Source organism: Vibrio sp. 811 (assembly GCF_033339195.1).
On the sequence record NZ_JAWOUB010000003.1, the window covers coordinates 293,039 to 350,709 of the forward strand.

General features: G+C 45.2%; 54 protein-coding genes, 4 tRNA genes and 1 other RNA gene (1 of these 59 cut by a window edge). 13 read left to right on the top strand and 46 right to left on the bottom strand.

Translation table 11 applies throughout. From position 1 onward, the window contains the following. The 10 genes from R7Q46_RS08150 to pncC form a co-directional block, all read right to left on the bottom strand. Positions 1-73 (bottom strand) — tRNA-Arg (locus tag R7Q46_RS08150). An 85-nt stretch (positions 74-158) separates the two neighbouring features. Beyond that, positions 159-250: transfer RNA gene (locus R7Q46_RS08155), tRNA-Ser, on the bottom strand. Between the two features lie 29 nt (positions 251-279). After that, a tRNA-Arg gene (locus tag R7Q46_RS08160) sits at positions 280-356 on the bottom strand. A gap of 31 nt (positions 357-387) precedes the next feature. Continuing rightward, positions 388-479: transfer RNA gene (locus tag R7Q46_RS08165), tRNA-Ser, on the bottom strand. 313 nt (positions 480-792) lie between these two features. Then, positions 793-990, bottom strand: a complete 198-nt coding sequence (csrA, locus tag R7Q46_RS08170; RefSeq protein WP_004415691.1) for a carbon storage regulator CsrA — start codon at positions 988-990, stop codon at positions 793-795. A gap of 92 nt (positions 991-1,082) precedes the next feature. Then, positions 1,083-2,270, bottom strand: coding sequence for an aspartate kinase (locus tag R7Q46_RS08175; protein WP_213872053.1), 1,188 nt, complete (start codon positions 2,268-2,270; stop codon positions 1,083-1,085). Between the two features lie 212 nt (positions 2,271-2,482). After that, the gene (gene alaS, locus R7Q46_RS08180) at positions 2,483-5,065 is read right to left on the bottom strand and encodes an alanine--tRNA ligase (RefSeq protein WP_005380872.1); all 2,583 of its coding nucleotides are present in this window, start codon (positions 5,063-5,065) and stop codon (positions 2,483-2,485) included. A 142-nt stretch (positions 5,066-5,207) separates the two neighbouring features. Continuing rightward, entirely contained in the window at positions 5,208-5,675 is a 468-nt protein-coding gene (gene recX, locus R7Q46_RS08185; RefSeq protein ID WP_171343188.1) for a recombination regulator RecX, read from the bottom strand. 127 nt (positions 5,676-5,802) lie between these two features. Beyond that, a complete protein-coding gene (recA, locus tag R7Q46_RS08190; RefSeq protein WP_171343187.1) occupies positions 5,803-6,837 on the bottom strand; it encodes a recombinase RecA in 1,035 nt (344 codons plus the stop codon). A 200-nt stretch (positions 6,838-7,037) separates the two neighbouring features. Further along, positions 7,038-7,520, bottom strand: a complete 483-nt coding sequence (gene pncC, locus R7Q46_RS08195) for a nicotinamide-nucleotide amidase (RefSeq protein ID WP_005383794.1) — start codon at positions 7,518-7,520, stop codon at positions 7,038-7,040. Positions 7,521-7,604: 84 nt separating this feature from the next. Here pncC and mutS point away from each other — a divergent pair, with 84 nt between their 5' ends. After that, a complete protein-coding gene (mutS, locus tag R7Q46_RS08200; protein WP_167415441.1) occupies positions 7,605-10,166 on the top strand; it encodes a DNA mismatch repair protein MutS in 2,562 nt (853 codons plus the stop codon). A gap of 82 nt (positions 10,167-10,248) precedes the next feature. On the opposite strand, the gene rpoS is transcribed toward mutS, so the two are convergent. The 13 genes from rpoS to rlmD form a co-directional block, all read right to left on the bottom strand. After that, positions 10,249-11,235, bottom strand: a complete 987-nt coding sequence (rpoS, locus tag R7Q46_RS08205) for an RNA polymerase sigma factor RpoS (protein ID WP_005380887.1) — start codon at positions 11,233-11,235, stop codon at positions 10,249-10,251. Between the two features lie 80 nt (positions 11,236-11,315). Continuing rightward, positions 11,316-12,239, bottom strand: a complete 924-nt coding sequence (locus R7Q46_RS08210) for a peptidoglycan DD-metalloendopeptidase family protein (RefSeq protein ID WP_017633546.1) — start codon at positions 12,237-12,239, stop codon at positions 11,316-11,318. Positions 12,240-12,252: 13 nt separating this feature from the next. Next, positions 12,253-12,879, bottom strand: a complete 627-nt coding sequence (locus R7Q46_RS08215; RefSeq protein ID WP_005380892.1) for a protein-L-isoaspartate(D-aspartate) O-methyltransferase — start codon at positions 12,877-12,879, stop codon at positions 12,253-12,255. Continuing rightward, the gene (gene surE / locus R7Q46_RS08220) at positions 12,879-13,655 is read right to left on the bottom strand and encodes a 5'/3'-nucleotidase SurE (RefSeq protein ID WP_047103164.1); all 777 of its coding nucleotides are present in this window, start codon (positions 13,653-13,655) and stop codon (positions 12,879-12,881) included. The genes R7Q46_RS08215 and surE overlap by 1 nt, the downstream gene beginning before the upstream one ends. Further along, complete coding sequence (truD, locus tag R7Q46_RS08225) at positions 13,655-14,698, bottom strand: tRNA pseudouridine(13) synthase TruD (RefSeq protein WP_033907437.1); 1,044 nt, start codon at positions 14,696-14,698, stop codon at positions 13,655-13,657. Before truD ends, surE begins: the two co-directional genes overlap by 1 nt. 45 nt (positions 14,699-14,743) lie before the next feature. Next, on the bottom strand, positions 14,744-15,220 hold the full coding sequence (gene ispF / locus R7Q46_RS08230; protein WP_005380896.1) for a 2-C-methyl-D-erythritol 2,4-cyclodiphosphate synthase: 477 nt from the start codon (positions 15,218-15,220) through the stop codon (positions 14,744-14,746). A 14-nt stretch (positions 15,221-15,234) separates the two neighbouring features. Next, positions 15,235-15,942 carry a 2-C-methyl-D-erythritol 4-phosphate cytidylyltransferase gene (gene ispD / locus R7Q46_RS08235; protein ID WP_017821625.1) on the bottom strand — a complete coding sequence of 236 codons (708 nt, stop codon included), beginning with the start codon at positions 15,940-15,942 and terminating at the stop codon, positions 15,235-15,237. Position 15,943: 1 nt separating this feature from the next. Continuing rightward, positions 15,944-16,225: a cell division protein FtsB gene (gene ftsB, locus R7Q46_RS08240; RefSeq protein WP_213872056.1), complete on the bottom strand. Its 282-nt coding sequence runs from the start codon at positions 16,223-16,225 to the stop codon at positions 15,944-15,946. 402 nt (positions 16,226-16,627) lie between these two features. Continuing rightward, complete coding sequence (gene eno / locus R7Q46_RS08245; RefSeq protein WP_005383785.1) at positions 16,628-17,929, bottom strand: phosphopyruvate hydratase; 1,302 nt, start codon at positions 17,927-17,929, stop codon at positions 16,628-16,630. A gap of 78 nt (positions 17,930-18,007) precedes the next feature. Further along, the gene (locus tag R7Q46_RS08250) at positions 18,008-19,648 is read right to left on the bottom strand and encodes a CTP synthase (RefSeq protein ID WP_021034029.1); all 1,641 of its coding nucleotides are present in this window, start codon (positions 19,646-19,648) and stop codon (positions 18,008-18,010) included. Between the two features lie 205 nt (positions 19,649-19,853). Then, positions 19,854-20,657 (bottom strand): nucleoside triphosphate pyrophosphohydrolase, encoded by an 804-nt coding sequence (gene mazG, locus R7Q46_RS08255; RefSeq protein WP_005383780.1) that lies wholly within the window; start codon positions 20,655-20,657, stop codon positions 19,854-19,856. Positions 20,658-21,022: 365 nt separating this feature from the next. Next, positions 21,023-23,242 (bottom strand): GTP diphosphokinase, encoded by a 2,220-nt coding sequence (gene relA / locus R7Q46_RS08260; RefSeq protein WP_005393896.1) that lies wholly within the window; start codon positions 23,240-23,242, stop codon positions 21,023-21,025. 123 nt (positions 23,243-23,365) lie between these two features. Then, positions 23,366-24,685, bottom strand: a complete 1,320-nt coding sequence (gene rlmD / locus R7Q46_RS08265; protein WP_262647724.1) for a 23S rRNA (uracil(1939)-C(5))-methyltransferase RlmD — start codon at positions 24,683-24,685, stop codon at positions 23,366-23,368. A 192-nt stretch (positions 24,686-24,877) separates the two neighbouring features. Between rlmD and barA the strand changes: the two genes are divergently transcribed. Then, entirely contained in the window at positions 24,878-27,676 is a 2,799-nt protein-coding gene (gene barA / locus R7Q46_RS08270) for a two-component sensor histidine kinase BarA (protein ID WP_262647723.1), read from the top strand. Positions 27,677-27,745: 69 nt separating this feature from the next. Here barA and acpS read toward each other — a convergent pair whose 3' ends face one another. The 11 genes from acpS to rpoE all read right to left on the bottom strand — a co-directional run bounded on the left by acpS (position 27,746) and on the right by rpoE (position 36,985). After that, entirely contained in the window at positions 27,746-28,126 is a 381-nt protein-coding gene (gene acpS, locus R7Q46_RS08275) for a holo-ACP synthase (RefSeq protein ID WP_213872057.1), read from the bottom strand. 10 nt (positions 28,127-28,136) lie between these two features. Then, on the bottom strand, positions 28,137-28,871 hold the full coding sequence (gene pdxJ, locus R7Q46_RS08280; RefSeq protein WP_005384579.1) for a pyridoxine 5'-phosphate synthase: 735 nt from the start codon (positions 28,869-28,871) through the stop codon (positions 28,137-28,139). Further along, positions 28,868-29,599, bottom strand: a complete 732-nt coding sequence (gene recO, locus R7Q46_RS08285) for a DNA repair protein RecO (RefSeq protein ID WP_262647722.1) — start codon at positions 29,597-29,599, stop codon at positions 28,868-28,870. Before recO ends, pdxJ begins: the two co-directional genes overlap by 4 nt. A gap of 115 nt (positions 29,600-29,714) precedes the next feature. Beyond that, positions 29,715-30,677, bottom strand: a complete 963-nt coding sequence (gene era / locus R7Q46_RS08290; protein ID WP_005380931.1) for a GTPase Era — start codon at positions 30,675-30,677, stop codon at positions 29,715-29,717. Next, positions 30,670-31,347, bottom strand: a complete 678-nt coding sequence (gene rnc / locus R7Q46_RS08295; protein ID WP_005380932.1) for a ribonuclease III — start codon at positions 31,345-31,347, stop codon at positions 30,670-30,672. The genes era and rnc overlap by 8 nt, the downstream gene beginning before the upstream one ends. Before the next feature lie 21 nt (positions 31,348-31,368). After that, positions 31,369-32,268 carry a signal peptidase I gene (gene lepB / locus R7Q46_RS08300; RefSeq protein WP_262647721.1) on the bottom strand — a complete coding sequence of 300 codons (900 nt, stop codon included), beginning with the start codon at positions 32,266-32,268 and terminating at the stop codon, positions 31,369-31,371. A gap of 104 nt (positions 32,269-32,372) precedes the next feature. Next, positions 32,373-34,166 carry a translation elongation factor 4 gene (gene lepA / locus R7Q46_RS08305; protein WP_005380934.1) on the bottom strand — a complete coding sequence of 598 codons (1,794 nt, stop codon included), beginning with the start codon at positions 34,164-34,166 and terminating at the stop codon, positions 32,373-32,375. Between the two features lie 158 nt (positions 34,167-34,324). Next, complete coding sequence (locus tag R7Q46_RS08310) at positions 34,325-34,795, bottom strand: SoxR reducing system RseC family protein (protein ID WP_005380936.1); 471 nt, start codon at positions 34,793-34,795, stop codon at positions 34,325-34,327. 2 nt (positions 34,796-34,797) lie between these two features. Beyond that, positions 34,798-35,757 (bottom strand): sigma-E factor regulatory protein RseB, encoded by a 960-nt coding sequence (gene rseB, locus R7Q46_RS08315; protein ID WP_262647720.1) that lies wholly within the window; start codon positions 35,755-35,757, stop codon positions 34,798-34,800. Further along, complete coding sequence (locus R7Q46_RS08320; RefSeq protein WP_005380944.1) at positions 35,754-36,380, bottom strand: sigma-E factor negative regulatory protein; 627 nt, start codon at positions 36,378-36,380, stop codon at positions 35,754-35,756. Before R7Q46_RS08320 ends, rseB begins: the two co-directional genes overlap by 4 nt. Positions 36,381-36,406: 26 nt before the next feature. Then, entirely contained in the window at positions 36,407-36,985 is a 579-nt protein-coding gene (gene rpoE, locus R7Q46_RS08325) for an RNA polymerase sigma factor RpoE (protein ID WP_005380946.1), read from the bottom strand. Positions 36,986-37,539: 554 nt separating this feature from the next. Between rpoE and nadB the strand changes: the two genes are divergently transcribed. Then, on the top strand, positions 37,540-39,153 hold the full coding sequence (gene nadB / locus R7Q46_RS08330; RefSeq protein ID WP_005380947.1) for an L-aspartate oxidase: 1,614 nt from the start codon (positions 37,540-37,542) through the stop codon (positions 39,151-39,153). A gap of 22 nt (positions 39,154-39,175) precedes the next feature. On the opposite strand, the gene R7Q46_RS08335 is transcribed toward nadB, so the two are convergent. Then, positions 39,176-39,637 carry a protein YgfX gene (locus R7Q46_RS08335; protein WP_250154679.1) on the bottom strand — a complete coding sequence of 154 codons (462 nt, stop codon included), beginning with the start codon at positions 39,635-39,637 and terminating at the stop codon, positions 39,176-39,178. After that, positions 39,606-39,866, bottom strand: coding sequence for a succinate dehydrogenase assembly factor 2 (locus R7Q46_RS08340; protein WP_005380951.1), 261 nt, complete (start codon positions 39,864-39,866; stop codon positions 39,606-39,608). Before R7Q46_RS08340 ends, R7Q46_RS08335 begins: the two co-directional genes overlap by 32 nt. A gap of 189 nt (positions 39,867-40,055) precedes the next feature. Between R7Q46_RS08340 and ygfZ the strand changes: the two genes are divergently transcribed. From ygfZ to R7Q46_RS08355, 3 genes are all read left to right on the top strand, one after another. Further along, a complete protein-coding gene (gene ygfZ, locus R7Q46_RS08345) occupies positions 40,056-41,024 on the top strand; it encodes a tRNA-modifying protein YgfZ (RefSeq protein WP_025768842.1) in 969 nt (322 codons plus the stop codon). Then, complete coding sequence (locus R7Q46_RS08350) at positions 41,017-41,490, top strand: aminoacyl-tRNA deacylase (RefSeq protein ID WP_005384562.1); 474 nt, start codon at positions 41,017-41,019, stop codon at positions 41,488-41,490. The genes ygfZ and R7Q46_RS08350 overlap by 8 nt, the downstream gene beginning before the upstream one ends. A 639-nt stretch (positions 41,491-42,129) precedes the next feature. Then, positions 42,130-42,336, top strand: a complete 207-nt coding sequence (locus R7Q46_RS08355) for a DUF1107 domain-containing protein (RefSeq protein ID WP_005380970.1) — start codon at positions 42,130-42,132, stop codon at positions 42,334-42,336. 65 nt (positions 42,337-42,401) lie between these two features. On the opposite strand, the gene R7Q46_RS08360 is transcribed toward R7Q46_RS08355, so the two are convergent. From R7Q46_RS08360 to R7Q46_RS08370, 3 genes are read right to left on the bottom strand one after another with little or no spacing between them, the layout of a single operon-like run. Next, a complete protein-coding gene (locus tag R7Q46_RS08360; RefSeq protein WP_213872058.1) occupies positions 42,402-43,610 on the bottom strand; it encodes an FAD-dependent 2-octaprenylphenol hydroxylase in 1,209 nt (402 codons plus the stop codon). Between the two features lie 31 nt (positions 43,611-43,641). Further along, positions 43,642-44,820: a 2-octaprenyl-6-methoxyphenyl hydroxylase gene (ubiH, locus tag R7Q46_RS08365; protein ID WP_318077437.1), complete on the bottom strand. Its 1,179-nt coding sequence runs from the start codon at positions 44,818-44,820 to the stop codon at positions 43,642-43,644. 23 nt (positions 44,821-44,843) lie between these two features. Continuing rightward, entirely contained in the window at positions 44,844-45,422 is a 579-nt protein-coding gene (locus R7Q46_RS08370; RefSeq protein ID WP_005380976.1) for a YecA family protein, read from the bottom strand. Between the two features lie 249 nt (positions 45,423-45,671). On the opposite strand from R7Q46_RS08370, the gene R7Q46_RS08375 reads away from it, so the two are divergent. The 5 genes from R7Q46_RS08375 (at position 45,672) to serA (ending at position 48,995) form a co-directional block, all read left to right on the top strand. Next, positions 45,672-45,980: a cell division protein ZapA gene (locus R7Q46_RS08375; RefSeq protein ID WP_005384553.1), complete on the top strand. Its 309-nt coding sequence runs from the start codon at positions 45,672-45,674 to the stop codon at positions 45,978-45,980. Positions 45,981-45,988: 8 nt separating this feature from the next. Further along, positions 45,989-46,173: non-coding RNA, 6S RNA (gene ssrS / locus R7Q46_RS08380), on the top strand. A gap of 5 nt (positions 46,174-46,178) precedes the next feature. Next, positions 46,179-46,778 (top strand): 5-formyltetrahydrofolate cyclo-ligase, encoded by a 600-nt coding sequence (locus R7Q46_RS08385; protein ID WP_053350725.1) that lies wholly within the window; start codon positions 46,179-46,181, stop codon positions 46,776-46,778. A 53-nt stretch (positions 46,779-46,831) separates the two neighbouring features. Further along, positions 46,832-47,488: a ribose-5-phosphate isomerase RpiA gene (gene rpiA / locus R7Q46_RS08390; protein ID WP_005380982.1), complete on the top strand. Its 657-nt coding sequence runs from the start codon at positions 46,832-46,834 to the stop codon at positions 47,486-47,488. 274 nt (positions 47,489-47,762) lie between these two features. Then, positions 47,763-48,995 (top strand): phosphoglycerate dehydrogenase, encoded by a 1,233-nt coding sequence (gene serA, locus R7Q46_RS08395; RefSeq protein WP_005384551.1) that lies wholly within the window; start codon positions 47,763-47,765, stop codon positions 48,993-48,995. 71 nt (positions 48,996-49,066) lie between these two features. Here the strand turns inward: serA and R7Q46_RS08400 are convergent, their stop codons facing one another. Beyond that, complete coding sequence (locus R7Q46_RS08400) at positions 49,067-49,759, bottom strand: oxidative stress defense protein (RefSeq protein ID WP_005384550.1); 693 nt, start codon at positions 49,757-49,759, stop codon at positions 49,067-49,069. Between the two features lie 208 nt (positions 49,760-49,967). Then, positions 49,968-50,864 (bottom strand): LysR family transcriptional regulator ArgP, encoded by an 897-nt coding sequence (locus R7Q46_RS08405; protein ID WP_025768836.1) that lies wholly within the window; start codon positions 50,862-50,864, stop codon positions 49,968-49,970. A 147-nt stretch (positions 50,865-51,011) separates the two neighbouring features. Between R7Q46_RS08405 and R7Q46_RS08410 the strand changes: the two genes are divergently transcribed. Both R7Q46_RS08410 and R7Q46_RS08415 read left to right on the top strand, forming a co-directional pair. Further along, positions 51,012-51,641: a LysE/ArgO family amino acid transporter gene (locus R7Q46_RS08410; protein ID WP_318077438.1), complete on the top strand. Its 630-nt coding sequence runs from the start codon at positions 51,012-51,014 to the stop codon at positions 51,639-51,641. Between the two features lie 26 nt (positions 51,642-51,667). Continuing rightward, positions 51,668-52,150, top strand: a complete 483-nt coding sequence (locus R7Q46_RS08415) for a YbaK/EbsC family protein (protein ID WP_047103188.1) — start codon at positions 51,668-51,670, stop codon at positions 52,148-52,150. A gap of 47 nt (positions 52,151-52,197) precedes the next feature. On the opposite strand, the gene mscS is transcribed toward R7Q46_RS08415, so the two are convergent. The 5 genes from mscS to R7Q46_RS08440 all read right to left on the bottom strand — a co-directional run. After that, positions 52,198-53,064 carry a small-conductance mechanosensitive channel MscS gene (gene mscS / locus R7Q46_RS08420; RefSeq protein ID WP_005384548.1) on the bottom strand — a complete coding sequence of 289 codons (867 nt, stop codon included), beginning with the start codon at positions 53,062-53,064 and terminating at the stop codon, positions 52,198-52,200. Positions 53,065-53,489: 425 nt separating this feature from the next. Beyond that, a complete protein-coding gene (gene fbaA, locus R7Q46_RS08425; protein ID WP_005380996.1) occupies positions 53,490-54,566 on the bottom strand; it encodes a class II fructose-bisphosphate aldolase in 1,077 nt (358 codons plus the stop codon). Positions 54,567-54,720: 154 nt separating this feature from the next. Continuing rightward, positions 54,721-55,881, bottom strand: coding sequence for a phosphoglycerate kinase (locus tag R7Q46_RS08430; RefSeq protein WP_005384547.1), 1,161 nt, complete (start codon positions 55,879-55,881; stop codon positions 54,721-54,723). A gap of 151 nt (positions 55,882-56,032) precedes the next feature. Next, positions 56,033-57,070, bottom strand: a complete 1,038-nt coding sequence (epd, locus tag R7Q46_RS08435; RefSeq protein ID WP_005384545.1) for an erythrose-4-phosphate dehydrogenase — start codon at positions 57,068-57,070, stop codon at positions 56,033-56,035. Between the two features lie 135 nt (positions 57,071-57,205). Beyond that, positions 57,206-57,671, bottom strand: partial view of a ligand-gated channel protein gene (locus tag R7Q46_RS08440; protein ID WP_262647718.1) — the 3' end only. The gene runs 1,493 nt beyond the window's last position; 466 of the gene's 1,959 nt are visible here — the last part of the coding sequence; its start codon lies beyond the right edge, outside the window — the gene reads right to left on this strand; it ends in the stop codon at positions 57,206-57,208.

Here is a 57,671-nt window from a genome sequence, read left to right on the forward strand (position 1 = left end):
GCGTCCTGGAGGATTCGAACCTCCGACCGCCTGGTTCGTAGCCAGGTACTCTATCCAGCTGAGCTAAGGACGCGCAGATCTTCTTGCTAAGAAGTTGTGAAGTAAATCACATTCATTTCTTACGAAACAAAAAAAAGGCCATCGGGCCAGTCAATGAATGGCGGTGAAGGAGGGATTCGAACCCTCGATACGGGATAAACCGTATACTCCCTTAGCAGGGGAGCGCCTTCAGCCTCTCGGCCACCTCACCGTTTTCATTGTTATATCTCAAAAGAGATATGGCGCGTCCTGGAGGATTCGAACCTCCGACCGCCTGGTTCGTAGCCAGGTACTCTATCCAGCTGAGCTAAGGACGCACTTTTTGTTGATAAATCAACGTTGCAAGAATGGCGGTGAAGGAGGGATTCGAACCCTCGATACGGGATAAACCGTATACTCCCTTAGCAGGGGAGCGCCTTCAGCCTCTCGGCCACCTCACCGTCTTGCGGAGGCACATATTACGTTTTACCGAAAATATGTCAAACATTTTCTTTGAAAAAATCCACGAAACTGGCTTAACCGTTGCTGATTTAATCAAAATGACTATTAAACGAACTTTATCACTCTATTATGATGAAAAAAAGACATTTATTTTCAAATAACTTTCTGAAGTTCGAATCAACATTATTGATGAATTCACAGCCATACTCAACACAATAGTTTCTGCAAATTTTCAAAAACAGTAAAAACTAAAAAGGCCAACCCTTCGGTTAGCCTTTTTCATTCAAACTAAGCTCTGTAAACAGGAGCGACTTAGTAGTTACCTGAAGCAACGTTGCCATTGCCTTTTTCAGCTTGAATGCGCATGTAGATTTCTTCACGGTGAACTGAAACCTCTTTCGGAGCGTTAACGCCGATACGCACTTGGTTACCTTTAACACCTAGTACAGTTACAGTCACTTCATCACCAATCATCAGTGTTTCGCCTACGCGGCGAGTCAAAATTAGCATTCTTTGCTCCTTGAGTAATCTCTAAATTTTCTTGCTACAAAGCTATTATCCAACAAAAGTTATATTTTCGTAAACTACCTTGTTAGCGAAAATCAGCCTAAAAAGGCATGTTTTTGTTGAATGTTTAATGCTTCACTAGACGTAATGTAAGCATCATGCAGAATGTTTGCTGCTGTATCCACACATTCGGGTGCTAAAACTAGCATCATAGTGAGTGCATTCGTTGCGCTGAAATTGATCTCAATATCTCGCTTTGCCAACAAATCGCATGCGTGCTCTACCATTCCATTGGCCTCAAGCCCCACTGCGGTCAACAGGCTTACCACTTCACTATTACGGATTTTGTCGCTGAACACCAGATCGAACTTGGCACATGCATCTTGTTTTATCATGATACCTGCCCGTTCTGTTTCCTCGATCACATTCCAAATGTCGATACCCAACATCTGACATTGTTTTGTAGCACTAGATAAATGTTCTTTATCGACTTCGATTATGGCAAGGTCACGTTGAATGGCTATACCAGAGACGGCTTGATTGCCTAACTCCCCCTTTACCAGACTGCCTTCATTAACATCAAATGTCGAAAGCACGCGCAGTGGCACATTATTCTTCCATGCAAATTGCACTGAAGGTAAATGTAATACTTTCGCGCCTCGGCTTGCCATCGCTTCCATGGAAGGAAAATCGATAACCGCCAATTTTCGCGCGTTTTTCACTACACGTGGGTCACAAGTATAAATACCATCAACGTCGGTAAAGATTTGACACTCATCAGCGCGCAATGCGCCTGCCAGTGCCACTGCGCTCGTATCTGAGCCACCTCGACCTAATGTGGTGATATCCCCGTTCTCATTCACACCTTGAAAGCCTGCAACAATCACGATTTGGTCTTGCTCAAGCAATCCCAGAATTGTCTTAGTATCAATGTGTTTAATCGTTGCGTCATTGTGTTGATTATCCGTCACAATATTCGCCTGTGCTCCGGTAAGCGAGCGTGCAGCATGACCCAATTTATTGAGTGCCATTGCTAACAGTGCCATTGACACTTGCTCACCAGCAGAGAGCAAAACATCAAGTTCTCGAGCTGTAGGCACGCTATCTATCTGTTTAGCGAGGTCCATCAGTCTGTTTGTTTCGCCTGACATTGCAGACACGACAACAACAACTTGATTGCCATCATTTTTCGCCTTAATGATGTGTTCAGCAACTTGGTGGATTCTTTCAATTGAACCCACTGAGGTTCCGCCAAACTTTTGCACGATAAGGGGCTTTTTCACCAGTCTTCACCTTCCCAAGACCGAAGTCTCTTTAGAACTGCTTACATCGTCAGTATTTCCTTTTAGAAAAATTATATAAGCAGTAGTTACAACAAAAACCAAATAGCCTAAATGACTCGGTTAACTTTTGGTCAATTAAACCACTTGGCTGCTAAAAAAAATTACGCTCAATCAAAGAAACTTGATTGAGCGTAATTTTAGTAGTTAAAAGCTTATAAGCGCTCTTCTAACCAAGGCTGAACTGTTTTAATTGCCTCTGGTAGTGCGGCTACATCAGTACCACCAGCTTGAGCCATGTCAGGACGACCACCGCCCTTACCACCGACTTGCTCAGCAATCATCTTAACTAGATCACCAGCTTTTACTTTACCAGTTAGATCTTTAGTCACACCAGCAATCAGGCCAACCTTGTCACCTGTTACGTTAGCAAGCAGTACGACACCAGACCCCATTTGGTTCTTGATGTCATCAACCATAGTACGTAGGTTCTTGCTGTCAGCGCCTTCAAGAGCTGCGACTAGAACTTTTGTACCATTGACTTCAACCGCTTTGCCCATGATGTTAGCGCTTTCTGCTGCCGCCATCTTATCTTTTAGCTTCTGCACTTCTTTCTCTAGCGCTTTTGCTTTCTGTGCAGATTCTGCCAGTTTCTCTTCGTACTTCGCGTTTTGAGCTTCAATCGCGTCTAATGCAGCCTCGCCTGTTACCGCCTCAATACGTCGAATACCTGCAGCAATGCCGCTTTCTGAAGTGATTTTGAATAGGCCAATATCACCTGTGCTTGATGCGTGAATACCACCGCAAAGCTCTGTCGAGAAGTCACCCATAGACAGTACGCGTACTTCGTCATCGTACTTCTCACCAAACAGTGCCATTGCGCCTTTCTTCTTAGCAGACTCAATGTCCATCACGTTGGTTTCAATCGTGTGGTTGCGACGAATTTGCGCGTTAACTAGACGCTCAACTTCTTTCAGTTCTGCTGCAGTTACGGCTTCTAGGTGTGAGAAGTCGAAACGTAGGTTGTCTGCCTTCACCAATGAGCCTTTCTGCGTTACGTGCTCACCTAAAACTTGGCGTAGTGCTGCGTGTAGCAAGTGCGTTGCTGAGTGGTTTAGAGAGATAGCTGCGCGACGCTCTGCGTCAACGATAGTTGCTACTTCATCACCTTTCGCTAGAACGCCTTCTGCCATTACACCGTGGTGCGCGATTGCGTTACCTAGTTTTTGAGTGTCCTCAACGCGGAATACACCAGACTCAGTACGGATTTCACCAGCGTCACCACACTGACCGCCTGACTCTGCGTAGAATGGTGTTTCACCAAGTACGATGATTGCTTTGTCGCCCGCAGATAGCGAATCTACTTCGTTGCCTTCAACGAACATCGCTGCTACAGAACTAGAGCCTTTAGTACCTGTGTAACCACAGAATTCTGTTTGCGTATCAACTTTGATTGCTGCGTTATAGTCAGTACCGAAGTTACCCGCTTCACGCGCACGTTGACGCTGCTCTTCCATCGCTTTCTCGAAACCTTCTTCGTCGATTGCGAACTCACGCTCACGTGCTACGTCGTTAGTTAAGTCAGCTGGGAAGCCGTAAGTATCGTAAAGTTTAAATACGGTTTCGCCGTCTAGTACTTTACCGTCTAGGTTATCTAGTGCTTCGTTTAGAATCGCCATACCGCGCTCAAGTGTACGACCAAAGTTTTCTTCTTCGATACGCAGTACTTTTTCAACCACAGCTTGTTGACGCTTCAGCTCTTCACCAGCCGTACCCATGATGTCAGCTAGAACGCCAACCAACTTGTGGAAGAATGCACCTTGTGCGCCCAGCTTGTTACCGTGACGAACTGCACGACGGATGATACGGCGTAATACGTAACCTCGACCTTCGTTTGAAGGCATAACACCATCCACGATCAGGAATGAACATGAACGGATGTGGTCAGCGATAACGCGTAGTGATTGGTTTGATAGGTCTTCGTAACCGATCACTTCTGCTGCTGCTTTGATAAGAGCTTGGAATACATCGATTTCGTAGTTTGAGTGAACGCCCTGCATGATTGCAGAGATACGCTCGATACCCATACCAGTATCTACCGATGGTTTTGGTAGCGGTTCCATAGTGCCGTCTGCGTGACGGTTGAACTGCATGAATACGTTGTTCCAGATCTCGATGAAACGGTCACCATCTTCTTCAGGCGTGCCAGGACGGCCACCCCAGATGTGCTCACCGTGATCGTAGAAGATTTCAGTACATGGACCACAAGGGCCAGTGTCGCCCATTTGCCAGAAGTTATCAGACTCGTACGGCTTGCCGCCTTCTTTATCACCAATGCGAACAATACGATCAGCGGGCACGCCAACTTTCTTGTTCCAGATGTCAAACGCTTCGTCATCGGTTTCGTAAACAGTTACCAATAAACGATCCGCTGGCAGTTTAAGAACTTCGGTTAGGAATTCCCAAGCAAAGGAGATCGCATCTTCTTTGAAGTAGTCGCCAAAGCTGAAGTTGCCTAACATTTCAAAGAATGTGTGGTGACGAGCAGTAAAGCCAACATTTTCTAGGTCGTTATGTTTACCACCAGCACGTACGCAACGCTGAGCCGTAGTCGCTCGAGTGTAGGCTCGTTTTTCTAAGCCTAAGAAACAATCTTTAAATTGGTTCATACCTGCGTTTGTGAACAGCAGGGTTGGGTCGTTATGTGGAACTAACGATGAACTTTCTACGATTTGGTGTCCTTTGCTCTCAAAGAACTTGAGGAACGCGTTACGAACCTCATCAGTGCTCATGTACATGCAGCTCTTCCTGAAAATAGTCGAGTTAGAATTTTGCCGTATTGTAGATCATGCAAACAGCTGAGACTAGTTTTCTTGAGGAAAAGAGGGAGTAGGAGAAAAAATTTGAAGCAAAACAAAAATCAGTGCGGACGACTGACCGTTAATCTTCGTCCTCAAAGCTCAGCGCGTTGCTGATTTGGTCAAAACTGTAGCCGCGATACTGCAGAAAACGAACTTGTTTTGCGTACTCTTTTTGGTCTTTGGCTTTAACACCTTTGAATTTCTTTTCTGCCGCCTGTTTAGCCAGTTCAAACCAATCTTGCGGCTCTTCAGCCATAGCTTGCTCAATCACCGATTCCGCAACACGCTTCTGGTTTAACTCTTGACGAATTCGACGCTCTCCATGTCCTTTGTATACATGCTGTCTAATTTGACTCTTCGCGTAACGTAAATCATCTAAATAGTTATGGTCTAGGCAAAAATTAATTGCGATGTCGATGTCTGATTCTTCATAGCCCTTCATCGATAATTTTTGGTAAAGCTCATACTGACCATGATCGCGACGGCTAAGCAATTGGATAGCAGCCTCTTTGCTCGATAATGTTGGCGCCTGGCGTTTTTGGTACATGATGATCCTAAAAGTATTTTTGCTGTACAGGCTCTCAATGGCCTTTGTGATAATTCGATTTTTGATTTCAATAGATACAACAAAGCCCCGCATTGCAGGGCTTTGTCATTTATTAATCTATGAGAGATTAAAACTCTTCAGCTTGCTCTGGCGCTTCAGGCGCTTCCGCAAGTGCTGGCGCTAGCAACATTTCACGAAGTTTTGTATCGATAGTTTTAGCCACTTCAGGATGCTCACGCAGGTAGTTACACGCATTCGCTTTACCTTGACCAATCTTATCGCCATTGTAGCTATACCAAGCACCGGCTTTTTCAACTAACTTGTGCTTCACACCTAGATCGACAAGTTCACCTTCGCGGTTAAAGCCTTGGCCGTACATGATTTGTGTGTTTGCTTCTTTAAATGGTGCTGCAATCTTATTCTTAACAACTTTGATGCGCGTTTCGTTACCTACCACTTCGTCACCTTCTTTGATTGCGCCAGTACGACGGATATCTAGACGAACAGAAGCGTAGAACTTAAGTGCGTTACCACCTGTTGTTGTTTCTGGGTTACCAAACATCACACCAATCTTCATACGGATTTGGTTGATGAAGATACACATACAGTTAGACTGCTTTAGGTTACCCGTTAGCTTACGCATTGCTTGAGAAAGCATACGTGCTTGCAGACCCATGTGGCTATCGCCCATTTCGCCTTCGATTTCTGCTTTCGGTGTTAGTGCTGCAACAGAGTCGACAACCATAACATCGATAGCACCAGAACGTGCAAGTGCGTCACAGATCTCTAGAGCTTGCTCACCTGTGTCTGGCTGAGAAACTAGCAATGCATCGATATCTACGCCAAGTTTCTTCGCGTATACAGGATCTAGAGCATGCTCTGCATCGATAAACGCACACGTTTTGCCTTCACGTTGCGCAGCAGCAATAAGCTCAAGCGTTAATGTTGTTTTACCTGAAGATTCTGGGCCGTAGATTTCTACGATACGACCCATTGGTAGACCACCAGCACCCAAAGCGATATCAAGAGAAAGAGAACCCGTTGAGATGGTTTCTACGTCCATTGCGCGGTTATCACCAAGGCGCATGATAGAGCCTTTACCGAATTGCTTTTCAATTTGACCTAGCGCAGCGGCGAGCGCTTTCTGTTTGTTCTCGTCCATTACTTTCTCCGATTTATTCATCTTCTTTGGGCGACGAATAGTAATTCATTTTTCTTAAGCAGAAGAACTGCTCAGCAATGAAAGTTATTATACTGTTGATTCATACAGTGTCCATACCTGTATGAAAAAAATTTGGCTGACCTAAAGTCATGATTTGCTCTAGCCCTTATCAATGCTGGGCTAAAACAAGTTAAGAAATTCTAGAGCAGATGTTGATACAATTGAGTCAGCGCGTGCTCGACCGCTTTTTTGCGAACTTCTGCACGGTCACCAGAGAAATGCATGGTTTCGACTTGCTGCCAACTTTGGTTATCAGCAAAAGCAAAGCAGACCATGCCGACTGGTTTCTCTTCACTGCCACCACCCGGCCCTGCAATACCACTGATGGACACACCGATGGTGGCATTGGAGTTTTTAATTGCACCCTGCACCATTTCAATCACAACTGGCTCACTCACTGCACCATGCGCTTCTAACGTTGAAGCTTGCACACCAAGCATCTCCATTTTCGCTTCATTACTGTAGGTGACGAACGCACGGTCAAGCCAAGCTGAACTACCAGCAATGTCAGTAATGGCGGTTGCAACACCACCACCTGTGCATGATTCTGCGGTTGTTAAAACATGCCCGTGTTTAGCCAATAATGCGCCTAAATCGGCACTCAATTTTGTTGTTTTTTCCATAGCCAAAATGCCCTTTGTCTCTTTTTACTTGATAGGGATTCACGTATCCTAAGCCGCTACGGAAATAAACAAAAGAACTTACCTGTGAAAGCTGAACAAAAACACACTCCGATGATGCAGCAATACCTCAAGCTAAAAGCTGAGAACCCAGAGATTTTGCTGTTCTACCGCATGGGCGATTTCTACGAACTCTTTTACGATGATGCCAAGCGAGCTTCTCAGCTTCTTGATATTTCATTGACCAAACGTGGTGCGTCTGCAGGTGAACCTATCCCAATGGCGGGTGTGCCATTTCACGCCGTAGAGGGCTACCTGGCAAAACTTGTTCAGCTTGGTGAGTCTGTGGCGATCTGTGAACAGATTGGCGATCCGGCCACCAGCAAGGGACCGGTAGAACGTAAAGTTGTGCGTATCGTGACACCAGGTACTGTGACGGATGAAGCGCTGCTTTCTGAGCGTGTCGATAACTTAATCGCAGCAATTTACCATCACAACGGTAAGTTCGGTTATGCGACGCTGGATGTCACCTCTGGTCGCTTCCAACTGACAGAACCAGAGACTGAAGAAGCGATGACAGCCGAGCTTCAACGTACTGCACCACGTGAGCTACTGTTCCCAGAAGATTTTGAACCTGTACATTTAATGGCGGGCCGCAATGGTAACCGTCGTCGCCCAGTCTGGGAGTTTGAGCTTGATACGGCTAAGCAACAACTCAATCAACAATTTGGCACAAAAGATCTGGTTGGTTTTGGTGTAGAACATGCGTCCTTAGGGTTATGTGCTGCTGGTTGTTTGATCCAGTACGTAAAAGATACTCAACGTACGGCTTTACCTCATATTCGCTCTTTAACGTTTGATCATCAGGATCAATCCGTCATCCTTGATGCTGCTACCCGACGTAATCTGGAAATTACTCAAAATCTAGCAGGCGGAACCGATAACACGCTCGCTGCAGTACTCGACCATTGTGCAACTCCGATGGGCAGCCGAATGCTGAAGCGTTGGTTGCATCAGCCTATGCGTTGCATTGAAACGTTAAACAATCGCCTTGATGCGATTGGTGAGATTAAAGAACAAGCTCTGTTTGCCGATCTTCAACCAACGTTAAAGCAAATTGGTGATATTGAACGTATCTTAGCGCGCCTTGCATTACGCTCTGCTCGCCCTCGCGATATGGCTAGACTTCGCAATGCCATGCAACAGCTACCAGAGCTAGAATCTGTCACCGCTTCTTTGACCCATCCGTACCTAACGAAATTGGCGAAGTATGCAGCTCCGATTGACGAAGTATGTGACCTGTTAGAGCGCGCGATTAAAGAAAATCCGCCGGTTGTTATTCGTGATGGTGGCGTCATCGCTGAAGGCTACAATGCGGAGCTCGATGAATGGCGAAAATTGGCAGACGGTGCAACAGAATATCTTGAGCAGCTTGAGCGAGATGAGCGTGAACGACACGGTATCGATACGCTTAAAGTAGGCTATAACAACGTTCATGGCTTCTTTATCCAAGTGAGCCGTGGCCAGAGCCATTTGGTTCCACCGCATTATGTACGTCGCCAAACACTCAAAAACGCTGAACGCTACATCATCCCAGAGCTTAAGGAACACGAAGACAAAGTACTTAACTCGAAATCTAAAGCGTTAGCACTTGAGAAACAGTTGTGGGAAGAACTGTTTGATCTATTGATGCCAAACCTTGAGAAGCTGCAAAACCTAGCTTCTGCTCTGTCTCAACTGGATGTATTACAAAACCTAGCAGAGCGTGCAGATTCGTTAGATTACTGCCGCCCAACGCTTGTGAAAGACGCAGGAATTCACATTCAAGCTGGTCGTCATCCAGTCGTAGAACAAGTAACAACAGAGCCGTTCATCGCGAACCCAATTGAGCTAAACCCAGCCCGTAAGATGTTGATCATTACCGGTCCAAACATGGGTGGTAAATCAACCTACATGCGTCAAACTGCGCTGATTGCATTGATGGCACATATCGGCTCTTATGTACCGGCAGAATCCGCACAGATTGGTTCTTTAGATCGTATATTTACTCGTATTGGTGCGTCAGATGATCTTGCATCTGGCCGCTCGACCTTCATGGTAGAAATGACCGAAACAGCCAATATTCTTCACAACGCAACTAAGAACAGTTTGGTGCTAATGGATGAAATCGGACGCGGTACTAGTACTTACGACGGTCTGTCTTTAGCTTGGGCAAGTGCGGAATGGCTCGCAACACAAATTGGTGCGATGACCCTATTTGCAACTCACTACTTCGAATTAACAGAGTTACCAAGCCAGCTGCCAAACTTAGCGAACGTTCACTTGGATGCCGTAGAACATGGAGACAGCATTGCCTTTATGCACGCAGTTCAAGAAGGTGCGGCAAGTAAGTCTTACGGCTTGGCTGTTGCGGGCTTAGCTGGCGTACCAAAAACGGTCATCAAAAATGCGCGTAACAAGCTATCTCAGCTAGAGCAACTGGGGCAAAACAGTGACACACCGCGTCCAAGTGCAGTAGATGTGGCCAACCAGTTGAGCCTGATTCCAGAGCCTAGCGAGGTCGAACAAGCTCTGTCAGGTATTGATCCTGACGACTTAACGCCACGCCAAGCTCTTGAAGAGCTGTATCGCTTGAAGAAGATGCTGTAAACAGACTCACACCGACGAGCAAAAAAGAAAAAAGGCTATGGGGAACCATAGCCTTTTGTGTATCTAGTGAAATACGGATTACTTAATCGTCTTCTACGTTAAACAAGTTTTCCATATTCAAACCTTGTTTGATTAGGACTTCACGAAGACGACGTAAACCTTCCACTTGTATTTGACGTACTCGCTCACGTGTCAGACCAATCTCTCGACCAACTTCTTCCAGCGTCGAAGGCTCGTAGCCTAGTAGGCCGAAGCGACGTGCAAGCACTTCTTTCTGTTTCGGATTCAACTCTTCTAACCAATGAATCAACGATGATTTGATGTCGTCATCTTGAGTCGAAACTTCTGGATCAGAGTTGTTTGCATCAGGAATAATATCCAGCAGCGCTTTCTCACCGTCACCACCGATTGGCGTGTCGACAGAGCTAATACGCTCATTAAGGCGTAACATTTTGCTTACGTCTTCGACTGGAATATCTAATTGAGCAGCAATTTCTTCTGCGGTCGGTTCGTGATCGAGCTTTTGAGAAAGTTCACGCGCAGTACGCAGATAAATGTTCAGCTCTTTCACTACGTGGATAGGTAGACGGATCGTGCGAGTTTGGTTCATCAACGCTCGCTCTATCGTTTGTCGGATCCACCATGTTGCGTAAGTAGAGAAACGGAAACCACGTTCTGGGTCGAATTTTTCGACCGCTCGGATCAAGCCGAGGTTACCTTCTTCAATCAGATCGAGTAGTGCTAGACCACGGTTACTGTATCGACGAGAAATCTTAACAACCAAACGTAGGTTACTTTCGATCATACGTTTGCGTGCCGCTTCGTCGCCACGTAGGGCGCGTCTTGCGTAAAGCACTTCTTCTTCGGCAGTAAGTAAAGGTGAGAAGCCAATTTCGCCCAAATACAACTGAGTTGCATCTAAGCTTTTACTGCTCGCGTCAAATTCTTCACGCGCAGTCGCTTTGCTTTCTGTGGATGATGATCTTTCGAGTTCGTTATCAATGGTCTTCACTGACGCATTGTCAAATGCAAACTCTTCAACTTTGGTTACTGTGTTGCTGATACTCATAACGCCTCCCCCTGGCGAGTTAGCAAGACATGACAACTCAATATGTCGCTAAATGATGTCGCAAGTTGTTTTTCAAAGTTTTAAGGCAAATAGCGTTTTGGATTCACTGATTTACCTTGATAGCGAATTTCAAAGTGTAGTTTGACCGACTTTGCACCTGAACTACCCATGGTGGCGATTTTTTGTCCGCTTTTTACGCTTTGTCCTTCTGTGACCAGCAGTTTGTCATTATGTGCGTATGCGCTTAAATAATTGTCGTTATGTTTTACTATAATTAAGTTGCCATAACCTCGTAGCGCATTGCCTGAATAAACGACTGTGCCGGCTGCGGTTGAAACGATAGGTTGACCACGCTGTCCTGCGATGTCGATACCTTTATTTCCCTGTTCTCCCGCCGAAAAGTTCTTGATTACTCTCCCTTTTGTTGGCCACAACCACTTTGAGACTTTATCACTCTTTGCTGTGGTAGTTGGCGCTTTTTGCTTCACTTTTTGGTTATCTTTTGAACCAACATACTCCTTTGTTTTCGATTGTTCAACCTTCTTTGGAGGCTGTTTTTGTACGACTTTAGGCTTAGTCTCTGTAGGTTTTTGACTAGAGTTTTTACTCGAAGGTTTAGGTTTAGAGGCTGTTGATGTTTTCGTCACTGGAGCTGGGGGTGTCGTAACAACAGGAGCCACAACGGGTTCAACTTTTTGACCATATTTAGGGGCGACATATTTCGGAGCCCAAAGTTTTAGCCTCTGTCCTGGGTAGATAGTGTAAGGCTGAGTTAACTCATTGTAACGAACAAGATCATTTACATCTTTATCTGTGACATAAGCTATGAAGTAAAGTGTATCACCTTTTTTTACCTCATAATAACTCCCTCTGTAACTCCCTCTTTCAAGGCTTGAATAGTCTTTTTTTAGGCTAGAGACAGGTGCAGGGGAATGCGCTGCACAACCAACTAGTCCTGCAGCAAACACAAAGCTAATACCAATATGACGTAGTAACTTATTCACCTATCCCTAACCCTTAAGCTAAATCACCCGCAACCAGAGGTACGAACCGAACCATTTCTACAACGGTAGAGAGATATTCGTCTCCCTTACGCTCTATTTTTAATAACTGTTGCTCCGTATCTCCAACAGGAATGACCATTTTGCCGCCATCTCTTAATTGTGAGAGAAGAGCTTGGGGAATCACTTCAGCGGCAGCGGTAACAATGATAGCATCGAAAGGACCTCGCGCTTCCCAGCCCTGCCACCCATCAGCATGCTTAGTTGAAACATTGTAGATATCCAATTGCTTCAGGCGACGCTTTGCTTCCCATTGCAACGATTTAATTCGCTCAACGGAGTATACATGATCAACAATTTGCGCCAGTACCGCGGTTTGATAACCCGATCCCGTTCCGATTTCCAGAACACGACTCGCCGGCTCTAGCTCAAGCAACTCGGTCATACGAGCAACGATATAAGGCTGAGAAATAGTTTGTCCCTGACCAATTGGTAACGCATTGTTATCATAGGCTTGGTGCATCATCGCTTGAGAAACAAAGCTTTCTCGTGGCAAGCGTTGGATAGCATCCAGAACTCTTTGGTCTTTGATGCCACTGGAGATAAGAAACGCTATCAACCTGTCAGCATGTGGGTTACTCATTACTTCTCTTCCTTTAACCAACTATCCATAGCACGCAGCGACTCGTGAGCGGTGAGATCAACTTGCAGAGGCGTCATTGAAACTCGGCCATGCTCAATTGCATAAAAGTCCGTGCCCTCTCCTGCATCTTGCTCCTTTCCTGGTGGCCCTAACCAATAAATGTCATGGCCTCTCGGATCTTTCTGCTTGATCATATTCTCTGCGTGATGACGTGCACCTAAACGCGTAACTTCAATTTCACCTAAATTCTCTGATGGTAAGTCAGGCACGTTTACGTTCAGTAGACGATTCGTTGGAATCGGCGACGCTAAATGCTGTTGTACAATGTGACGTGCAATTTTAGCGGCAGATTCGAAATGTCGCTTACCCACTAGAGAAAAAGCCACCGACTGAACGCCAAGGAAATGACCTTCCATGGCGGCTGCAACTGTTCCAGAATAAAGAACATCATCACCCAAATTAGCGCCATGGTTGATTCCTGACAGAACAAGATCAGGCAAATCATCTTTCATTAGCTCATTCAGCGCGAAATGCACACAATCCGTGGGCGTGCCTTGCACTGAGTAGATATTTGGGGCAATTTCAGTCACGCGTAATGGTTGTTCTAATGTGAGTGAATTCGAAGCACCTGAACGATTTCGATCAGGTGCGACAATGGTCACTTCGGCGATATCTCTCAACTCATCAGCGAGGGCATGAATCCCTTGTGCATGAACACCATCATCATTGCTGATTAAGACTCTTAAGGGCTTCGGGTTTCGTGAATCCTGTTCCATTAGTATTCTCTTTCTACTTCAACCTCATTAACTAACTCACGAACAATAGAGGTCGCAAAAGATCCCGCATCCAGTGAGAAAGTCAGCGTAATGTTGTTACCTTCAACCGTCCAAGCTAAATCTTTTGGCTTCAGCGCAATATCGCGACGATCGTGGCGCATGCGATTACCACGAATCAACGCCATGAGGTCAGGCTCTTCGTCTAAAAACGGTTGCTCTAATGCCAGAGCCTCGGCTTGAGTAGGCAGTGCATTATCGCCAGCAAGCGCAGCGGTAATTGCCGCTTCACCTTGTGCAAATTGCACTTGCAAATCAGTGATGTTGTTTGCATCAATCAACTGAGTGCCAGAATTCGTCTGTGCAATGTCACCATCAATGAACTTATCAAACACACCATTCTCTAGACGAGCTGAAACGATGCGGTTGAAAATCCACGAACGAGCCGCTGATAAATACATGCTGCGCTTGTTTTGATTGCGGGTACGAACGTTTTCGCGTCCCCATCGACGTGCTTCTTCAAGGTTGTTACCATCGTTACCAAAACGCTGACTACCAAAGTAGTTTGGCACGCCAACTTGTTTCACTTTTTCAAGACGTTGCTCTACATCCGCTATATCTGTCACTTCAGACAAAGTAACCACGAACTCGTTCCCTACTAGGTCACCAGGACGCAGTTTTTTATTGTGACGATCTGTTGCAAGGATTTCGATACTTGGGTATTGAGCCAAAAACGCTGAAAAATCTGGCGTTTCACCTTTTGGTAAATGGACACTTAACCACTGTTCCGTCACCGCATGACGGTCTTTAAGACCCGCCCAGCTAACGTCTTTCGACTTAACACCACAGGCTTTTGCTAACTCGTTAGCAACGAAGCTGGTGTTCTCGCCCGTTTTACGGATACGAACCATTAAGTGCTCGCCTTCGCCCGTAAAGGCAAAACCTAAATCTTCGCGAACCTGAAAATGCTCTGGCTGCGCTTTAATTTTTGCCGATGCAACTGGCTTACCCGTTAGGTAAGCCAATGAAGATAAAATGTCTGACATGATGTGTTTCCGCTGATATCACAGCTTAGAGGAGCAAATTGCTAGTTATTGCTTAAACAGAAGTACAACGGCTTCCGTTGCAATGCCTTCTTTGCGTCCAGTAAAACCGAGACGTTCTGTCGTCGTCGCTTTTACGTTAATGTTACTAATGTCGGTTTCTAGGTCTTCGGCTATCGCCGCACACATTGCGTCAATGTGTGGTGCCATTTTAGGCGCTTGTGCCATGATGGTTACATCAGCATTGCCAAGACGGTAGCCTTGCTCTTTAACTCGACGGTAAACGTCTTTCAGTAATTCACGACTGTTTGCGCCTTTCCATTTATCATCCGTATCTGGGAAATGACGACCAATATCGCCGGCAGCAATCGCGCCCAGCAGAGCATCCGTTAACGCATGCAACGCTACATCGCCATCTGAGTGAGCAATCAAACCTTGCTCATAAGGGATTGCTACACCACCAATAATGACTGGGCCTTCACCACCGAATTTATGTACATCGAAACCATGACCAATTCGAATCATTTTCTATCCTTTCTTTATTCGCCGCGCTCACGGCTTAGATAAAACTCGGCTAACGCAAGGTCTTCTGGCTGAGTGATTTTTATATTGTTCGCATTCCCTTGAACTAAGGCTGGCTTCTCGCCTAGCCATTCCAAAGCCGAGGCTTCATCGGTAATGGTTACACCCTGTTCTAATGCGTCAGCCAGTGCTTGAGTAAGCTGCTGAGTTTTAAACATTTGTGGAGTAAGTGCATGCCACAATGCTTCTCTATCTACCGTATGATCGATATCTTGTACTGCGTTTGCTCGCTTCATTGTATCTCTCACAGGAGATGCGAGAATGCCACCCGTTGAGTGGGCGCAGCAAACATCAATCAAACGGTCAATGTCGGATGTTAATACACATGGCCTCGCAGCGTCGTGGACTAATACCCACTCGCTTTCCAGATGCTCATTGACATAGTTTAGCCCTGATAACACAGAGTCTGCTCTTTCTTTACCACCAGCTACACGAATCACATCTGGGTGCTTAGCAATGGACAATTCTGGGTAATATGGGTCGCCGTCAGTAATGGCAACGACAACCTTAGAAATATTTGGGTGAGAAAGCAGTTTCTCTACGGTATGTTCCAGTACCGCTTTACCTTCGATCAATAAATATTGCTTAGGGCGATCTGCCTTCATTCTGCTCCCTACACCAGCAGCAGGCACAATTGCGATATGCGATGAGTTCATATCCAACATTTTAATGGTTTTCCTCACCTATAATGCGGTAAAAAGTCTCGCCACCTTTAACTAAACCGAGCTCATGACGCGCACGTTCTTCAATCGCATCAAGACCTTGCCTTAAGTCATCAATCTCAGCGAACATTTCATTGTTGCGAGCTTGTAGCTTGCTGTTCACTTGTTGCTGAACTTCAATTTCATCTTTTACTGTGTAGTAGTCAGACACTCCGTTTTTACCAAACCATAGAGTGTATTGAAGCAAGCCAAACAGTAGCGTAAGGGCTATAACAAAGATTCGCATATCGCTGCTAACATTCTGTACCGGAAGGAATTAGATAAGGTGACATATATAGCATAAATGCGAGGTTGCCTCTAGGGGAGAAAGGGAGACTCACACGCTCCTTACAAGAAATAAGCAGCAAAATGAAACAAGCTCATAGGAAGCGCTCCTTACCCATGACCAAAGTAAGAGCCAAAAATACAAACTTATAAATACAAAAAAACCGCCGTAGCGATGGTTTCAAAAAGCTATTTAGCGAAACTTTACTCAATAAGAATTAAGCTTGACCTTTAACTTCTTTAAGACCGCTTCCTTGAAACATGGAGGAGCGCGCTCACCTAGAGCTTCCGTTATATAAAAAAACACCCCGCCAAGGCAGGGTGTTTTAAAAGCTTTAAGTTAAGCTGCTAATTCAGTGAAGAATTAAGCTTGACCTTTAACTTCTTTAAGACCGTTGAAAGGAGCGCGCTCACCTAGAGCTTCCTCGATACGGATTAGCTGGTTGTACTTAGCAACACGGTCAGAACGGCTCATAGAACCAGTTTTGATTTGACCTGCTGCTGTACCTACCGCTAGGTCAGCGATAGTTGCATCTTCAGTTTCGCCAGAACGGTGAGAGATTACTGCTGTGTAACCTGCGTCTTTAGCCATCTTGATTGCAGCTAGAGTCTCAGTTAGAGAACCGATTTGGTTGAACTTGATAAGGATAGAGTTAGCTACGCCTTTCTCGATACCTTCAGCAAGGATCTTAGTGTTAGTAACGAATAGATCGTCACCTACTAGTTGAAGCTTGTCACCTAGTAGTTCAGTTTGGTGCTTGAAGCCATCCCAGTCAGACTCGTCTAGACCGTCTTCGATAGAAACGATTGGGAATTGGTTAGCTAGCTCAGCTAGGTAGTGGTTGAACTCTTCAGAAGTGAAAGTTTTACCTTCGCCTTTCATGTTGTAGATGCCAGCTTCTTTGTCGAAGAACTCAGATGCAGCACAGTCCATAGCTAGAGTAACGTCTTTACCTAGTTCATAACCAGCAGCTGCAACAGCTTCTGCGATAACTTCTAGAGCTTCAGCGTTAGATTTAAGGTTAGGAGCGAAACCACCTTCATCACCAACTGCAGTGCTGTAGCCTTTAGACTTAAGAACTTTAGCTAGGTTGTGGAATACTTCTGCACCGATACGTAGACCTTCTTTAAGAGTCTTAGCGCCAACTGGTTGGATCATGAACTCTTGGATGTCAACGTTGTTGTCTGCGTGCTCGCCACCGTTGATGATGTTCATCATTGGTAGAGGCATAGAGAACTGACCTGCAGTGCCGTTTAGCTCAGCGATGTGCTCGTATAGAGGCATGCCTTTCGCAGCAGCAGCAGCTTTAGCGTTTGCTAGAGAAACAGCTAGGATAGCGTTAGCACCGAATTTAGATTTGTTTTCAGTGCCGTCTAGTTCGATCATTACTGCGTCGATTGCAGCTTGGTCTTTAGCGTCTTTGCCAACTAGAGCTTCAGCGATTGGGCCGTTTACAGCTTCAACTGCTTTAAGAACACCTTTACCTAGGAAACGTGCTTTGTCACCGTCACGTAGCTCAAGAGCTTCGCGAGAACCAGTAGATGCGCCAGATGGAGCTGCCGCCATACCTACGAAACCGCCTTCTAGGTGTACTTCAGCTTCTACAGTTGGGTTACCACGTGAGTCGATGATTTCACGACCTAGAACTTTAACGATCTTAGACATTAATGTTTCCTCTCGTTTCAAATATAAATGTCAATCTTAAAGGGCAGCAGCACAACCTTCGCCGCCGCCCGTATCCTTTTACTTCTCGAATTCGCCGCGTGCGTTTTGGCCCGCAGCCTTAACAAAACCTGCAAACAATGGATGTCCATCGCGAGGAGTCGAGGTGAATTCTGGGTGGAACTGAGCCGCTACAAACCATGGGTGAGCTGGGTTCTCAATCATTTCCACTAACTTCTTGTCCGCAGATAGACCTGATACTTTTAGGCCTGCTTTTTCGATTTGCGGACGAAGCACGTTATTCACTTCGTAACGGTGACGGTGACGTTCATGGATCGTCGCGCTACCGTACAGTTCACGAGCTTTAGTCCCTTTCTCTAGGTGACACAGCTGTGAACCAAGACGCATCGTACCGCCTAGGTCAGACTTTTCAGTACGCTCTTCTACGCTACCTGATTCGTCTACCCACTCTGTGATCAAACCTACCACAGGGTACTTAGTCTCTTTGTTAAATTCTGTTGAATGTGCACCTTCCATACCCGCAACGTTACGCGCGTATTCGATTAGTGCAACTTGCATACCCAAACAAATACCTAGGTAAGGCACGTTATTTTCACGTGCATATTGAGCCGCACGGATCTTGCCTTCAATACCACGATCGCCGAAGCCACCTGGTACTAGGATTGCGTCCAAACCTTCTAGAAGTTCAACGCCTTTTGTTTCGATATCTTGTGAGTCTACATACTTAATTGTGACGCTTAGACGGTTTTTCAAGCCAGCGTGTTTAAGCGCTTCGTTCACAGATTTGTATGCATCTGGTAATTCAATGTATTTACCAACCATACCGATGGTTACTTCACCAGTAGGATTTGCTTCTTCGTAGATAACCTGTTCCCATTCAGAAAGGTCTGCTTCCGGAGCAGTAATACCAAAGCGAGCACACACAAGGTCATCTAGACCTTGAGATTTAATTAACTGAGGGATCTTGTAGATAGAGTCTACATCCTTCATTGAAATTACTGCTTTTTCTGGAACATTACAGAATAGTGCGATTTTTTTACGCTCATTCGCAGGAATAACGCGATCGCTACGGCAAACTAGGATGTCTGGCTGAATACCGATAGATAGAAGTTCTTTTACAGAGTGTTGCGTCGGCTTAGTTTTCACTTCGCCCGCTGCCGCTAGGTAAGGAACAAGTGTTAGGTGCATGAACATTGCGCGCTCACGGCCTAGCTCAACAGCTAGCTGACGAATCGCTTCCATAAATGGTAGTGATTCGATATCACCAACAGTACCGCCAACTTCAACAATAGCCACATCATGGCCTTCAGAACCTGCAATAACGCGATCTTTGATTGCGTTAGTGATATGAGGGATAACTTGAATAGTTGCGCCTAGGTAGTCACCACGACGTTCTTTACGAAGTACGTCGGCATAAACACGACCTGCAGTGAAGTTGTTACGCTTGGTCATCTTGGTACGGATGAAACGCTCGTAGTGACCAAGGTCAAGGTCAGTCTCTGCGCCATCTTCTGTAACGAACACTTCACCGTGCTGAGTAGGGCTCATTGTGCCCGGGTCAACGTTGATGTAAGGGTCAAGCTTCATCATAGTCACTTTAAGACCACGAGCTTCTAGAATAGCCGCAAGAGATGCTGCTGCAATACCTTTACCTAGAGAGGATACAACCCCGCCAGTAACAAAAATGTAATTTGTCGTCATGTTTAACCTGAAATTGGTTGAATGAGGGAAATGGAGTGCTTCTGGACGGGAGATAAATATACCAGAAGCTCCTTACCGCCACAACGTGAAATCTATCACACCGTAATTTTTTATTTTTTGCTTCAAATCAAAGTGAGCAAAGACAAACCAAAGTCCGTTTTCGTGTAACCAAACAAGCTGACCTTATATTATGTATTCTGCCAGTTTACCTCTGCCTCGATTCTTCTTGTTTTACTTCATCCCAAAAATGGTCAAGTTCTGATAAAGAACAATCTGTAAGTACTTTGCCTGACTGCTGGACCTTGCCTTCAACTTGTTTAAAACGTCGCGCAAACTTTACGTTTGCTTTTCCTAGCGCGACTTCTGGGTTTTTATCAAGGTGGCGAGCCAAATTGACAGTCGCAAATAGCAAATCACCGAGCTCCAACTCAACTTTCTCTTCATCGGGCTGAACTTGCAGTGCCTCTTCCATGACTTCGTCAATTTCTTCTCGTACTTTATCGACAACCGGGCCAAGTGAATCCCAATCAAACCCAAATTTTGCACATTTTTTCTGAATTTTTGTAGCACGAGAAAGTGCCGGTAAAGAGTTTGGTATTGAGTCTAGGATACTTTCTTCCGCTTTGCCTACTAGGGCTTTTTCTTTTGCTTTTTCCGCTTCCCAGTTCGCGTTAATTTCCTCGTCAGATTCAAACTCAACATCTGAAAAAACATGCGGGTGGCGACGAGTCAGTTTTTCGTTCACGGTTTCAACGACATCCGAAAAGTCAAACAGCTCTTGCTCTTTCGCTAGCTGACTGTAAAAAATCACCTGAAACAACAAATCCCCTAGCTCTTCTTTTAGATTGGGCCAATCTCGATTTTGAATCGCGTCCACCACTTCGTAGGTTTCTTCTATAGTATGCGGAACGATGGTGTCAAAGGTTTGTTTTAAGTCCCAAGGGCAACCGTTTTCTGGGTCACGCAGCTTCGCCATGATTTGTTCTAACTGTTCAATTGGATGACTCATTTTTGTTCCTTTAAACCTTTCTGTTAAAGAAAAAGGTGAGCAGCCAAAACCACTCACCTTCTACATTATATTTTCTCAGCAGCTTTCACTAAGTAATTGTTACTTTGACAAGGCAACAAATTTTCGCGACCCCTGAGCATAGCTCGCCTATGTGATACCCCTGAGCCGGCACGTCGGAATAAGTGCAGCTAACGCAGAGAAAAAGCCAAATATGACGCAAGTGTAACTCTGTAAATAGTTGAAGTTGTAGCTAGGCGACAAACAAACGAGACTCCATCACATGGTTCACCATGTGATGAGCCTGGGCCGGCACTCCGGAGTGCGTGCAGGCAACAACGCTATCAGCTTCAAGTATGACGAGAATTTTAGCCGAGGCGTTTCACCGTCATCACATCCTTAATCTGCTCAACACGCTTCGAAACACGAGAAAGCACCTCAATATTGGTGACTTCTAGGTCAAAGTCCATGATGGCAAGTTGACGTCTGTAATCGACTCGGTTCTTCATACTGGTCACTTTGATCTTTTCGTTGGCGAACAGTGTCGTAATGTCTTTGAGTAGACCACCTCGCTCCATCGCTTCAACACGGACGGTGAGGATGTATGACCCGACGAAGCCGCTGCCCCAGACAGTATCAATGATACGCTCTGGCGCATGATGGCGCAGTTCTTCTAACTGTTCACAGTCACTACGGTGTACTGAAATGCCGCGACCTTGCGTGATGTAACCACAGATATCATCACCTGGAATCGGCTGACAGCAACGCGCTAGGTGCGTCATTAGATTATCGACACCTTCTACAACGACGGCGTCTTTTTTCGGTCGGCTTTGCGCTGGTGATTTGTGCTCTGCTTCTTGCAGTTTTTCCAGTGCTTGCTGGTCTTCTTCCTCTGCCGTTGGCTTGTTAACTAACGCGTTGATATGGTTAATGATTTGGTTGATGCGCAAATCACCGCTACCTACCCCAACATACAATTCATCTGGTGTTTTGACGTTAAACCGCTTGAGGGCGTAATGCTCTGCATCTTTTAACGTTGCGCCAATTTTGGCTAACTCATGCTCAAGAATTTCACGACCTGCTTCAAGGTTCTTCTCACGGCTTTGTTTTCGGAACCAGGCGTTAATTTTGGCACGCGCACGACCAGAATGAACGAAGCCTAATGATGGGTTTAACCAGTCACGTGATGGGTTAGGTTCTTTCTGAGTGATAATCTCGACTTGGTCACCCATATGTAATTTATGCGTGAACGGCACAATACGACCTCCGACTTTGGCACCGATACAACGGTGTCCCACTTCGGAGTGAATGTGATAGGCAAAATCTAGCGGCGTTGCCCCCATTGGCAAATCGACAACATCACCACGTGGTGTAAAGGCATAAACACGGTCATCAAAGACTTGGCTACGCAGCTCATCGAGCATTTCGCCAGAGTCAGACATTTCTTCTTGCCAATCCAGTAGCTTACGCAGCCACGTGATCTTCTCATCATAACCGCTTCGGCTGCTTGCCCCTTCTTTATATTTCCAGTGCGCTGCAACCCCCAGTTCCGACTCTTCATGCATTTGCTTGGTACGAATCTGGATCTCGATGGTTTTGCCTTCTGGCCCTAGAATTACTGTATGGATCGATTGATAACCGTTTGGTTTAGGGTTAGCAACGTAGTCATCAAACTCGCTCGGTAGGTGCTTGTATTTGGTGTGAACTACGCCTAAAGCCGCGTAACAATCTTGCAGTTTGTCTGCGATGATACGCACTGCTCGCACATCAAACAGTTCATCAAAGGCCAAACTCTTTTTCTGCATTTTTCGCCAAATGCTGTAGATGTGCTTAGGTCGACCACTCACTTCGGCATTAATGCCCGATACTTCCATTTCGTGCGTGAGGTCTTCAACAAAGTCTTTGATGTACTGTTCACGAACGATGCGTCGCTCAGAAAGCTGTTTGGCAATTTGTTTGTAAGTTTCCGGTTGTTGGTAGCGGAAAGCGTAATCTTCAATTTCCCATTTCAGCTGACCGATGCCTAATCGGTTTGCTAGCGGCGCATAGATGTTGGCACACTCTTTTGCCGCCGCACGTCGAACTTCATCTGGCGCTTTTTTAACTTCAATAAGGTTACAAATTCGTTCCGCGAGCTTGATAACTACGCAGCGGAAGTCATCCACCATGGCAAGCAGCATGCGGCGTACGTTATCTACCTGAGATGACGCTGCACTGCCTTCCATGTTGACGTTGAGTTGGCCAATAGCAGCCATTTCTTCAACGCCGTCGATTAATTTTATGATTTCTTTGCTGTATTTCTCTTCCAGAATTTCTCTGTTGAAAGCACCACTTGAAACCAAAGGAAACAGTTGAGCAGCCACTAAAGTGGCTTGATCCATAGACAAGGTGATCAAAATTTCGATCATTTCTCGTCCACGCCACAACAACAGTTCCGCTTGCTCGTTATCAGCTAATACTGTCTGGCAATCTCGATATACTTCGATTAAGCGTGAGGCTGTGTTTTTCTCTTGTCCTAGGCTAGCCACCCAGTTTTCGAGTTCAAACTGTTCATCTTGGTTTAAATGCGCGCTTCTTACCGCAACCATCTCATCATCCTAATTATTATATTCGTGTGGTTTGACTAACACCGTCCAGGTTAGTTCTTTTTACCGCGCGTACACGCTGGCTTTATGACCACCCACCACAAATAAGGGGTCAAAGTCCTAAAGTTAGGACTTTTCAAACAATGCCATCGATTCTAGATGACTGGTATGAGGGAACATATCCAGCATACCTAATTTCGTTAATTTATAGCCTTGCTCTATCAAGCTTTGACTATCCCTAGCAAGGGTAGCAGGATTACAAGAAACATAAACTACACGCTGTGCGCCAAGCTCAGAAACTTGATCGATGATCCCACTCGCTCCCGCGCGTGCCGGGTCTAATAATACTTTATCAAACCGCTCTGCGGCCCAGGCTTGGCCTTCAAAATCTTGCTCAAGGTTAGCGTGATAAAATTGCGCGTTATTGATTTGGTTCAAAGATGCATTGTTTGTGGCTTTTTCTACCATCTCTGCAACACCCTCTACTCCAACCACGTACTTAGCTAATTTCGCAACTGGTAAACTAAAGTTGCCTAAACCACAGAACAAATCTAACACTCGGTCACTCTTTTGTGGGTCTAACCACTCAACCGCTTGTTTGACCATTTGTTGGTTTACACCTTGGTTTACTTGAATAAAGTTATTTGGTGCAAAAGGGATTTTCACTCCAACTTCTTGATAAAAAGGCATATCGCCTTCGATAAGGTCTAATTGTTCTGTCGATGGCATTAAGTACAACGATGCGCCATGACGTTTTGCCAACTCCGTTAGAGGTTGAGTTTCACTCGTTGTCAGAGCGCTCAAGTGGCGCAGCGTAATACACGGCCCATTATCGCCAAGTACCAGCTCTACATGACCTAATTGTTCCGGCTTTTTGAACGCTTTTAGGGCTGAGTAAATCTCTGGCAGCAAAACATTCAGTTCCGGTGCCAGCACTGGGCAATCGGTCACTTGCGCAATTTGCTTACTCTGCTTTTTACGGAAACCAAAATGTAGCTGACGTGTTTTTTTATCAACAAACAAGCTCACTCTCGCACGGCGACGGTAGGCCTGCGAATCTCCCAATAACGGGGCATCTAGTTCAATGTCACTGCCTGAGAATTTTCGCATTAGCTGACGCAACGTTTGCTGTTTGTACGTCAATTGTTGGCCATAATCTAGATGCTGCAAATCACAGCCACCGCACTCATGATAATGTGGGCAAAATGGCTCCACACGAGCTTCACTCGGCTTAAGGATTTTAATCAACTTACCGCGAGCGTATTTGCTCTTTTCTTCCACCAATTGAGTGACCACCTCCTCACCCGGCAGTGCTCCATCAATAAACAATGGCTTCTTTTTGAGGTAAGCAATGCCTGCGCCGTGGTGATCTAAACGCTCTACTTGCACTGCTTGGTGCCGAGTATTGAGTTGGGTTTTCTTTTTCGGTTGAAAGATGCGTGCCATGCTCTATGCCTGATTTATATGTAATTGCTCTTCGGCTTCACTATTCTTGATTGCAGCCGTTGTGTGATTCGAGTGACTTGATTATGCTTACCGTTTATTCGGTGACGTCACTTCTTTGCTCAAGGCTTTATCGTGCGCTTGAGAAATAATGCGTTATTTTCCCATATCCAGACTCCGATGTAATTAGATAACATGACCAGATATGGCTTACGAGCACGTGTAATTACACTAACTCTCGCTCCCACTCTCATTATTGGTTTATTACTGAGCGGCTTTTTCTCATTTAACCGCTACCAAGACCTTGAGAAACAAGTTATCACCACTGGTAACAGCATTATTGAGCCGCTGGCGATTGCCAGTGAAACTCATCTACTATCAGAAAGCCGAGAGGCGGTACGTCGCTTGATAAGCTACGCGCACCGCAAAAACTCCAAACTGGTTCGTAGTATCGCGGTATTTGATGCACATCATGAGCTCTTTGTGACCTCTAACTTTCATCCTAATTTTGAAGCCTTGATGTTCCCCAAAGATAAACCGATCCCGCAACTGGGTAATTCGGAAATCTACGAAAACTCACTGATATTGCGTGTCCCCATTTTGTCAGAAGGTCACTACTTAGCGGAGTTGTCGAACGAAAGCCAAGGCACAAAAGCGATTGGTTACATCGCCGTCGAGTTAGATCTCTCCTCCTTGAGGCTGCAACAGTATCAAGAAGTCTTCTCTGCGTTTTTAGTTCTGGTTCTCGGTCTTGGCTTAGCAAGTGTGTTTGCTTCACGTCTAATGCACGATGTGACCCAACCTATCACCCACATGAAGAATGTCGTTGACCGCATTCGCCGCGGTCATCTGGATGTGCGTATCGAAGGCAAAATGCACGGTGAGTTAGACCAGCTAAAAAATGGCATCAACGCCATGGCGGTATCGTTATCAGAATATCACGTGGAGATGCAGCACAGTATAGACCAAGCCACGTCCGACTTACGTGAAACGCTTGAGCAGCTAGAAATTCAGAACGTTGAGCTGGATATCGCGAAGAAACGCGCGCAAGAAGCGGCCAGGGTTAAGTCAGAGTTCTTGGCGAACATGTCGCACGAGCTGCGTACTCCGCTCAATGGGGTGATTGGCTTTACTCGTCAAATGCTTAAAACGCAGCTTTCTAACAGCCAAACGGATTACCTACAGACGATTGAGAAATCGGCGAACAACCTGCTGAATATCATCAATGACATTCTCGACTTCTCGAAACTTGAAGCGGGTAAGCTGGCACTCGAAAACATTCCTTTTGATTTCCGAGAAAGTTTAGAAGAGGTAATTAACCTACAAGCCACAAGTGCACATGAGAAAGGGTTAGAAATCACCCTAAAAGTGGACCCTAAAATTCCACCAGGTTTAGTTGGGGATCCACTACGTATCCAGCAAATTTTGACGAACTTAGTCGGTAACTCAATCAAGTTTACCGAGCGAGGCAACATTGATGTTAGCGTAGAAATGCGCTCTCAATCAGGAGACTCCGTCGAACTGCAATTCATGGTGCGTGATACCGGTATTGGTATCTCTGAGCGTCAGCAAGCGCAGTTGTTCCAAGCCTTTAGCCAAGCAGATGCAAGTATTTCACGTCGTTACGGCGGTACTGGTCTTGGTCTGGTTATCACTCAGAAACTGGTGAGCCAGATGGGCGGCGAAATCAGTTTAACCAGCCGTCTACACCAAGGTTCAACCTTCTGGTTTACGGTACGCTTGCACTCAACCGAGATGCCAATGAGCGAACTGATTGAAGTGGAACTTCTGACTGGGAAGCAGTTACTGCTGATTGAACCAAACATGCAAGCCGCATCCGTAACCCAACAGATTCTAAGTCAGGAGGGTATTTTAGTAACCTACCGCTCTTCGCTACCAAACAACGAAGAACAATATGATTATGTATTGTTGAATTTAGCGGCCAACCAGACTCACGATGCGGAAGTTATTACACCTTGGATAGAACAAGCGAAACGTATGGCTCCGAGTGTTCTCCTAGGGACACCGAGTACCGAATTGGCGCTTGCGGACCAAATAATGACAGAGCATCACGTCCAGTGCCTGACGAAGCCATTGTCTCGCCGTAAGTTGCTACAAAGCCTGATTAGCGAACATGTAGAATCGCCACCGGTATTAAGCGCTCCAATTACACCAAGCGAAGGGGACCGTTTACCTCTGACTGTACTAGCAGTGGATGACAACCCTGCAAACTTGAAGCTGATCTCTGCACTGCTCCGCGAACGAGTAGAAACCGTCACCGCCTGTAGCAATGGCCAGCAAGCGGTGAACCTGGCGACAGAGAAAAAGTACGATTTAATCTTCATGGATATCCAAATGCCACAAATGGATGGGGTGACCGCTTGTAAGCACATTAAAGAGTTGGAGTTAAATAAAGACACGCCAGTGATTGCGGTAACGGCGCATGCCATGGCTGGGGAACGAGACCGCTTGCTCTCGGCAGGAATGGATGACTACTTGACCAAACCTATTGAAGAGCATGTGCTACAACAGGTTTTGGTTCACTGGAACCCCAATGCTTGTACAGAGAGCATTGGCAAAGTCGCCCCTTCATACGTTGATGAACCTGAAGGAAGCGCACCACAATCCGTTTCTTCACCTCAACAGGATGTGATTATTGATTGGCAAGCGGCCTTGAAACAGAGCGCGAATAAAGAGGATCTCGCCAAAGATATGCTGCGCATGTTGATTGAGTTCATCCCTGAAGTAGAAGCGGTTGTTGACCAAGCTCTAGAGCAAGAAGATATCTCTCGTGATGACCTAATTCATGTCATCCATAAGCTGCACGGCAGTAGTTCATATTGTGGCGTTCCAAGACTGAAGTCACTCTGTGCGACGCTTGAGCAAGCACTGCGCTCAGGGATCAGTCTTGAGGAGGTTGAGCCTGAAATGTTCGAGCTGCAAGATGAAATGATTAAAGTAACAACAACCGCAAAGTTATACCTTGAACAGTGATCTATTGAAGAGAAACAAAAGCCAGAGCAAATGCTCTGGCTTTTTAGTATTTTGTTTAAGACTTACAAGCTAGGATTCAAAAATGACCGTCGCCACAGCGTAATGACGCTCATCGGAAATGGACAGGTGAATGTGGTTAACACCCATCGCATCCGCTACTTGCTTTGCTGTGCCCGTCAATGCGAGCACTGGTTTTCCAAGCGCATCGTTCGAGATGGAAAAATCGTGAAACGTGACCCCTTTTGCTATCCCTGTTCCCAATGCTTTTGAGGCCGCTTCTTTGACTGCAAAGCGCTTAGCAAGATAACGACCTTGCAGCTTAAGCTGTGAGAATTTGGCCATTTCTTCTTCTGAAAGAATCCGCTGAGCAAAAGGTTCACCACTACGAGCTAACGCTTTTTCAATACGCTCAATTTCTGCAATGTCGGTCCCTAACCCTATAATCGCCATCTAGATAGCCCTATGACTGGCGAGCCTCAATCATCAGTGCTTTCATGTCAGCAACCGCTTTATTTAAACCATCAAATACTGCGCGACCAATGATTGAGTGACCAATGTTGAGTTCGTAAATTTCTGGTAATGCAGCAATTGGTGCGACATTGTGATAAGTCAGGCCATGCCCGGCATTAACAATAATACCTAGGTCATGTGCATAACTCGCACCAGCAGCAATCTTCTTCAGTTCAGCTTGCTGCTCGTCTTCTGTCGTCGCATCTGCATAGTGGCCAGTATGTAGCTCAATAAACGGAGCTCCACACTTTTTCGCAGCTTCAATCTGTTGACGGTCAGCATCAATAAAGAGCGAAACTTTAATGCCGGCATCTGTCAGCTTTTTCGTCGCAGCTTTAATTTTTTCAAGCTGTCCTACTACATCTAAACCACCTTCCGTCGTCAGTTCTTCACGCTTTTCAGGCACTAGACACACAAACTCTGGTTTAGTTTGCAGCGCAATCTCAACCATTTCGTCCGTCACTGCCATCTCTAGATTCATACGCGTTTGAATGGTTTCACGCAGAATACGTACATCACGATCCAAAATATGGCGACGGTCTTCACGTAAGTGGATAGTGATACCGTCCGCGCCTGCACGCTCTGCAATTTCAGCAGCGTGAACAGGATCCGGGTATTTTGTACCACGTGCATTACGTAGAGTGGCAATATGGTCGATATTGACGCCTAAATAAATTGAGCTCATTTTCCGTTACTCCGTGCTCTGGGGGTCTGAATGAAAAATTCACGACTTTTTAAAGGTTTGCCGCCAAGATACGGCTTTAAGGCTATACGTGTAAAGCGTTTTGCCGCTTTTAGCTGCTCTTTAGTGACGAACCGCCGCTCACTGATGGCAATCAGTTCATTCCCTAAAAACGTGAGGTTATCTCGCCTAACCGAAGCAATAAACCCTTTCTGTTCCCGGTAACGATAGGTCATTTCTGGATCGACGGGCTCGCCGGTACCTGCACAATGCAAAAAATCCACGCCATACCCCATCGCAGACAGCAAGGATAACTCAAAACGACGCAGTGCAGGCTCAGGGTTCTCGTTGTGCGCCAACTCGGTTAACGCATGCAAATAATCATGAAATAGTGCTGGCATCGGCACTTCAGCCATCAAAATACGGCCAATCAGTTCATTGACGTACATGGCTGAGTAGAGATTAATGCCCGTTAACGGCAAACCTAGACTTATCGGCTCGGCTTGACGCAAAGTTTTCATTGAGCCTTTCCCCGACCATTTAAGTAATAGCGGGGTAAAAGGTTGCAATGCGCCTTTTAAGTTCGAACGCTTACTGCGCGCGCCTTTGGCCATTAAAGTCATTCGGCCATATTCCTCACTAAATACATCAAGGATTAAGCTCGATTCACTGTAAGGGCGTCGGTGCAATACAAAACAGCGCTGTAAACCTTCGGAAGACAGATTACTCATCTAAGTCATTGTGCCTAAAAAGTGTGAAATAAAAAATAAGGAGCCGAGCGGCTCCTTATTTTAATCGATACTGATTTTTCATCGATGTTGGAGCGAAGCACCTTCGCAGCCAAGATTATAAATCGTCTATATAACCCAACGATCGCAACGCTCGTTCGTCGTCTGCCCAGCCAGATTTCACTTTTACCCAGGTTTCTAGGTAAACTTTACGACCGAACAATTCTTCCATATCCAAACGCGCTTCGCGACCAATGGTTTTAATCTTCTCGCCGCCTTTGCCAATCACCATTTTCTTCTGACCATTACGCTCAACAAGAATCAAGGCATTGATGTGGAAACCGTCGGTTTCGGGGTTGTAATCAAAACGTTCAATTTCAACCGTTACTGAGTATGGCAGCTCTTCACCAGTAAAGCGCATCAGCTTTTCACGCACAATCTCAGACGCCATAAAACGCTGAGAACGGTCAGTCACGTATTCTTCTGGGAAGTGATGCGTTGCTTTAGGTAAGTGATTACGCACGTGCTTACGCAGTACGTCAATGTTCTTACCTTGCTTGGCAGAGATTGGCACAACATCCACGAAGTCCATCTTCTTCGACATCTCCGCCATGTGTAGCATCACGTCGTTACGATCTTGTACATTGTCGACCTTGTTTACACAAAGCACAACTGGGAAGTTCGATTTTTGAAGTTTGGTCAGCACCATCTCATCGTCTTTAGTCCAATGCGTACCATCGACTAAGAAGAACACAAGGTTTACATCACTCAATGACGAGTTAGCTGCACGGTTCATCAAACGGTTGATCGCACGCTTTTCTTCAATGTGAAGTCCAGGCGTGTCGACGTAAATCGCTTGGTAATCGCCGTCCGTATCCACACCCATAATACGGTGGCGTGTCGTTTGCGGCTTACGAGAGGTGATCGAAATCTTCTGACCCAAAATCTTGTTCAAAAGTGTCGACTTACCTACGTTTGGACGACCAACAATAGCAATAAAGCCACAGTGTTGGTTTTCTGGCGAGCTTGGCTCACCTTGTGATGCGAAAAACGCATCGATATCGAATTCGTTATCAGCCATTTGTTAATTGCTCAAGTGCTGTTTCAGCAGCCGCTTGTTCTGCCTTGCGGCGGCTGGTGCCTTTACCGATTACAGGCTTATCCACACCTGCTACTTCGCACTCAACCGTGAACTCTTGGTTGTGCGCTTCACCTTTAATATTAGTCACTGTGTAGACAGGCAGCGGTTTTCTTCTGCCTTGTAGGAACTCTTGTAGGCGAGTTTTCGGATCTTTCTGTGAAACGCCTGGTTTGATGGCTTCAAGGCGTGACTGATACCAACTCAGTACAATGCCTCGCACAACTTCAAGATCACTGTCTAGGTAAATTGCGCCAATAATGGCTTCAACCGCATCGGCTAAAATAGAGTCTCGGCGAAAACCGCCACTCTTCAATTCACCTGGACCTAATTTTAAATAATCTCCTAGATCGAATTCACGACCCAGTTCCGCCAATGTATGTCCGCGAACCAAAGTAGCACGCATGCGGCTCATGTCACCTTCGTTCACTTTTGGGAAACGATGGTACAGATCATCAGCGATGACAAAACTTAAAATTGAATCGCCCAGAAACTCAAGACGTTCATTGTGCTTACTGTTGGCGCTGCGGTGCGTCAGCGCCAAATTGATAAGCCCGGCATCTTGAAACTGGTAGCCGAGCTTTCTCTCTAGTTTATCAATTGGAGAATTCATACTCTCTCGATATTTGAATGGTTAGTGAATGCCACCGATGCGGTTAAAACGCACACCAGTTGGAATCCATGAAGGTAGAACACTATCTGCGCCACGATCAAACTCGAAGCTGATCCAGATCGCGACAGCTTTACCGACTAAGTTTGCTTCTGGAACAAAGCCCCAGTAACGGCTGTCAGCACTGTTGTCACGGTTATCACCCATCACAAAATACTGACCTTGTGGTACAACCCACTCTGTCGTTCCGCTGCGTGGGAAATATTGCTCCACGCGGTTACGCACAAGAGGGTTAACCAAAATATTGTGCTCAACGCTACCCAATTTTTCATCCAGTTGGATCATTGGAATACCGTTCGAGCTAAACTGACTTTCTTCAACATTGCTCAGTTTAACTGGCTTACATGCCGATTCGCCTTGGCTTTGCACGCAAAGCTGCTTATCACTTGAATAACGCACGATATCACCAGGTAAACCAACTACACGCTTAATGTAGTCCACACTTGGTTGTGGTGGGTATTTGAAGACCACGATATCACCACGCTCAGGCTTACCAGTTTCCACTAGCTGAGTACGCCATACTGGGTCTTTTAGACCGTACGCGTACTTCTCAACTAAAATGAAATCGCCAACCAGCAAGGTAGGCATCATTGAGCCTGATGGGATTTGAAATGGTTCGTAGATAAAAGAACGTAATACTAAAACGAACGCGATCACAGGGAAAATAGAGACGCTATTTTCAACCCACCAAGGCTGACGCTCAACTTTTTGCAAGGTCACTGCATCCAAACCATTAGACGTCTGAGCTTGAATCTCAGCCAGTTTTTCCTGACGCTTTTTCGCGAAAACCAGCTTTTCCAATAGCCAAACCACGCCAGTTACCAAAGTCGCAATAACCAACATCAGTGAGAATGTATTAGCCATTAAATTCCCTTATCTAAAAATACGAAAGTGAAAGAGCCGAAACCCTTTCACTTATTTTAATATCTAACGTCTTAAGACCGACAAGTGTGAGACAAAGTTCAACTTTAGTCTTTACCTACGTGAAGGATGGCTAGGAACGCTTCTTGAGGCAGCTCAACGTTACCGATCTGCTTCATGCGTTTCTTACCTTCTTTCTGTTTCTTCAGAAGTTTCTTCTTACGACTTACGTCACCGCCGTAACATTTCGCAATAACGTTCTTACGCAACTGTTTTACCGTTGAACGAGCGATAATGTGGTTACCAATTGCCGCTTGGATTGCGATATCAAACATTTGGCGAGGGATGAATTCTTTCATCTTCTCTACCAACTGACGACCGCGAGTCTGAGACTGATCTTTGTGTGTGATCATCGCCAATGCATCAACAGTGTCACCGTTAAGAAGAACGTCTACACGTACCATGTTCGAAGCTTCAAAACGCTGGAAGTTGTAATCCAAAGATGCGTAACCGCGTGATGTTGATTTCAGACGATCGAAGAAATCCAGTACCACTTCAGCCATTGGAATATCGTAAGTCACAGCGACTTGGTTACCGTGGTAAACCATATCAACTTGACTGCCTCGCTTTTCAACACACAGGGTGATTACATTACCTAGGTACTCTGAAGGCACAAGGATATTACAACGCGCAATCGGTTCACGAATTTCTTCAATATCATTGATCGCTGGTAGTTTTGCTGGGCTATCAACATACAGCAGATCGCCATCCGTCTTCTCAACTTCGTAAACTACCGTTGGTGCTGTGGTAATAAGATCCAAGTCGTATTCACGCTCTAGACGCTCTTGGATGATTTCCATGTGCAACATGCCAAGGAAACCACAACGGAAACCAAAGCCAAGTGCCGCAGAGTTTTCTGGCTCGTAGAATAGCGATGCGTCGTTAAGGCTTAGTTTGCCTAGTGCGTCACGGAAGTTCTCGTAATCGTCAGAAGATACAGGGAACAGACCTGCGTAAACCTGAGGTTTAACTTTCTTAAAGCCAGGTAGCGGTTTATCACAACCATTCTTCGCTAGAGTCAGCGTATCACCAACAGGGGCGCCAAGAATGTCTTTGATACCACAAACAACCCAACCTACTTCACCAGTACGAAGGGTATCGGTATCTACTTGTTTTGGCGTAAAGATACCAAGGCGGTCTACACCCCAAACTTGACCTGTGCTCATTACTTTGATCTTGTCGTTCTTCTTCAGTTCGCCGTTTTTAATACGCACTAGAGAAACAACGCCAAGGTAGTTATCAAACCATGAGTCAATGATCAGCGCTTGTAGTGGCGCATCTGGATCACCTTCCGGTGCTGGAATCGCTGACACAATGTTCTCTAGAACGTCATCAACACCGATGCCTGTCTTCGCAGAACAGCGAGTTGCTTCCATTGCATCGATACCAACGATTTCTTCAATTTCTTCCGCTACACGCTCAGGATCAGCTGCAGGTAGGTCAATCTTGTTTAAAATTGGCACAACCTCTAGATCCATTTCGATCGCGGTGTAACAGTTAGCCAGTGTTTGAGCTTCAACACCTTGACCCGCATCCACAACCAATAGCGCACCTTCACAAGCCGCTAGAGAACGTGATACTTCATATGCAAAGTCAACGTGCCCCGGAGTATCGATGAAGTTCAGCTGATACGTCTCACCGTCTTTAGCGGTGTAGTTTAGCGTCACACTCTGAGATTTGATGGTGATGCCACGCTCACGTTCAAGATCCATAGAATCCAGAACCTGTGCGGCCATTTCACGATCGGTTAACCCGCCACAAACTTGGATTAGACGGTCTGATAGGGTCGACTTACCATGGTCGATGTGGGCGATAATCGAAAAGTTACGAATGTGCTTCATAGATTTAGGGTGACTAACTCTTTACAAATAGGGACAGTAAGAAACGCCATCTACTGACGGCATTTCAATCAAGTTGGCAGATTCTACCGAATTTCGTTAACGGGCGCACGTAATTTAAAGTACATACCCAAATAACCTTTAGTGGAGGGGGACAACACTTACTGGATTGGCTCTCCAAGTACCCTAACGAGGGTAACTTGGCGCTTAGATTCATCTTCTAACGGACGAGAAACACGTTTTGCGATCCACATTCCACCAGCGGCAAACAATACCGATGCCAATATGATGATGCCTTCCCCGCCGGCTGTCAGCGGCGCTAATAGGAAGTGACCAAACATCGCACCGATAATCAAACCAAACAATGGCAGTAAATAAACCGCCATTGCTGATTTTATTAGGCTCGACTCAGGAAAACCAATCTCGACGACTTGACCTATTTTCACCGATTTATCCGTGCGCAGGTGCCAAGATAAACTCTTGTTACCAATGGCTTTAGTAACAACGCCCGTTCCACAGCTTTTCTGTGAAGAGCAACTACTGCAACTGGTCTGCTGTTCGCAACTTAAATCAATTTCGAATTGCTTGCCGCGACGATGCACGTCTGTCACGGTAGCCAACGCGGTCATCATTGTTATTTACTCTTTGTTACATTAAATGTGACAGATTGGGCGATACGCTGTGCTGTGGTCGGTGGAATGTCTCCTACAACAGAGATTTCATGTTGACCGCTCACAAAACTGTGTAGCGTTCTTCTGCCTTGGCGAACCAACTGCCCTTTTAACGAATGCTCATCTTTGTTTGCTACGTAAACAGAGAAGCTAAACAGACCATCAGAATACAGCTGACTCTCCACCATTTGGTTAGTAACGGCCATTCGATAGCGGTTGAGCTCGTTCGGCTCGAAACCCTCAGGGATCCAACCAACCTGCCAATTACTGGTCCCAATATCGCCTTTTGGCATGGTGAGAACAGCAGGTAATTGAACATCTTGCAGGCCACTCATTAACTCTGCGATTTTTGGGTTTACCGTGTAAGAAATAGTGCGATATTGTTCAAGCATCTCACCATCGCGGTCCACAAGGTCGGCACGTAACGGCAATTTACTCTTCTCATCGATCCATAGTACGTATGAATAGCGCAGACCGTCTTTAGGAACAATACGCAGCACTTGTGTTGCCACACCAGCTTCACGAGCTCTACCCACTTTTACATAGTCGTAATACAAGTTTAGCTCATCGATATTGGTGTTGAGCATAGGCATAGTCGGAGCGACCATTTTACCTGACTCGATGGTGAACGGTTCTAAACCCGTTTCGATGTAACTTACTTCAGTTCCGCGACGAATCACTTCACGCACGGGGCCACTTAAGTAGACAAGATGAGCATATTGATCGTCACCATGCGTGGCATGACGATACAGCAACGGCTCAATGCTGTTCTTTTTGATAAGGATATAAGAGAGTTCGTAACTTAAATTCTTACTCGCCTCGCTCATTTGATGCAATAAAGCCTCCGCTGACTTATCACCAGCAAAGGCTTGAGAAGACATCATACTGAACAGAGCGCAAGCGCTGATCAGAAATTTTTTCATTCAATATCCGGATTCAGATTTGCATCTTGTTGAGATGCATCACTGTTAATTCGTAACTGCAATTCGTAGTCTCGCAGCATAGCATGAACACGCTTGCGCTGCTCTTGCATATTTGCCTCGCCTACAGAACGTTCTACAGACTCACGAGTCAAACTCACTGGTTCTGCGCTGCCAGCAAACGGAACCGTCTGCAATACAGGTAATTGATCTGTTTGCGGCGACATTGAATCGCTACCACCGTACTGCTGTACACCTAAAATAACAACAAGCGATACACATGCAGCAACAGCAACTTGACCAAACTGCGTCAACCAACCTGGCAACTGACGTTTTGCTTTTTGCGGTTCTGGTTGCGACTCTTTTGGCGTATCCGCAATTGAGATAACATTTGCACTGTGCGAATCAAACGCACGGTGTGCAGGTTCATCTTCTAACGCTAACGCCACGCTTTCAGCAATATTCCACTCAGGTTTTGCTGGCGCTTCGCCTCGCATCACATCACCAATCAGGTGATAGTTCTGCCAAGCATCACGGCTCTCTTGGTCTTGCTCTAACTCTTGAATTAAAGCCTTATCGACCAATTCTCCATCCATGAGAGCTGAAAGTTTTTCTTTGTCAGCCATTATTTTCACCATAGTTATTACTTGTACTAGCGTTGCAAAAGAGGTCTGATTTTCTTTTCCACCGCCTCACGAGCACGGAAGATACGCGATCGTACCGTTCCTACCGGGCAATCCATCACTTCTGCAATTTCTTCATAACTCAAGCCATCGAGCTCTCGTAATGTCATTGCGGTTTTTAAATCTTCAGGTAAAGCTTCGATTGCACTGAACACCACCCGTTGCAATTCTTTGGACAACGTTAAGTTCTCAGGGTTCGATATTTCTTTAAGTGCACTACCTGTTTCGTAAAATTCAGCATCTTCAGCATCGACATCTGTCGCTGGAGGTCTACGCCCTTGAGCAACAATGTGATTTTTCGCAGTATTCACTGCAATGCGATACAGCCACGTATAAAACGCACTTTCCCCACGAAAGCTAGGGATAGCTCGGTAAGCTTTAATAAACGCTTCTTGTGCTACATCTGGTACATCGCCAGGATTACTAACGTATCTGGAAATAAGATTACATACCTTATTCTGGTACTTTGTTACCAACAGGTTGAATGCTTGCTTATCGCCATTCTGAACTCGCTCAATCAATACTTGATCGGTCAGCTGCTCGTTCATTCGAGCGGATACTCCTATTTGTTATGCCCCTACTCTTCTCAGATATGGGTACTAATTATGCAAAACGTAGTATTGACACCACTGCTTACTTGAGCACTATTGTGACCCTAACGTGAATGAGAAAGTTCCATGGTTTCTCAAGTTTTTTGTCATTGTTTTTTCACAGTGTGATGTCTGTACCCAAATGACCACCGCTGCCTGACTTTAGTCTAAGTTTGACAAGCGAGCATCTTGGAGGGAAATGGGTATAATGAATGATCTCTGTCCCAGATTGTGCTGGGTCGAGCATGGAAAAGCAATGGCATTGACAAACTATTACTTTTCATTTGCATGGCTAATGGCTATCTGAACACCGCGTTACAAATTATAACTTAGGAAGCATGCTCATGCTCTGCATGAAAAAGAAGAGTGGCTCAGTCACCGCCGTAACACGGACGTCGATAGGTCTCCCAACTTAGCCCTTAGCGACAGATGTCGCGATAATGGAATGCACATGGTGTGCAAATAATACACAAGGTAACTTTGTTACCTTAGCTTGGGATTATAAAAGTTATATGAACACAAATCGTGAACATGAGTGTGATGTATTAGTGGTAGGGAGTGGCGCGGCAGGTTTGTCGTTGGCTTTGCGCGTTGCTAACCACTGTAAGGTGATGGTGCTGAGTAAAGGACCACGCAGCGAAGGGGCGACCTACTATGCTCAAGGCGGTATCGCTGCCGTATTTGATGAATCAGACACCATTGATTCACACGTTGAAGACACGCAAATCGCCGGGGATGGTATTTGCGATGAGGAGACCGTAAGGTTCATTGCTGAGCATTCAAAAGAGTGTGTACAGTGGTTGATTGACGGTGGTGTCCCATTTGATCGTGAAGAAGATGACTCTGACGATGAACCTCGCTACCACTTAACTCGTGAAGGTGGTCATAGCCGTCGTCGTATTCTTCACGCGGCAGATGCGACAGGTATGGCGATGCAAACCTCCCTGCAAGATAACGCTCATAACCATCCAAACATTCATGTTCTCGAACGTCACAATGCTCTGGACTTAATCACCGAAGACAAAATTGGCGGTGATAAAAACAAAGTTATCGGTGCTTATATTTGGAACCGCAACGAAGAGCATGTCGAAACCGTGCGAGCCAAATTTGTGGTTCTCGCTACAGGTGGTGCTTCAAAGGTTTATCAATACACCTCTAACCCAGATGTGTCGTCTGGTGATGGTATTGCGATTGCTTGGCGTGCAGGGTGTCGTGTGGCGAATATGGAATTTAACCAGTTCCATCCGACGTGTTTATATCACCCAGAAGCACGTAACTTCTTGCTGACTGAAGCGTTGCGTGGCGAAGGTGCTTACCTGCGTCGTCCAGATGGCTCTCGCTTTATGCCAGATTTCGATGAACGTAAAGAGCTTGCTCCGCGTGACGTGGTGGCTCGTGCTATCGACTTCGAAATGAAGCGTTTAGGCGCAGACTGTATGTATCTCGACATCAGTCATAAGCCTGCTGACTTTATTACGAAACACTTCCCAACCATTTATTCACGTTTGATGGATTTGGGCATCGACATGACTAAAGAGCCAATCCCAATCGTACCTGCTGCACACTACACTTGTGGCGGTGTCATGGTGGATAGAAATGGCTGCACCGATCTGAAAAATTTGTATGCGATTGGTGAAGTTAGCTACACCGGGCTGCATGGTGCTAACCGCATGGCATCAAACTCACTTCTCGAATGTGTGGTTTATGCTTGGTCTGCGGCAAAAGATATTCTAAAACATCACACTAACGTTGAGCTACCCTCACAGGTGCCATGTTGGGATGAAAGCAAAGTAACCAATAGTGATGAAGAAGTGATCATTCAGCACAACTGGCACGAGCTTCGTCTGTTTATGTGGGACTACATGGGCATTGTGCGAACTGACAAACGTTTAGAGCGCGCCTTACGCCGTATCCAACTGTTGCAACAAGAAACACACGAGTACTACAGCAATTTCCGAGTGTCGAACAACTTATTAGAACTGCGTAACCTTTTACAAGTAGCAGAGTTGATGGTTCGTTGTGCGATGCAGCGTAAAGAGAGTCGAGGTTTGCACTACACGCTTGACTATCCGAACCAACTGGAAAACAGCGGCCCAACGATTTTGGTTCCAGCTAAACAGCTTTAACTTTACCAAGTAAACTATTACATCAGCAGGGAGCATTAGCTCCCTGTTTCATTTCCCATTGGCGTAATACCAAAGATAGTTGACGATACTGCTCATCGTCACAGCTATCACGCCAAATCGTAACAACACGGCCAGATTGCAATTGGAATGTTATCTTGAATGGTGATGCCGATGTATCGACTCGCTGTAAATGACCCTTTTCGGACTCAATATCTTCCGAGCATTCGCCACACTCAAGGGCATCAAACCTAACCGAGCCATCGCAGTGCACATACCAATGCCCATGACTTGTAGGTTGAACAAGACTTTGGTTTGAGAAAGCCTTCACAATCAGTAATAACAAATAAGTCGATAATACGAGCGGAATGCTAGAGAGGATAACAGCCCAAGTCATCAATAAGAAAAGTACAACATTGAGGACTCGGGCAGTCAGAGAGGGAGAAGCAGTAAAATTAACGAACTTTGCTGAGGTTATGGGCGACAATTTTATCAACCATTGCTGCATGACCTAAATTTTCGCTACGGCCATGCCCCATTACCCAAGTAAACAGATCAGGATCATCGCATTCAAGTAAAGAAACAAAGTCACGCTGCTCTTGTTCACTCAGAGTATCAAAGCACTCTTCAAAAAACGGCATAATTACTACGTCAAGCTCAAGCATGCCTCGACGACAAGCCCATTTAATACGCGCTTTTTCTTCCGGAGTGTACATTCACTATTCCTTCATAGATGTCTTGTTGTTAGTGCGGAGTGTAACAAGGGATGTGCTACGTCACTAGTGTGCGGGTCACAATACGATAGTGAAAGCAGACAAATGTTGATTCGTAAATCGCTCCCCTAGTATCTCAAGGTTATTTGGGTATAACATAGCGGAAAAATATCTTCAAAAGGCATTGTAATTATGGAATGGCAAACTCGTTTTTCAGCATTACCTCTCTCAACTCAAGACGCACTTCCAGAGTTATCTATCTCACTGCTGGATAACTTCGGCATGATCACCATGATCGGTGACGATAAAAAATCATACTTACAAGGTCAGGTTACCTGCGATGTTGTTTCTTTAGAACAAGACCAATCAACACTGGGCGCACATTGTGATGCGAAAGGCAAAGTGTGGAGCGTGTTCCGCCTTTTCCATCATCATGATGGCTACGGCATGATCCAACCAAAATCGGCGATTGACGTAGAACTTAGTGAAATAAAGAAATACGCCATTTTCTCTAAAGTAACGATTGAAGCTTCTGATGACGTTATCTTAGGTGTCGCTGGCGTCAAAGCCGATGAATTCATTTCAACAATGAGCAAGACAACTGGCAGCGTTCGCCCAGTTGACGGTGGCACAGCAGTGCAAGTTGCACAAGATCGCTGGTTACTGATATTAAGTGCGCCAGAAGCACAGCAAATCGTTGAAACTACCGACGCTGTCTTTACGACAAATGAGCTTTGGAATCGTTTCGATATTGAGGCAGGTTTACCATTTGTCTCTGCATCCGCACAGAATGCTCACATTCCACAAGCACTTAACGTGCAAGCTTTAGGAGGCATAAGCTTCACAAAGGGCTGCTACACGGGACAAGAAACGGTAGCACGAGCGAAGTATCGCGGTACCAATAAACGTGCGATGTATATCGTAAAAGGTGCAACTTCTGCTCCATTCAGTGACGAACCAATTGAGCTCGAACGCAGCGTAGGTGAAAACTGGCGTTCAGTAGGTGCTTTATTAAATCACTACCAGTTCAGTGACAATCACGCGATTGGCCTGATCGTGCTGCCTAATAATCTCGATGAAGACACTCGTCTTCGTTTAGTTGCGCAACCAGAATGTGAATGGACAATCGAATCACTGCCTTACAGTCTTGATGATGAGTAATACAATCAATACTCCTTTGATGCAATTTCTCACAGACCAACACATTCCGTTTCGTCTGTTACCGCATCAAAGACCAGCAACGACCATTGAGGATGCCGCGCACCAACGCGGCATTCGCCCCTCTCAAATGGTGAAAGCAATCTTGCTACGAGACATGGGTAATCAATATGCACTCGCCTGTGCACCAGGTGATCGTAGCGTTGATCCCAAAAAAGTGCGCTCGTTACTGAAATGTCGCCGGATGACTTGTGTTGATCAAGCCGACGTTGAGTCCATCACTGGTTACAAAATTGGTACTGTCACTCCTCTGTTACTCAAACGTCATATGCCAATCGTGTTCGACCCTAGCTTACTAGAAGAACAGGAAGTCACGATCAGCAGTGGCGATCGAATGGCTGGGCTGGCGCTTTCTATTCAAGATCTTATCCAATTGTGCCAGCCGACCGTAGCTGAGATCTGTCGTTAATCGTCTAAAAACAATGTAATGACACGTAGTGTTTCTATCACTGCGTGATCTCGCTCATATCTACAAAAATAGACATGAGAATTTTTAATCACATATAAAACATAAATAGTCACAAAGATAAAACTCGTATATGCTGAATTTGTTGGTTAAGTTTCAAACAAGCACTTAACCAATATAAAGTGAGTCAGCTAGCTGAGTGACAGCATTCATGCAGTTAGTTATCCACTTTTGTGTAATGCATCTGTGACTATTCGCCCGCTGAAGCGGGCTTTTTTTTACGTGGCACTTTTTCTCTTTCATTTCCTCTAATCGTTAGAACGTAAAGTGTGTTACGCGAAGCACGACCTTAATAGAAACAACTAGCAAACAACCGTTTTCGTTCTATTCTTAATTCTGTAACAAAACTATTGCTTAATGCGTCACGTAAAAAGGAGTGTATTGGCATAAGGGTTCCTTTAGAGAGGTTATTTTTGGGGTAATCCTCACGCTATTTAAGAGATGACACTGTCAAATTGTCTAAGACAACACAATTCTCTGACGCAACACCCTACATCTGTATTTAATACTATTGCTGTCACAATAATTTTCGCGTCCAGAACGTAGAATACCTAGGCTAGGTTAGATAAAAGGAAAGTAAATATGAGACTGTTTAAGCGCTATACACCAAGTATGATTGCTAAACATATAAGTCGTCTTTTTAAAGGAAGAATTTATATTTACGGGGTCGGTAGATTCGAGTTTGATAACGGTAAGTTAATACTGCCGGAGAAAGCAGAGCAACGCCATTTCCGAGCGGTCAAAGAGATCAATCAAGAAATAATGAAACTCCGATGCGCATATGCTTAGCAAAATGTTGATAAAACAAAGGCTGGATTAACCAGCCTTTTGTGTATTTGAAGTTTGCTTTGCACTTACTGACGCGCCAGATCCGGCAAGTGTCCCTTTAAACCAAGCGCGCGCTTCATGATCTCATCTTTCGCTCCCGGCAGTTGCCCCGCTAAACTCAAGCCAATGCCACGAACGAGCTTCTTAGCAGGGTTCTCGCCAGAGAACAAATCTCGAAACCCTTGCATAGTAGCGATCATCTTTGCCGCTTCCGCTTTTCGCCAACGCTCGTAGCTTCTTAGGTTGCGTTTACTGCCGATATCTTGACCCTGCTTCCAAAGTGCTAATACTTCTTGAGCAAGACTGGCCGCATCTAATAAACCTAGATTCACACCCTGCCCTGCTAATGGGTGAATGGTATGGGCCGCATCACCAACCAGCGCGACTCGCTCGACAACAAAATCTCGCGCATAGCGCATTTTCAAAGGAAACGCAGCACGCTCTCCCACTACTTCACATAGACCAAGTCGAGCATCAAACTCACTCGTCAACGCTTTATTGAAATCATGTTCACTCATTGCCACTAACTGCTCTGCTCGATTTGGCTCCGTGGACCAAACAATAGAGCACATATCTGGTTGCGACATTGGCAAAAATGCCAACGGTCCGTAAGGAGTAAATATCTGGCGCGCAATGCTGTTGTGTGGCATAGCAGTTTTGACATTCGCGACCAAAGCATGATGACCATAGTCCCAATGCGTTAACGGAATATCCATTTGATGACGAAGCCACGAGTTTGCCCCATCGGCTCCGACCACTAACTTAGCCGTCATGGCTTGACCATTGTCGAGCGTCAACCAACTTTCTTGTTCGCCCACCGCTAAGGTCGCGCAACGTGCAGGCATAAACATAGTGACGTTATCGAGCTTTTGGACTTGTTCGAGCAGTGCGAGTTGAATCACTCGATTCTCAACAATATGCCCTAAATCAGGTTGTGCCATGCTTTGTGCATTGAACTCAATACTAGCAAAGCTATCTTGCTCCCACACTTCCATACCGTAGTATGGTGAAGCTCGGCGTTGCTCTATCCCCTGCCAAGCGCCAAGCTTACGCAAGATCGTTTCACTAGAACGGCTCAACGCAGACACACGCACATCAGGTAACTCTTTCAACGACTCATCTGGCACCTTACCTTCTATTACGGCGACACGCAGGTCACTGTCCTTGAACGCGGCAGCAAGTGCCAACCCAACCATCCCTCCGCCGATGATGGCGATATCTACACTTTGCATCATTGCTTTTTATTACCTAATTCAGTGCGGCCGTTCATCGTTTTACCAAACCAAGCGTATGGCGCAGTAGCGGCTGCTTAAAAATAGAAAGGTTATCCATCGCTGCTAAGGCCGTATTTCGCCCAATTCGCATCGCGGGTAAATCATTTGAAAAAATATGCACTAAGGCACTGGTTAGCCAGATCGTTTCGCTTCGATCTGCCTCTCTACGCTGACTAAAGCGCATCAAGCCTTGATAAAGACCAACATCCTCGCTTTGCTGCACGATTTCTTCTGCTAGCGAGACAACGTCGCGAATACCGAGATTAAAGCCTTGTCCAGCTATCGGGTGCAGCGTTTGCGCCGCATTTCCAACAATCGCAAAGCGATGTGAAATATTTTGCTTTCGATGGCGAAGAAGCAATGGGTAACTTGCACGGCGCCCCACTTTTTTCATCGCGCCTAAACGCCAACCAAAATCGTTCTGTAAACGCTGGAGAAATGCTTGATCAGATAACTCAAGAACGGCTTGGGCTTCTTCAGGGTGCAAACACCAAACTAAGGACATTCGATTGTCACTCATTGGCAATAAAGCAACAGGGCCATTTTCAGTAAAACGTTCAAAGGCTCTACCTTGATGAGGTTCTTGAGTCACAATATTGGCAATGACAGCCACTTGTTCAAAATCTTGCTCAGAAAGTTCTAGACCAATTTTCTGACAACAGGTCGAAACAGCACCATCTGCAGCCACCAGCAGTTTTGCTTCAAGTTGCTCACCACTTTTCAACGTCACATGGGTACAGTTTTGCTCGCGCTCGATATCGGTAACGGAGTCAGGACAAAACAGCGTAATTGATTCGCTGCTGTCTAATAATTCTTGATATACACGCCCAACATCGGCTAATTCTACAACATACCCTAGAGCTTCAACCCCAACCTCTTGCTTGGTAATCTCCGTCATCCCAGCATGAGAACGGTCAGAAACGTGGATATGTTCAATGGGTGTGACAAACGGTTCTACTGACGTCCAGAGCTGTAGTTGACGCAACAGATTGACAGTACCGTAAGACAATGCGATTGAGCGAGAGTCAAAACCAGGGTGCATATCTGATTGTGCTTTAAAAGGCTCAACGACGGCAATGCGGAGCTTTCCCTGAGACAAATGGTCAATCGCCAATGCTAACGTTGCACCAGCCATGGCACCACCAGCAATGACTACATCATATTGCTTCATACTAACCTCTGGACGGTCTACGATTAGTGAATAGTAGGTTTTTTGTCGCTGCTTTCAGGACGAACACCAAATTCAGCATGAATCGTTAGTACGCAAGCTTTGATGTGCTCAATCACTTGCTCTAGCAATTGCGCTTGTTCACCAAGATCGTCATCTTCATCAATGCCTAATTTGGCAATCTCTTCTAGATCAGCCAGTGCTTCTTTAGCGTCATCAGATGCTTTGTTAAGCGCAACGCCTGCTAGACCTAGCCCAGAAATAAAGTGGTTTACAAAGTCGGACACACTGTCGGCTAATGCGAATAAGCCTTCTTCGCCCGGCTCATCTGGCAATAGTAAAGACAGCTCCATTGATGTGCCAGTAAGCTCATTAACAGTAACGTTGAATATGCTCTGAGCAAAAGTGAGTGCTGTCGAGGGCCACCCCATCCCATCATTGGTGTAGTCAAAAAGAATCGGCTGCCAAGTTTGATCATTGATCGCCAATCCACCACTTAACATGCCAACAAATAAGCCATGTAACTCCGCCGGTGTCACAGCCAGGCTTGCCGATTGCAGTTCAGCAGCAATAGATTGGTATTCAGGAAGGGTGATTTCACTCATAACTTGGCTCATTCTTGCGTAATAATGTATTGGTATATCCTACCATCAAGGTTAGTGGTCTGAAACGGCTATCAAATTCAATTTTGGACAGCATTTGTTCAATTTGCCCAATTCCTGTGTGATCTCGTCATCATTTCTCTTTCTGTGATGGGAAATGCTTGAATCTTAATAGCGGTTTTCCTATAGTTTGCTCCTCGGTAGTTGTATGAAGCAACACCTTAGATAGCGCGAATATAGAGTTTATTCATCATGAGCAATCAAGCGATCGACGTTGAAATATTAGGCAAACTTACACGAGTGAATTGTCCGACAGGACAAGAAGAGTCTCTTGTTGCAGCGGCAAAAGATCTTGATCGCCGATTGAAAGAAATGAGCGAACGTACTAAGGTAACCAATGAAATCCAACTGCTGACCTTTGCTGCATTGAATATTTGCTATGAGTTGCACACCAAGTCATACGAATCCAATGGTCAACAGCAAGAAATTACTGAGCGAATGGAAAAGCTCACCGCGTCTTTAGAGAACGCACTAAGCAAAGTTACGCAAGGACAGCAGTAAATACAAAATTTACCCTGGGGTGTGCGTCAGCAGGATTTAAGTCCCTGAGCCGATAAGCAATACCTAAGGGTTAGTATTTGGTAACTATTGAGCAAGCTCGGCATGCACCGAGAAGCCTACGGTTGTCATTGCTGATCCGCCTTGAACCAGCTGGTTCAAGGGCCACAATCCTCAACGGCACCCTGGGGTATTCTCTCTATGTCAGACCTCTCTCGACAAGACTTCCGCAAACTGATTCGTGAAAAGCGCAACGCTCTGTGCAGTGATACGCAATACCAAGCGGGAATCGACCTTATTACTCAATTTTCCCAACTTCCTGAAATCGATCAGGCGCAACATATTGCCATCTACCTTTCTGCAGACGGTGAGCTTGATACTAAACCGCTCATTGAATGGTTATGGCAACAGGGAAAATCGGTTTATCTGCCCGTCATCCATCCCTTTTCTAAAGGTCAGTTACTGTTTCTTCAGTATATAAGTGATGAACAGCTCATCTACAACAAGTACGGCATCTTAGAGCCCAAGCTCGATATCAGACACCTCAAACCCGTTCGCCAGCTTGATTTAATCTGCACGCCTTTAGTTGGGTTCGACAGTATCGGACACCGCTTAGGCATGGGCGGAGGGTACTACGATCGTACTCTGTCACGTTGGTTTATAACTGGAGAGGGTGCTAAACCTGTCGGTATCGCTCATGACTGCCAACATGTAGAACGCTTACCAATTGAAAGCTGGGATATTCCATTACCTAAGATCGTGACCCCAAGCCAAATATGGCAATGGGAAAGTGACAAGTAAGCCGCTATAATCACGCCCGCAAACGTTAACGAACATCTATTCAGGAGATTGGCATGACTCAAGATGAAATGAAAAAAGCGGCTGGTTGGGCAGCACTAAAATATGTTGAGAAAGGCAGCATTGTCGGTGTTGGTACTGGCTCTACCGTGAATCACTTCATCGATGCACTAGGCACTATCAAAGATGATATTAAAGGTGCAGTGTCTAGCTCTGTCGCTTCAACTGAGCGCCTTAAAGAGCTTGGTATTGAAGTATACGAGTGTAACGATGTAATGAAGCTGGATGTGTATGTTGATGGCGCAGATGAGATCAACCCAGCACGTGAAATGATCAAAGGCGGCGGCGCGGCTCTGACTCGTGAGAAAATTGTCGCAGCAATCTCTGATAAGTTCGTATGTATCGTTGACGGCACTAAAGCAGTTGACGTACTTGGCCAGTTCCCATTGCCTGTTGAAGTAATCCCAATGGCACGCTCTTACGTGGCTCGTGAATTGGTAAAACTAGGTGGTGATCCAGCTTACCGTGAAGGCGTTGTGACTGACAACGGCAACGTGATTCTGGATGTGCACAATATGCAAATTACCAACCCGAAAGAAATGGAAGACAAAATAAACGGCATCGCTGGTGTGGTGACTGTGGGTCTTTTCGCTCATCGTGGTGCAGACGTAGTGATCACTGGCACACCAGAAGGTGCAAAAATTGAAGAGTAAATAACAGCCCAAAATGAACCTATCTGGTTCACTTTTCTGTTATTTCATTACATACGGTGCTGAAAGGCACCGTTTTTTATTCCTTTCTATAAGAAAATTATCTCTTATTCCGTAATTTTCTTACCCAAAGCAATTTTTTTTTGTTACTTTATTGAACAGAAGACGCACAGGGAAACGTTTGTCTTCCTACAAAACTGTTAATTATCCCCTTTTTAATAGTTTTGCCCAATGTGCGCCACATTAGCCCACCTTTCCATTTTAAGGACGAGAAAAAATGGCCAAAGTTTCACTGGAAAAAGAAAAGATTAAGATCCTCTTGTTAGAGGGACTCCACCCTTCTTCAGTTGAAGTTCTTCAAGCAGCTGGTTATACCAACATTGAATACCATAAAGGTTCCCTTCCGGAAGAAGAACTAATTGAAGCGGTAAAAGACGTACACTTCATTGGTATCCGCTCCCGTACGAACCTATCCGAAGAGGTAATAAATGCGGCGAACAAGCTGGTTGCAATTGGCTGTTTTTGTATTGGTACTAACCAAGTAAACCTAGACGCAGCAGCAAAACGCGGTATTCCTGTCTTTAATGCACCATTCTCTAACACTCGAAGCGTGGCAGAGCTTGTACTTGGGCAAATCCTTTTACTAGTGCGTGGTATTCCTGAAAAGAATGCACTTGCACATCGCGGTATTTGGAAGAAAAGTGCAGACAACTCTTACGAAGCTCGTGGTAAGTGCCTTGGCATTATCGGATACGGTCACATTGGTACTCAGCTTGGTATTATTGCCGAAAACTTAGGTATGCGCGTTTACTACTACGATATTGAGAACAAACTGTCCCTTGGTAATGCGACGCAAGTACATACCATGAGTGAACTATTGAACAAATGTGATGTGATTTCTTTGCACGTTCCCGAAACACCGGAAACGAAAAACATGATGGGTGAAGCTGAATTTGCTCGAATGAAACCAGGTTCCATCTTTATCAACGCGGCACGTGGCACCGTTGTGGATATTCCTGCACTTTGCCATAGCTTAGAAGCTGGTCACCTTGCCGGCGCTGCAATTGATGTATTCCCAACTGAACCAAAAACGAATGCTGACCCGTTCGAGTCTCCTTTACAAAAATTCGATAACGTCATCCTCACTCCACACGTTGGTGGTTCAACACAAGAAGCACAAGAAAATATCGGCTTAGAAGTGGCGGGTAAACTGGCTAAGTACTCTGATAACGGATCGACACTTTCAAGCGTAAACTTCCCTGAAGTGTCATTACCAGAACACAGTGGTGAGTGCTCTCGTCTGCTTCATATCCACAAGAACCGTCCTGGTATCCTAACTCAGATCAACACCATCTTTGCTGAAGAAGGCATTAACATTGCCGCGCAGTACCTACAAACAGCCGCTGAAATAGGCTACGTAGTGATCGACGTTGAAACTGAACGCTCAGAAGAAGCTCTAACAAAGCTCAAAAACATTGAAGGCACAATCCGTGCTCGTATCCTGCATTAAACTGTGAAATAGAAATGACAAAGGCAGGGGTTGTAACTCCCTGCCTTTTGCTTTTTACTGTTTGCTAAGCCTTACTTTAGCTTATAAATGACATCGACTTGATCGCGAATGATCATGGTTGAATCTTGGTAGCTATTCGCTCCTTCTTTACTATCCATCGCCATTGAACGCATTAACACAGGCTGAACGTGCATCTGTCTGTAATTGATCTGCCATACATCGCCCAACTTTTTCTCAAAACCAGTCGCTAATGACCCTGCTTTTTCTCTTGCGTCCTTAATCGCAGCCATTCGTGCCTTTTGCTGATACTCGGCTTGGTTGCTTACCTTAAGTTGAATATTATCAACCTGATTAATTCCCGCTTCTAACGCCATATCTAGGTATTGGTTAAGGTTTTTCAGATCCGTCACCGTGACATCAATACTGCGAGATGCTCGATACCCAACAAGTTCTGCTTTTCCTGATTTAGGGTAATGGTACTGAGGAGCAAGGTATAAATTCGAGCTAGTAATATTGTCTTTTGATAAGCCGGCATCCGATAAGCTTTTTAGAAACTCTTCAACGGTTTTATCTACGGACAATTTCGCTTGTTCGGCCGTCATTGTCGTATCGACTACTTTTACAGAAAACGTAGCCATATCAGGTGTGGCCGTCACTTCGCCATACCCCGTTGTCGTAACATGAGCAAACTCTGGCGTATTCGCCAAAACTGAAGCACTGGTAAGGCTGAGTGCTGAAGCCAGCAAAAATGAATACAATTTCATTCAATAAATCCATCCATACAAAATTAAGTACTTAATCTCAGATTCCAACATCACTATCATGGCTGAGAAAGCGTGTGGTTTCATAATAGAAACTTCCGCCGATTATCCAAGCACCCATAGTGACTTCTAACACAACTTTGACTATGTAACATTGGCGTAATTTTTAAACAAAACACACTTAAGTTAACGATATGCAGCTCTGACAAACTTATTGAGGTAGATGCTGCTGCGCATACCCCACTATCGCGTGTGAGATTTCTTGTAATACCCCAGTTTCTAACTGCCAGTGGTGCCAATAAATCCGATGGGACATTAAAAAACCTGGAGTCACATCAACCAACACACCTCTGTCTAATTCGTCGGTAATTTGCAAGCGGGGGATCAAGCAATAAGCAACACCAGCTAACGCCACTTTTAGAAACGCTTCAGAACTACTGATGTTGTGATGAATAACGCTGTCAGGATTGACGTTAAAATGCTCGGTAAGAAATGTTTTATGTAGATCATCATATTGGTCATATGAAACGGCCGGTGCTTTTGCCAATGTCTGATTATTTACGCCTTTAGAAAAATAACGCTGATAGAACTCTGGGCTCGCGACACAAACATAATCGATGCGACCTAAATAGTCTGCTCTGCATCCGGGGATTGGCTGGGACTCCAAGCTGATCGCTCCTGTCACTTCGCCACTTTTGAGTTTTTCAATAGAGCGGTATTCACCATAGATAGTCAGTTTTAGTTCAACTTGACGCTGCTTCATAACATTTTGCAGCGCTGGCAGTAGCCATGTTGCAAGGCTATCTGCATTAGTCGCTAAAGAGAGTTGCACAGGTCGCGTACTGGTATCATTTTTTAATTCGGGGAGAATTTCATGCTCTAGCAAGCGTACTCGCCGATAAAGACCCAACAATTTTTTACCAATTAGCGTTGGCTTAGGTGGCTGGCTTCGAATTAAAACAGGCTGCGCGAGAAACTTCTCTAACTGCTTGATACGTTGAGAAATGGCGGATTGAGAAACAAATAAATGCTCGGCAGCACGCTCAAAGCTACCCTGATAAACTATAGCGTCTAATGCCTCAATCCATTTGTAATCTAACCCTCGCATACCTTTCCTCTCACTCTTGATCAAACGCCTCCCGTTAAATTAGTCTATCTAATGTAAGATTAAAATCATTAATTATACTTATTTAGATAAACGCTTTATCTTTCCCCTTTCTGTAAATGTATTTGTTATTTTGAAGTGAGGTGAAGTGTGAGCTTGTGGGTTCTATTGCAAGGTTTTGGTTTAGGAGCATCAATGATCATTCCGATCGGGGCGCAAAATGCGTATGTTTTAAATCAAGGCATAAAGCGTAACCACCACCTAACAACCGCCACTATTTGTAGCGTGCTAGATATGATTTTCATCTCTCTAGGTATTTTTGGTGGTGGTGCAATTCTGTCTCAAAATGAAATCTTACTGACGTCGGTGACACTTGGTGGTATTGCTTTCTTGAGCTTCTATGGACTGCTCTCACTAAAAAGTGCTTTTAAGCCAGAGAGTGAATCGGAATCAAAAGGGGAGATCGTAGCTCGAGGTCGTCGAACGGTTATTCTAGGTGCGTTAGCCGTCACTGTGCTTAATCCGCACTTATATTTAGATACAGTCGTTATTCTAGGTTCGATCGGTGGACAATTTGAAGGCCATGATCGCATTGCTTTTGCACTAGGTACGATTATGGCTTCCTTTGTTTGGTTCTACACTTTATCGATAGGAGCCGCCAAACTAGGTCCAACACTCCCTAAACCAAAAGTGAAAAAAACCATCGACATTGCAATCGCAATGATGATGTTCACAATAGCGTATATCTTAGCGAGTGAGCTTATTGATAAGTATTGGTAATCATAAGGTAGTAAGGCAGCAAAGACATGGAGTCACTAAAACGTATTTATAACAACAATAGAGAGCGATTCAACGCGCTCTCTATTCCTTTTCGGGAATGGCAGCACGAAGCCATCTTAGACTTTGAGACAGATATACGCATTGCGAGAGAGCTTGGTTGGACGGGTACGCATACCAAAAGCCTCTTTTTAACACTCAAAGGACAAGGTTACGCGGTTTATCTGACAGATAAGGACTCGCGCCTCGATGCCAAGCAGATTAAAGCGATTACAGGTAAACGTCCCTCTATTTGTAATGACGATGAAATGGTCGAAGTGTTAGGTTGCGTACCCGGCGCGGTTTGCCCAATAGGCTTACCGGAATACATCACTATCATTGTTGATACCAATCTCTATCAACATCAAGAGTTGCTCTATACGCCTGGCTTACCTGAGTTCACATTTGGATTTGCAGGTAAACATCTAAAACGCCTCTTACTTACTGGTCATCACACCCTTTACGAAATATAAAAAAGCGAGGCCTATTGGCCTCGCTTTTGAATATCGACTGCTTTTGATTAAGCGTCGACTTTGTTCAGGTGAACATCCATTTGTGGGAATGGAATCTCGATACCATTTTCATCCAATGCTTCTTTAATACCTTGCATTGCATCAAAGTATACGCCCCAGTAATCTGCAGTTTTCACCCATGGACGAACCACAAAGTTAACTGAAGAGTCTGCTAACGTAAGTACACCAATTGTGATATCTGGGTCTTTCAAGATACGTGGATCTTTCTCTAGCGTCTCACGAATCACTTTCTTCGTTAGTTTAAGATCTGCTTTGTATGAAACACCAATCACTAGGTCGACACGTCGTGTCGCATGGCGAGAGTAGTTAGTAATGGCACCGCCGATAACTGAAGAGTTAGGCACAACAACCATTTTGTTGTCTGGTGTTTTTAGAACTGTTTGGAAGATTTGAATTGCTTCAACACTACCCGCTACACCACCGATTTCTACGTAGTCGCCTGATTTGAATGGACGGAACGCAACAATAAGTACGCCTGCTGCAAAGTTTGATAGTGAACCTTGTAGTGCAAGACCAACAGCAAGACCTGCCGCACCAATCACAGCAACAACAGAAGCGGTTTGAACTCCTAATCGACCAAGAGCCGCGATTAGCACGATTACAAATAGCAAGTAACGAACAAGACCGTGAATAAATTCAACGACGGCCTTATCCATGTTTTTCTTTTCTAGTACTTTAGAAACACTACCAGCGACTGCCTTAACGATAAGATTACCGATAAACAGAATAAGCACCGCAGAGATAATGTTCACACCGTACTGAACCAGTAGATCTGAATTGTTTGTCAGCCAAGTTTCAGCCTGAGTTAGACCATCCGTTAAAGTGGTATCGATACCCACCGATTCACCTGCCATAATTCTTATCCTCAAAAATAAAGAGATATAAATCCAATTGCCGTTAATTTATGAACCTTGTTTTTTAAAGGCTCTTTTCTAAAACAACATCCCTATTGCTCCACTGAACAGTGTCAGATTTTTGGCACAATATCCCAACTCTGACTTTTTTCAAAGTCAGAGTTTCGCAAAGATATGCAAAACAAGACTTTATCAGAGCTTTCTGACACTGACTTGTTACAGGTTACGCAATGCACTCTGATTTCGCCACTCTTAAGACTGATATTCCCATGTTTTCTTTAAAAAAAACGTTAAAGGTGAGATATCTCACTAGCAAATACAACCTAACGCATAAAAATATCGGGAGAAAGCAGAGGGGAAGAAAATGATAGATATAAAAAAACCCGCTCAAAGAGCGGGTTTTTAAGTAACTTAATCAGTAACGATTATAGTACGTCAACTGCGTTAAGGTCAGCAAATGCTTGCTCTAGACGAGTAACCATTGAAGCTTGGCCTGCACGTAGCCATACGCGTGGATCGTAGTACTTCTTGTTTGGTGCATCTTCACCAGTTGGGTTACCGATCTGACCTTGTAGGTAATCGTGGTTTTCAGCTTCGAACTTACGGATACCATCCCAAGTAGCCCACTGTGTATCAGTATCGATGTTCATTTTGATCACACCGTAGCCGATAGATTCACGGATTTCTTCTAGAGAAGAACCTGAACCGCCGTGGAATACGAAGTTTAGAGAGTTCGCTGGAAGACCGAATTTCTCAGAAACGTGCGCTTGAGAATCACGTAGGATAGTTGGAGTTAGTACAACGTTACCTGGCTTGTATACGCCGTGTACGTTACCGAAAGATGCTGCGATAGTGAAACGGTGGCTGATTGCGCTTAGTTTCTCGTATGCGTATGCAACGTCTTCTGGAGAAGTGTATAGCTCAGACGCATCCATATCAGAGTTGTCAACGCCGTCTTCTTCACCACCAGTACAACCTAGTTCGATTTCTAGAGTCATGTTCATTTTAGCCATGCGCTCTAGGTACTTAGCAGAAATTTCGATGTTCTCTTCTAGAGACTCTTCAGAAAGGTCGATCATGTGAGAAGAGAATAGTGGCTTACCAGTTTGCGCGAAGTACTCTTCACCAGCGTCTAGTAGACCGTCGATCCAAGGAAGTAGTTTCTTAGCTGCGTGGTCAGTGTGTAGGATTACTGGAACACCGTAAGCTTCAGCTACAGCGTGAACGTATTTCGCACCAGCAACAGCACCTAGGATTTGAGCTTCTTGACCTTCAAGTTTTAGACCTTTACCAGCAAAGAAAGCAGCGCCACCGTTAGAGAACTGAACGATAACTGGAGCTTTAACTTTTGCAGCTGCTTCAAGTACTGCGTTTACAGAGTCAGTACCCACACAGTTTACTGCTGGAAGTGCAAAGCTGTTTTCTTTTGCAACTTCAAATACTTTCTGAACGTCATCGCCAGAGATAACACCTGGTTTTACGAAGTCGAAGATCTTAGACATGGATGTAATCCTATTTATCTGTCGTTTTTAAACAAAACTTGTTAAGTTGAAAATCTTGCAAACGTTTGCTCACAACTGAGGCTATTCTAGCAGAGTTCCTCACACGTTGCAGCAAACAAGAAAGCGGGAGAATCACTCCCCCGCTTTGCTTTAATTACTTAGCGCGTGCTTCTAGCATTTCTACTGCTGGAAGAACTTTACCTTCTACGAACTCAAGGAAAGCGCCGCCGCCAGTAGAGATGTAAGATACATCCGCTTTGATACCGAACTTGTCGATAGCCGCTAGCGTGTCACCACCACCAGCAACAGAGAAGCCTTCAGAAGCTGCGATAGCTTCAGAGATACCTTTAGTACCTGCTTCGAAGTTCTTGAATTCGAATACGCCTACTGGACCATTCCATAGGATAGTCTTAGCGTTTTTAAGGATTTCAGCTAGTTCAGCAGTTGAATCTGGACCAAGGTCGAAGATCATGTCGTCGTCTTGTACTTCAGAAACGTGCTTAATTTCAGCTTCTGCGTTCTCGTCAAATGCTTTCGCACATGCAACGTCAGTTGCTACTGGAATTGCACACTCGTCCATTAGCTTCTTAGCTGTTTCAACTAGGTCTGCTTCGTATAGAGACTTACCAACGTTGTGGCCAGCAGCTGCGATGAATGTGTTAGCAATACCACCACCAACAACGAGTTGGTCAGCGATTTTAGATAGAGACTCAAGAACCGTTAGCTTAGTAGAAACTTTTGAACCACCTACGATAGCAACCATTGGACGAGCTGGCTTGTCCATTGCTTTGCCTAGCGCTTCTAGTTCGTTCGCTAGTAGAGGACCAGCACATGCTACGTCTGCGTGCATACCAACGCCGTGAGTAGATGCTTGAGCACGGTGAGCCGTACCGAATGCGTCCATTACGAATACGTCACATAGTGCTGCGTATTTCTTAGATAGCTCTTCGTCGTTTTTCTTTTCGCCTTTGTTGAAGCGAACGTTTTCAAGAACAACAAGTTCACCCGCATTTAGCTCTAGGCCATCTAGGTAGTCTTTTGCTAGCTTCACTTCGCAATCTAGTGCGTCGTTTAGGTAGTTAACAACTGGTTGTAGAGAGAACTCTTCAGCGTATTCACCTTCAGTTGGGCGACCTAGGTGAGACGTAACCATTACTTTAGCGCCTGCTTCTAGGCAGTGCTTAATAGTTGGAAGAGATGCGATGATACGTGCATCCGAAGTTACTTTACCGTCTTTTACTGGCACGTTTAGGTCAGCACGGATAAATACACGTTTACCTGCAAGATCCAGGTCAGTCATCTTGATTACAGACATGATGTGTCCTCTCAAATATTTAATAATTAAAGTTTTTGAAAACTCGGCAACCCTGCCAAGCCTGTTAATTCTTCAAACTGGTTATAGATATGGAGATATTATGGATTTATTTCAAGGCTTGAAATAAAAATTCTCCATCACTTCTTCGTCATTACTGTTCCACTTGCGAAGAAGCTTGCATTGCTAAGGCAGTATCCAGCATCCGGTTAGCAAAGCCCCATTCGTTGTCGCACCAAACGAGCATTTTTACAAGTTGCCCGTTACTCACTCTAGTCTGGCTTCCATCCACAATCGCACTATGGGGGTCGTGGTTAAAGTCGATGGAAACGAGTGGCGATTCAGTATAGTCAACAATGTTACGTAATGTACACTGAGATGCGTTAACAATGGTTTGATTTACGTCATTAACTTTCACATTTGTACTAATTGTGACACTTAAATCCATTGCAGTGACGTTAACCGTTGGAACACGAACAGAAATTGCTTCGAATTTGTTGGAAAATTTCGGGAAGATTCTTTCAATCCCCTTATGCAACTTAGTGTCCACCGGAATAATAGATTGGCTTGCAGCGCGGGTACGGCGTAAGTCGTTATGATACGCATCAATTACTTGTTGATCGTTCATGGACGAATGAATTGTGGTAATGGTGCCAGACTCTATGCCGAAGGCTTCGTCTAATACTTTAATGATGGGAACGATACAGTTGGTGGTGCAAGAGCCATTGGAGACAACACGGTGCTCGTCTTTCAGAGTTTCGTGGTTCACGCCATAGATAATCGTATTATCTAGGTCGTTTGCGCCCGGGTGCGAAAACAGTACTTTCTTCGCGCCAGCTTCTATATGCGCTTGCCCATCCGCTTGCGAACCAAATACGCCAGTGCAATCCAAGACGATATCAACTTCTAAATCACGCCAAGGAAGTAATTCGATTTCGGAGAGGTGGAGAATGCGAATGGAATCATATTCACCGCTGTCATGATGAACATGCAAATGTTCTTGGTCATGGGAAATTTTTTTACCAAAGCGACCATGACTGGTGTCATATTGCAGTAGGTGTGCCATCGCCTCTGGCTGTGCTAGTTCGTTAACCGCCACAACCTTGATCTGCTGGTGTTTTCCGCTTTCATACACCGCTCGCAGAACATTACGACCTATACGTCCAAATCCATTGATCGCAACCTTTAGCATTTATCCTTCGCCCTACCAAAAATTTCGTGTCACAGATACTACCTGATCAGGCTGACAAACGCACCTGTTGAATCACAGTAAAGCAGGATTAAAAAAGGTCGAGACTATGCTCGACCTTATTACAACGATAGATAATTAAAATGCGACGTCTAAACCTAACCAGTAGCGACGACCATCTTCAATATATCCGTATTCTTCGTAACTGATTTCCTCGTCTAGCAAGTTATAGATAGCGCCTTTAATACGAGTATTGTCGGTTAACTGGTATGTCACACCGGCGTCCACAAAGGTATAAGCTGGTTCTACAATACTGTTTCTTGATGGGCCAGTAACCGGATCCATTTCTTTACCTCGGTACGTGACTTTCGCCCAGCTCTCTAGATCTGTTGTCGTTTGCCAAGTCACATCCACATTAAACAGATGCTTTGGTAACTGCTGCAGCGGCATGCCTTTGTATTCACCTGTTTTTTGCTCTGAGTCGGTAAATGTGTAGCTCGAGCTAAGGTAAATGGTTTCCGTTAACGGCGATGCTAAGGTCGCTTCAATACCTTGTGTGACGGCTTCATCCACGTTAATACGGTACGTTGGATCTGCGCCCCAT

Excerpts from the sequence above, each read along its gene's own strand:
- csrA (WP_004415691.1), bottom strand. The coding sequence starts at position 990 with ATGCTAATTTTGACTCGCCGCGTAGGCGAAACACTGATGATTGGTGAT.
- alaS (WP_005380872.1), bottom strand. The coding sequence starts at position 5,065 with ATGTACATGAGCACTGATGAGGTTCGTAACGCGTTCCTCAAGTTCTTT.
- recX (WP_171343188.1), bottom strand. The coding sequence starts at position 5,675 with ATGTACCAAAAACGCCAGGCGCCAACATTATCGAGCAAAGAGGCTGCT.
- recA (WP_171343187.1), bottom strand. The coding sequence starts at position 6,837 with ATGGACGAGAACAAACAGAAAGCGCTCGCCGCTGCGCTAGGTCAAATT.
- pncC (WP_005383794.1), bottom strand. The coding sequence starts at position 7,520 with ATGGAAAAAACAACAAAATTGAGTGCCGATTTAGGCGCATTATTGGCT.
- rpoS (WP_005380887.1), bottom strand. The coding sequence starts at position 11,235 with ATGAGTATCAGCAACACAGTAACCAAAGTTGAAGAGTTTGCATTTGAC.
- R7Q46_RS08215 (WP_005380892.1), bottom strand. The coding sequence starts at position 12,879 with ATGAGTAACCCACATGCTGACAGGTTGATAGCGTTTCTTATCTCCAGT.
- surE (WP_047103164.1), bottom strand. The coding sequence starts at position 13,655 with ATGGAACAGGATTCACGAAACCCGAAGCCCTTAAGAGTCTTAATCAGC.
- truD (WP_033907437.1), bottom strand. The coding sequence starts at position 14,698 with ATGTCAGACATTTTATCTTCATTGGCTTACCTAACGGGTAAGCCAGTT.
- ispF (WP_005380896.1), bottom strand. The coding sequence starts at position 15,220 with ATGATTCGAATTGGTCATGGTTTCGATGTACATAAATTCGGTGGTGAA.
- ispD (WP_017821625.1), bottom strand. The coding sequence starts at position 15,942 with ATGTTGGATATGAACTCATCGCATATCGCAATTGTGCCTGCTGCTGGT.
- ftsB (WP_213872056.1), bottom strand. The coding sequence starts at position 16,225 with ATGCGAATCTTTGTTATAGCCCTTACGCTACTGTTTGGCTTGCTTCAA.
- eno (WP_005383785.1), bottom strand. The coding sequence starts at position 17,929 with ATGTCTAAGATCGTTAAAGTTCTAGGTCGTGAAATCATCGACTCACGT.
- R7Q46_RS08250 (WP_021034029.1), bottom strand. The coding sequence starts at position 19,648 with ATGACGACAAATTACATTTTTGTTACTGGCGGGGTTGTATCCTCTCTA.
- mazG (WP_005383780.1), bottom strand. The coding sequence starts at position 20,657 with ATGAGTCATCCAATTGAACAGTTAGAACAAATCATGGCGAAGCTGCGT.
- relA (WP_005393896.1), bottom strand. The coding sequence starts at position 23,242 with ATGGTTGCGGTAAGAAGCGCGCATTTAAACCAAGATGAACAGTTTGAA.
- rlmD (WP_262647724.1), bottom strand. The coding sequence starts at position 24,685 with ATGGCACGCATCTTTCAACCGAAAAAGAAAACCCAACTCAATACTCGG.
- barA (WP_262647723.1), top strand. The coding sequence starts at position 24,878 with ATGACCAGATATGGCTTACGAGCACGTGTAATTACACTAACTCTCGCT.
- acpS (WP_213872057.1), bottom strand. The coding sequence starts at position 28,126 with ATGGCGATTATAGGGTTAGGGACCGACATTGCAGAAATTGAGCGTATT.
- pdxJ (WP_005384579.1), bottom strand. The coding sequence starts at position 28,871 with ATGAGCTCAATTTATTTAGGCGTCAATATCGACCATATTGCCACTCTA.
- recO (WP_262647722.1), bottom strand. The coding sequence starts at position 29,599 with ATGAGTAATCTGTCTTCCGAAGGTTTACAGCGCTGTTTTGTATTGCAC.
- era (WP_005380931.1), bottom strand. The coding sequence starts at position 30,677 with ATGGCTGATAACGAATTCGATATCGATGCGTTTTTCGCATCACAAGGT.
- rnc (WP_005380932.1), bottom strand. The coding sequence starts at position 31,347 with ATGAATTCTCCAATTGATAAACTAGAGAGAAAGCTCGGCTACCAGTTT.
- lepB (WP_262647721.1), bottom strand. The coding sequence starts at position 32,268 with ATGGCTAATACATTCTCACTGATGTTGGTTATTGCGACTTTGGTAACT.
- lepA (WP_005380934.1), bottom strand. The coding sequence starts at position 34,166 with ATGAAGCACATTCGTAACTTTTCGATTATCGCCCACATCGACCATGGT.
- R7Q46_RS08310 (WP_005380936.1), bottom strand. The coding sequence starts at position 34,795 with ATGATGACCGCGTTGGCTACCGTGACAGACGTGCATCGTCGCGGCAAG.
- rseB (WP_262647720.1), bottom strand. The coding sequence starts at position 35,757 with ATGAAAAAATTTCTGATCAGCGCTTGCGCTCTGTTCAGTATGATGTCT.
- R7Q46_RS08320 (WP_005380944.1), bottom strand. The coding sequence starts at position 36,380 with ATGGCTGACAAAGAAAAACTTTCAGCTCTCATGGATGGAGAATTGGTC.
- rpoE (WP_005380946.1), bottom strand. The coding sequence starts at position 36,985 with ATGAACGAGCAGCTGACCGATCAAGTATTGATTGAGCGAGTTCAGAAT.
- nadB (WP_005380947.1), top strand. The coding sequence starts at position 37,540 with ATGAACACAAATCGTGAACATGAGTGTGATGTATTAGTGGTAGGGAGT.
- R7Q46_RS08340 (WP_005380951.1), bottom strand. The coding sequence starts at position 39,866 with ATGTACACTCCGGAAGAAAAAGCGCGTATTAAATGGGCTTGTCGTCGA.
- ygfZ (WP_025768842.1), top strand. The coding sequence starts at position 40,056 with ATGGAATGGCAAACTCGTTTTTCAGCATTACCTCTCTCAACTCAAGAC.
- R7Q46_RS08350 (WP_005384562.1), top strand. The coding sequence starts at position 41,017 with ATGAGTAATACAATCAATACTCCTTTGATGCAATTTCTCACAGACCAA.
- R7Q46_RS08355 (WP_005380970.1), top strand. The coding sequence starts at position 42,130 with ATGAGACTGTTTAAGCGCTATACACCAAGTATGATTGCTAAACATATA.
- R7Q46_RS08360 (WP_213872058.1), bottom strand. The coding sequence starts at position 43,610 with ATGATGCAAAGTGTAGATATCGCCATCATCGGCGGAGGGATGGTTGGG.
- ubiH (WP_318077437.1), bottom strand. The coding sequence starts at position 44,820 with ATGAAGCAATATGATGTAGTCATTGCTGGTGGTGCCATGGCTGGTGCA.
- R7Q46_RS08370 (WP_005380976.1), bottom strand. The coding sequence starts at position 45,422 with ATGAGTGAAATCACCCTTCCTGAATACCAATCTATTGCTGCTGAACTG.
- R7Q46_RS08375 (WP_005384553.1), top strand. The coding sequence starts at position 45,672 with ATGAGCAATCAAGCGATCGACGTTGAAATATTAGGCAAACTTACACGA.
- R7Q46_RS08385 (WP_053350725.1), top strand. The coding sequence starts at position 46,179 with ATGTCAGACCTCTCTCGACAAGACTTCCGCAAACTGATTCGTGAAAAG.
- rpiA (WP_005380982.1), top strand. The coding sequence starts at position 46,832 with ATGACTCAAGATGAAATGAAAAAAGCGGCTGGTTGGGCAGCACTAAAA.
- serA (WP_005384551.1), top strand. The coding sequence starts at position 47,763 with ATGGCCAAAGTTTCACTGGAAAAAGAAAAGATTAAGATCCTCTTGTTA.
- R7Q46_RS08400 (WP_005384550.1), bottom strand. The coding sequence starts at position 49,759 with ATGAAATTGTATTCATTTTTGCTGGCTTCAGCACTCAGCCTTACCAGT.
- R7Q46_RS08405 (WP_025768836.1), bottom strand. The coding sequence starts at position 50,864 with ATGCGAGGGTTAGATTACAAATGGATTGAGGCATTAGACGCTATAGTT.
- R7Q46_RS08415 (WP_047103188.1), top strand. The coding sequence starts at position 51,668 with ATGGAGTCACTAAAACGTATTTATAACAACAATAGAGAGCGATTCAAC.
- mscS (WP_005384548.1), bottom strand. The coding sequence starts at position 53,064 with ATGGCAGGTGAATCGGTGGGTATCGATACCACTTTAACGGATGGTCTA.
- fbaA (WP_005380996.1), bottom strand. The coding sequence starts at position 54,566 with ATGTCTAAGATCTTCGACTTCGTAAAACCAGGTGTTATCTCTGGCGAT.
- R7Q46_RS08430 (WP_005384547.1), bottom strand. The coding sequence starts at position 55,881 with ATGTCTGTAATCAAGATGACTGACCTGGATCTTGCAGGTAAACGTGTA.
- epd (WP_005384545.1), bottom strand. The coding sequence starts at position 57,070 with ATGCTAAAGGTTGCGATCAATGGATTTGGACGTATAGGTCGTAATGTT.